This is a genomic window from Paenibacillus sp. A3, assembly GCF_001399685.1.
In the GTDB taxonomy this organism is placed as follows: domain Bacteria; phylum Bacillota; class Bacilli; order Paenibacillales; family NBRC-103111; genus Paenibacillus_G.
This window is the reverse complement of sequence record NZ_JTHN01000031.1, coordinates 1-53,890: the sequence shown is the minus strand read 5'-3', so window position 1 is coordinate 53,890 and position 53,890 is coordinate 1. Positions and strand designations below refer to the sequence as shown.

Here is a 53,890-nt window from a genome sequence, read left to right as displayed (position 1 = left end):
TTTATCCCGTGGATAAATAAGCGCCAGCTCCCAAGCCATCTGCGGATGGGAAATCGAAACGGTATGAACGGCAAGATGATGCAAACGGCTCGCCATCGATCTGGGGATCAATGAAATTCCCAATTGAGACGCCACCATCTCGCAGCAGAAATCCCACAGGGAGGTCATATGAGCCACCTCGGGTTCGAACCCGGCCTGCAAGCATGCTTGCCAAACGACGTCATGAAGGGCGAATTCCTTGGTGAACAGAATAAACGGCTCATGCTTTAATTCGACTAAACTGACGGATGTTCTTCCGGCAAGCCAGTGATGACGGCTTACGATGACAACCAGCTCTTCAGATAACAAAGATACCGTTTCATACAAGCGGGTGTTCACCGGCAGCACCGTGACTCCAAAATCGATATTTCCTTGCTCCATCTGCGTCTCTACCTGTTTCGCGCTGTATTCTACCATTTGAATCTCAATCCCGGGATATCGCTCCTTGAATCCGGCAATGATTTTTGGGAAAAGCAATGCGCTGATTGTAGGCATGATTCCCATTTTCACGTTTCCTCTTTGTACTTGAACCAGCTCATTAACCGAAAAAGATAACTCCTCCAGCAGTTGCAAAATGGTCAAAGCCTTCTCGTTAACCAGCTTTCCTGTATCCGTGAGTACAATCTCCCTCTCGGAACGGTCAAGCAAAGTAACGCCCAATTCGTCTTCGAGGCTTTTGATCATCTTGCTGATGGATGGCTGAGAAACAAACAGGACCTGCGAAGCTTTTGTAAAATTTTTATGCTTGGCCACCTCTGCAAAATATTGAAGCTGTCTAATATCCATCCGATCCGGATCTGCCTCCTTCCCCTATAGGCAAAGCGGTACCCAAACCATTCCTCCCCCGGCTCAAGATTATGATATGCTGTCCACGCAAAAAACAGCACCGGCGCGCCGCTAAACGCATGGTGCTGTTCGGAAAATGCCGGCGGATTAAACCGGATATACCGGGTGCTTCCGCTCGGAGAAGACGACAACTTTGGACGAATAAGCCTCGAATCGATTCACTAACTCGTCGCGTAACGAATTGGCCGGAATAATCCCGTCAATAATCATTTCAGAAGCCAGCCGGTAAATATCAATATCCTGCTTATATTCCTCCCGCTTTTGTTCGATAAAGGAGGCCCGCTCGTTTTCAGGCAGTTGAGAGATTTTATTGGCATAGACGGCGTTGACCGCAGCTTCCGGTCCCATCACCGCAATTTGAGCTGTTGGCAAGGCGAGACAGCAATCCGGTTCAAACGCAGGACCAGCCATCGCATAGAGGCCCGCGCCGTATGCTTTACGGACGATCACCGAGATTTTGGGCACGCTCGCTTCGGACATGGCGGAAATCATTTTCGCGCCATGGCGGATAATTCCTGCCCGCTCCACTTTGGTGCCGATCATAAAACCGGGGACGTCGGCGAGAAACAGAAGCGGGATATGAAACGCGTCGCAGAGGGTAATAAATCGGGCTGCCTTATCCGCCGAATCGTGAAACAGCACGCCTCCTTTCACCCGCGGCTGATTGGCAATAATCCCAACCGGTTTTCCATTCATTCGGGCCAATCCCGTAATCAGTTCGCCGGCAAACAGCTTCTTCATCTCAAAGAATGACCCCTCGTCAATAATTCGGTCAATCAGGTCGTACATGTTAAACGGGGCATTCTGATTGGACGGGATGAGCTCTTCTAACGATTTCTCAAAGTATGGTGGTGCCACTGCTTCCATCACCGGCGGTTTTTCGGAAAAATTGGCGGGAAAATAGGAGAGATATCGTCGTGCCATCGCAATGGCTTCTTCTTCGCTTTTGGCCAGCACATCACCGCATCCGGATACCGAGCAATGCATGCGCGCGCCACCCATTTCTTCTAACGTAACCTTTTCTCCGATAACCATCTCCGCCATCCTCGGGGAACCGAGATACATGGATGCATTGCCATCCACCATAATCACGATATCGCAAAATGCCGGAATGTAGGCCCCGCCTGCAGCCGAAGGACCAAAGAGCAGGCAGATTTGAGGAATTTTACCCGATAATTTGACCTGGTTGTAAAAAATACGGCCGGCCCCGCGCCGACCGGGGAACATCTCGACCTGGTCCGTAATGCGGGCACCCGCTGAATCCACGAGGTAAATCAACGGCACCCTCATTTTGTCGGCCGTCTCTTGGATTCGAATGATCTTCTCTACCGTACGCGATCCCCAAGAACCGGCTTTGACGGTGGAATCATTGGCCATCGCACAAACGATTCTCCCGTTAATCTTTCCGATCGCCGTAACTACGCCATCCGCCGGAAGGTCCTCTGCCGCGCAGTTGGCAAATAACGCATCCTCCAGCTCGAAGCCCGGATCAAACAATAGCTTCAAACGGTCGCGGACAAATCGTTTTCCTTGCCCCGCATTCTTTTGATGATACGCCTGCGCCCCCCCTTTGAGGATCCTTGAAATACGTTCCTGCAGCTCTTCCGGATTGATTTCCATGGACATCCCCTGTTCCTCCTTATCTCCAAAATGCTGTTACTCGCCCTTAAATATGGGGGGACGCTTATTTTTGAACGCCTCCAGTCCTTCCAGGCGATCCTTTGTCGGAATCGTGACTTCATAGGCATTGTGCTCAATCGCAAGCCCGGTGCTCAGATCCGCATCAAACCCCTTATCGATGGCGAACTTGGCCTGCGCCACAGCGACAGGAGCATTTCGAACAATGCGGCCCGCGATTTCCAGTGCTTTATCGAGTAGGGATTCAGGCGGTGTCGCATACTCTACCAACCCCATGTCCCTTGCCTCTTTGGCATCGAATTTTCTTGCGGTGAAAATGAGCTCTTTGGCGCGCCCCTTCCCGATCAGCCTCGGCAACCGCTGCGTTCCGCCAGCGCCGGGAATAATCCCAAGCGAAGTTTCCGTAAGGGCAAATGTTGCCGTTTCGGAGGCGATCCGAATATCGCAGGCCAACGCCAATTCCGTTCCCCCGCCAAAAGCGGCTCCGTTCACGGCGGCAATGACCGGCTGGGGCAAGGCTTCCAAATCATTGATGCACTCGCGAATCAAAGCAACCGTCCTGCGCACCTGGTTCATGTCCATGCCTGCGCGCTCTTTTAAATCGGCACCTGCGCAAAAGGCTTTCTCTCCAGCCCCTGTGATCACGATACAGCGAACGGACCGGTCAAATTTACATGTCGCGGCCGCCTCCCGCAATTGTTCCAGCATCTTGATCGATAGCGCATTGGCGGCTTCCGGCCTGTTTAAAGTGATGAGCACAATTCCGCTTCCAATGCTGGTGGACAATACAGTTTTTTCCATGGTCTCCCTCCTTCCCTGAACCGAACCCTGCACCCGCTTATCCGTTTTCGTTCGAGCTGCCGACCTGAAGATTACGGCTTGGTAAAGCTCTTCCGATCTTTTCCTGTATAAAGCGGGCCGCGGAAAGCAGTTTTTCCGGATTGACCCCCGTTTGGATTCCCATCGTATCCAGCATGTAAAGCAAATCTTCCGAAGCCACATTGCCCGAGGCCCCAGGCGCATACGGGCATCCGCCTAAACCGCCGACGGAGGCATCAAACGTCGTGATCCCCATGTCCATGGACACCAGAATATTGGCCAGAGCCGTCCCGCGCGTATCGTGAAAGTGCAGGGCCAGTTTCCGGGTATCAAAACGCTTTAAAAGAATATCCAATACATCTTGCACCTGCTTAGGATTTGCAATGCCGATCGTATCTCCGAGAGATAACTCGCCAATCCCCATGGCGAACAACGTTTCCGATACCCGGATCACCTCGTCGACGGAAACAGGACCTTCATACGGACAACCGAAGACGGTCGACACATAACCGCGGACTGATTTCCCTGCGGAAAGAGCTTCCTGCACCACTTCTCTTAGAATCGGAAAAGTAGCGCTAATCGACTTGTTGATGTTCTTTAGATTGTGGGTTTCGCTGGCAGACATAAAGACGGCCGCTTCATCCACATCGGCTTCCAACGCCCGCTCCAGGCCTTGACGATTCGGAACGAGAGCTGAATACATGATGCCGGGCATCCGTTCAATTCCTTTCGCAACTTCAGCTGCATCTGCCAGCGCCGGAATCCACTTGGGATTCACAAACGAAGTGATTTCAATCGATTTGATTCCGGTGCCGGACAATTGGTTGATCCAAGCTATTTTATCCTCTGTGGAAACAAAGATCTTCTCATTCTGTAATCCATCCCGCGGACCAACCTCTTTGATCGTCACACTCGCCGGCCAGTTCATCTCCCCGACCCCCAGCATACGTTTTAATCCAGCTCGATCAATAGATCCCCTTCATCCACAAAGTCGCCTTCGCTCACCTTTACTTCTTTTACCGTCCCGCCGGAACTGATCGTGACCGGAATCTCCATTTTCATCGATTCCAAAATGGCCACATCTTGTCCCGCTTCGACTTGATCTCCAGGCTTGACGAGAATTTTATACACATTCCCCGCCATAAACGCCACGATTTTGCCCACCTGAATAACCTCCTGTTTTACGATCGTAAATACTTAGAAACGAAACCCGTTGTCGTATCGCCTGAACGGAATGCGGGATGCGCGATGACTTCTTGCAGCATTGGGATGTTTGTTTTGATCCCCTGAACTTGATAATGGGCTAGCGCCTCTTGAAGCCGGTCCATCGCCTCGTCGCGATCCTTCCCACGGACCACGAGCTTGGCAATCATCGGATCATAGAAAGGCGTGATCACGGAGCCCTCATGTACAGCGAGCTCATGACGGATTCCCAGTCCTTCGGGTATGGCAAACTTCGTAATCGTTCCCGGAGACGGGAAGAACGTCTTCGGATCTTCCGCATAAATCCGCACTTCAATCGCGTGACCGTCGCGTTTCACATCGGATTGGCCAAAATTCAAGGAATGTCCGGCCGCAATTCGCAGCTGCTCTGCAACCAGGTCCAAACCGGTAATCTCTTCTGTAATCGTATGCTCGACCTGTAGACGAGTATTCATTTCAAGGAAATAGAAATTTTTGTTCGCGTCAACTAAAAACTCGATGGTTCCTGCATTCCGGTAGCCGATGGATTGAGCCGCCCTTACCGCCGCTTCTCCCATTTTGCTGCGTGTAAGTTCATCCAAATAGGTAGAAGGGGCTTCCTCCACTACTTTTTGATGGCGGCGCTGAATGGAACATTCCCGTTCCCATAAGTAAACGGTATTCCCATGGGAATCGGCCAAAATCTGAATTTCGATGTGCCGAGGATTTTCCACAACCTTCTCGATATACATGGCCCCGTCTCCGAAGAAATCGGTGGCGCGTTTCTGGTTCCCTTCGAACGCTTTGTGAATTTCCGCTTCGCTGTGAACGATCTGCATGCCGATCCCGCCACCGCCGGCCGAAGCCTTGAGCATGACCGGATAGCCGATACGGCTGGCTGCCCGTGCTGCCTCATCCGCATCCGCTAACGGATAGAAAATGCCGGGGACGACAGGCACACCTGCCTTTTCCATGATATTCCGGGCTTCAATTTTACTGCCCATGCGGGAGATGACATCCGCCGACGGACCGATGAATACAATACCGGCTTCCTCACAGCGTCGGGCAAATTCGGCATTTTCCGAGAGAAGGCCATAGCCGGGGTGGATCGCGTCCACTTCGGAAAGACGGGCGATTTCCAAAATTTTATCGATATTCAAGTAGCTCTCCGCTACTTTGGGACCTCCCACCCCGTAGGCCTCATCCGCCATCTTGACATGAGGGGCTTCCTTATCCGCTTCCGAGTAGATGCAGACGGTGGCAATGCCCAGCGATTTGCAAGTCCGGATCACCCTGGAGGCAATTTCCCCCCGGTTGGCGATTAGAATTTTTTTGAACATAGAACCCATCCCCTTTAACAGCCGATCTGACGTGCAATCACCATTCGTTGGATTTCCGAAGTTCCTTCCCCGATCTCCAAAAGCTTGGCGTCCCTGAAAAACCGCTCCACCTGGTATTCCTTCATATACCCATACCCGCCATGGATTTGAACGGCTTGATCGCAAACCTTCATACACATTTCCGAAGCGAATAATTTGGCCATCGCCGCTTCCTTCTTGAATCCTCTTCCTTGATCCTTAAGCCATGCCGCTTTATACACCATGTTGCGTGCCACTTCAATAGTCATGGCCATGTCGGCCAGTTTAAATTGGATGGCTTGAAAGGCGGATAAGCTGCGGCCAAATTGTTTTCTTACTTTGGCATATTGGAGCGATTTTTCGTAAGCCCCTTGGGCGATCCCGACCGCCATGGCCCCGATCCCGATTCTCCCGCCGTCAAGCGTAGCTAAAAATTGCTTATATCCGTTCCCTTCTTTCCCCAGGAGATTTTCTTTGTTAACGGCTACATTGTCCAAAACCAACTCCGTTGTATTCGAAGCGTGAAGCCCCATCTTTTCGTAATTGCTGGTGACCGTAAAGCCTGGTGCATCGGTAGGCACGATAAACGCACTGATTCCATCCGTCCCTTTGGATCGGTCCGTTACGGCCGTGAGCGCCAGGTTTTTGGCATAGCTTGCATTGGTAATAAAGCATTTGGAACCGGAAATGATCCACTGATCCCCATTCAGCTTCGCTGTCGTTTGGGTTCCGCCTGCATCGGAACCAGCATTCGGCTCCGTCAGCCCGAACGCACCCAAGTATTCTCCTGTACAAAGGGGGGGTAAGTATTTTTCCTTTTGCTCATCCGTTCCGAATAAATGGATGGGCGCCCCGCCTAGCGAGATATGGGCCGAATAGGTGATCCCTGTGGATGCGCATACCCGGCTTAATTCTTCTACAGCGATAGCAAAGCTTATGGTATCTGCTCCCCCGCCGCCATATTGTTCGGGAAAAGGCAGACCCATAACTCCCAGCTTCGTTAATTTATCGAAAACATCCTCCGGAAATTGCTTTGTGCGATCCCGTTCGTCTGCGCCCGGAGCCACCTCACCTTCCGCAAAATCGCGCATCATCTTCTTAATCAACGCTTGTTCTTCGGTGAAATCAAAATGCATATTTCATCGCCCCCAATTTAAACATTGTGAAACGTTAATAGAGTCCGGTTTCCATGCCGTAGCCTTCAATCTTTTGCTTGACTCTGTTCAAAAAGCGGCCGCACACTAGACCGTCCAACACCCGGTGATCCAAGGAAAGACAAATGTTCATCATATCGCGGACGGCAATCATGTTATTTATGACGATCGGACGTTTTACGATGGCTTCGACACTTAAGATGGCCACTTGTGGAGGATTGATGATTGGGGCTGAAAGAACGGAGCCGAAAGAGCCAGTGTTATTAACGGTAAACGTTCCGCCGGTAATATCCTCCAGCGCTAACCTGCCCTCCCTTGCCTTCTTGACCAATTCGTCTACGGCTTTGGCAAGACCGAAAATGCTTTTTTGGTCGGCGTCCTTAATGACCGGTACGAATAACGCTTGATCGGTGGCGACGGCCATCGAGAGATGAACTGCTTTTTTGACGATCATGTGATCGCCTGCCCACTGCGCATTTAAGATGGGGAATTCCTTCAGGGCTCCTACAACCGACTTGATAAAGAATGGCAAGTAAGTTAAATGGATTCCTTCTTTTTGCTTAAACTCCTCTTTGATCCGGTCCCGATAACGTACCAGATTGGTGACATCGCATTCGACCATAAGCCAGGCGTGGGGGATCTCCTGCTTGCTCTTTACCATTCGTTCGGCAATCGTTCTGCGGATGGCGGTAACCGGGATCGTCTCGTCGGTTTGATTTAACGGAGAATGGACGGCAGACAGGGCCTCAACCGAAACGGACGGCTGCGGAATGTCGCGGGCCGATTGTACCGGTTGGGGCGGCTTAGACGGAGACGGAGGTTCTGCTTTTGGAACGGGAGCGGCTGCGGCCTGCCTCTTTCCTTGTAAGATGTCCAAGATGTCTTTTCTGGTGATGCGTCCGGCAGCGCCTGATCCTTCCATACGGGAAAGATCCAGGTTATTTTCTTGCGCCAATTTAAGCACGGCCGGCGAATAGCGCGGGCTCATGGCTGCTTGCGTGATCACATCATCGGCTCCTTGATCTTGAGCGGCGGCTGACGTCTTGGATTCAACCGGCGTGATCGCTTGCTCTTCCACCGCAATACGGCAGATCAAAGTTCCTACGGCTACCGTTTCGCCTTCTTGAACGACAATTTCGGATACCGTACCGCTGAAAGTCGAAGGAACCTCCGCGTTCACTTTATCTGTAATCACTTCGCATACGGGATCGTATTTTTTGATTTTATCCCCGATGTTGACGAGCCACTTGGAGATGGTTCCTTCCGTTACACTTTCCCCTAACTGGGGCATAATGATTTTCTCGGCCATATTCTCCTCCCGATCGGATCAAAATTCGGCCAATGCTTTCATGGCCTGATATACTTTATCCGGATTGAGCATGAAGAATTTCTCCATTGGCTTACTATATGGCATAGCGGGGACGTCCGGACCGCACAGGCGTTTGATCGGGGCATCCAATTCAAAAAGGCATTCCTCTGCGAGCACAGCTGCAACTTCCGCCCCAACGCCTCCCTCTTTGTTGTCTTCATGAATAATTAACACTTTACCGGTTTTACGGGCAGCCTCTACAATCGATTCCTTATCGAGAGGATAGAGGGTACGCAAATCCAGAATGTGAGCGCTGTATCCTTCCCGGGAAAGCTTATCTGCCGCTTCCAACGCAAAATGCAAGGTAAGTCCGTAAGAAATAACCGTGAGATCTTCTCCTTGCCGCTTAATATCTGACTTCCCGATGGGAACCAGGTAATCCGAGTCCGGCACTTCTCCTTTGATCGATCGATAGCATCGCTTATGTTCAAAGAAAAGAACGGGATCTTCATCGCGGATCGCTGCTTTTAACAGTCCTTTGGCATCATAAGGCGTGGAAGGCGTAACTACTTTTAAACCGGGAATGTTGCAAAACATGGCTTCGACGCTTTGCGAATGATAGAGCGCGCCGTGAACTCCTCCTCCGTAAGGAGCGCGAACGACCAAGGGACAGCTCCAATCTCCGTTCGAGCGGTATCTCATTTTGGCGGCTTCATTCACAATTTGGTTTACGGCAGGCATGATATACTCGGCAAACTGAATTTCGGCTACAGGCCTCAATCCATAAGCGGCTGCCCCAACCGATACACCTGCAATGGCCGCTTCCGATAGCGGCGTATCGATCACCCGTTGTTCCCCAAATTCCTCATAAAAGCCTTGGGTAACCCGAAACACGCCCCCGCGTACTCCGACGTCTTCTCCTAATACGAATACTCTCGGATCTCGCTGCATTTCCTCTCGAAGAGCTTGGCTCACTGCATCAACATAGGAAATCACGGCCATTTTTCACTCCCCCTATTCTGCATAAACGTGCTTAAGGGCGTCTTCCGGAGCCGAATCCGGAGCATTCTCCGCATATTCCGTGGCCTCATCGACTTCCATGAGCATCCGGTCATGGATTTCCTTCTCTTGAGGTTCGTCCAATATCCCCAAATCTTTAAGATAATGGCCGAAGGATACGAGCGGATCGTTCTTCCTGGCTTCTTCCACTTCTTCACGGGAACGGTAGGTTCGATCATCGTCATCGCTTGAATGAGGAACTAAACGATAGACGACCACCTCGATAAGCGTCGGCCCTTCTCCTCTTTTTGCCCGATCGGCCGCCTCTTTCGTGACCTTATATACTTCCAAGGGATCATTGCCATCCACGCTGATGCCGGGAAACCCGTAACCTTTTGCCCGATCCGCGATACTTTCACAAGCCGCCTGCTTGGAATAGGGTACAGAAATGGCATACTTGTTATTCTCGCAAAAGAAAATGACAGGAAGCTTGTGCACCCCGGCAAAGTTCGCCGCTTCGTGAAACTCCCCTTGATTGCTGGCCCCTTCCCCGAAGGCCGTTAACACGACAAGTTTTTCCCCTTCAATTCTTCCAGATAAAGCGATTCCAACAGCATGCGGCACTTGACTTGTTACGACGCTGGACCCCGAAAGAATATTTAGTCGTTTACTCCCATAATGCCCTGGCATTTGGCGTCCGCCGCTGTTCGGATCTCCCGCCTTGGCAAAGGCGGAAAGCATCAATTCCTTTGCCGTCATCCCGAAAACAATGACCATTCCCATGTCCCGATAATACGGACAAAGAAAATCTTTCGTTCGATCCAATGCATGAGCCGCTCCCACCTGCGCCGCTTCATGGCCTTGGCAAGAAACGAGAAAAGGGATCTTTCCCGCACGATTCAGAAGCCACATCCGTTCATCTACTTTTCGCGCCAAAACCATATGCTGATACATTTGAAGAACCTGTTGATCCGATAACCCTAATGCTTGGTGCCGGTTCTTGACTTGACCGTTTCCGGTTTCATTCATATCGTATCCCTCCGACAATGGTGCCGCAGCATATTGCGGTTAAGCTTTAGTTTACATATCATCATTCCAAGCGTGAAATATATATTGTGCATAGAAACTATGCAAAAAAAATATAGTCACATTACCCACCCTATGTTATTGCACGAAGTCTTGTCTGAGATTCATTTTTTAGATTACATAATAATTATTATGTAAACTTACATATTAAGAAGTATTCATAAATACCACTAATGTTCAATCAAAAAAAAGGAAATACTCTCACAAGTATTTCCGATAGGAGTCAATAATGCGTTCGTAATGGTCCCCGTACTTTTCCGTCAGCTCCTTGCTGAAATCCCGCTCAATCTGTTCCATAACGACGTCATGATAGAACGTATTTTGCAACAATTCAACAAGCGAGGGATGGTCGGTTTCCAGGACCGTAGGTCTCAGCCCTTGCCCAAAACTGCCAAGCAGGGTCGAGCGGGAATCGCAAAGCATGGAGAATTTTCTGGCAACCGCGTTGTTCCAATCGTCGCTTCTTTTATGTACCAGAACATTCTTCAGCCGCGTATGGCATTCGCCGATTGAGATCAGCGTGACGGCGAGGCCGCGCTTCTCCGCTTCTATCAACGGTTCTTCCACCCAGTGAATATCTTCAGACCAAATATCGACGATAATGCTTTTGTCCGCATTCGATATCAAACGCCGAATCGCCGTTTCAATTGCTTTTTCCCCTTGCCAGCTATAGAAGGACGGCGAAGTCCGTGGGGGCGAGTGCAACTGTTCCAGAAGCAATCTCGTCGTTTGTTCAAATTCCGAATGCAGCAATCGAACAACCTGCTGAATAGGCACGGCATCATACAGAACAGGTTCGGTTTCGATCACCCGGCACATGCCCTTGTCAGTCAATGAACGAAGCGCAGCATATACATTTGTGCGGGAAACCGAAACTTTTTTGGCTACCTCATATCCGGATATTTTCGGCTCCTCATGAAGCACCATGTAACATCTTGCCTCCAGATCCGACAATCCGATCTTGCGAAGCTCGTCAATCAATGGGTTACCTCCCTTCTGAATGAATTTATAAGTATTTTAAAATACTACTACCATTTGTTGTAAAAGTCAACATGCCATGCTTCCAACAAACGTCAGGGTCCCTAAGTGACCGTTATGCTCTTTTCATTCCTGTCTTCAATGCAGATACCACCGTTACGACCCGTCTGGCTTGATGTTTAACCGCCTCCAATCCTTTGGCTTCGAAATTACCGCTTTGATCTACCGTTATGCTTGCACCATACGGATTCCCTCCCGCTTCGATGACCGAGGGATCGGTGAAGCCCGGGGCTACGATAATCGCCCCCCAATGATACATGCTCGTGTACAGTGACAACAGCGTCGCTTCCTGCCCTCCATGCGGATTACTGGCGCTCGTCATGGCCGATACGACTTTATTGGTCAGCTTCCCTTGCGCCCATAGCGAGCCTGACGTATCCAGAAATTACTTCAATTGCGATGAGACCGCGCCGAACCGGGTGGGTGTACTGAAGATAATCGCATCTGCCCAGCCGATGTCATTTAATATTTTCCACTTGTTTTTCCTCCTGTTATTTAAGCTGAAAGGTTTTACTTGCCTTGCAAAGAGTCAAGCGTATTCTGCAAATGAATCGGATTGAAATATTCCCAATATTCCCTCCACAACGTAATCCGTCCGTCGTTGACGTGCAGCAAGCTGATATAGGATTGCGTATATTTATATCCGTTCTGCTTTACAATGCCTCTGCCATCCATTTCGGCGACAACGATTTCTTGTTCCTCTTTGCCTTCACCGGCCGCGTAAACACGAATGTTGAAAATGTCCCATGACGAATAGATCCCATGTTCTTTGCCGATAAACTGATCCAGCAACTGAATCAGACTTTCTTTGCCCTGGACACGATCGCCCTGAAGTCCAAACGGCATCTCATAGACAATATCGTTCGTCATCAATGCCCCCATCCCCGCGATATCCTGTTTTGCTTCCAGTTCTAAAAATTGTCCTACGATCCTTGCAACTTCCATTGCCCTTCCCTCTTTCTTCGATTTTTTTGTACTCACATTCCAAGTATAGCGTCCCCTTGGCCTTGGAATATTGAATGGAATGCGCAGATTTTGGTCAAAAATCGCCATAAAAAAACGCCGGGCAGCAGTTGATTGCACTGCCGCCGGCGGTTCGGGCTAAACGTTATCCTGTCATTTCATAAAGCAGACGCATACTTCACTGGAGTCAATCCGGTCACTCTTTTAAATAACTTGGTGAAGTGGGCCTGGTCGGAGAATCCGACTTGAGCGGCAATCTCCTTCATACTCATGTTCCCGCAGCGAATGAGCTGCTCGGAACGCTCGATCCGCAGATGAATCAAATATTGATGAGGCGTCACGCCTGTTGCTTCTTGAAGGTATAACCCAATTCGTTTTTTGAGTTCTTCCTTTGACTTGACTCGAATATGTCGAAGCACGTGTTTGGTCATTTTGGCAAAGAAACTCTCGATCACATTCAGCCAGGAGCCATGTTTAGGCGTGAACACAAAATCAAATCGATCCGGTACAGACGCTAAATAAGCCTCGGTCTCCTTGGATGTGTGTGCAGAATTTAACTTATATATTCAATTGTGTAACAATATTTCCAAGACAAAACAAGGAGATGGTATTCATGGGTTCAGTTCATGTCTGGAAGTCCGAATTGTACGACAACAAGCTCGGTTGTGTATCGGAATTTGGTAAGGGCGTAGTTGAACTTTTAAATCCCAACAACGGGGAACGTATTCTCGACTTAGGTTGCGGTACTGGGGATTTAGCATATGAAATCGAAAAAACCGGAGCCGCCGTAACTGGGATGGATTTGTCCAACGCAATGTATAGAGAAGGCGCAAACGAAATATCCGGATATTCATTTTATCGTCGGCAATGCTGAGAATTTTACATTCGAAGAACCGTTCGATACCGTATTTTCTAATGCGGCGTTACATTGGATGATGAATGCCGAGAACGTATTGTCATGTGTATGGAACAGCTTGAATCCAAATGGAAGATTTGTCGCTGAATTTGGCGGAAAAGGCAATTTGAAACGATCATTAAGGCGATTGGCGAAGTATTGTCCGAAGATTATGGTATGGATGCCACACCTTTGAATCCCTGTTACTTCCCAAGTATCGCTGAATATAGCACTTTATTGGAAAGCGAACGACGCAATGCATTTGAGAAATTGCCGCGAAAGCCAAAAAAGATTTATTTCATGACGGTGAGTGGTATTTGGATTATAAAAGATTGAGAATATTGGCAATTAAATGGTAATCTTCGCTTATTTCTTATGGAATGTTTATCGCAAACTCTTGCGGTCTATTTGAACGTAGATGAACTGCACCCCAATTGCTAACATCATCTAACAGTTGGAGGTACAGTTCACATTACTTATTAATGGTTACGCAGTGTGCTCCGACAACAAGCGGGATACGCCTAACAGCACCGATGCGTCCGGATCTTCAGCCACCGCAATCCGCACTTTGCCCCAAGGAGTCCAGGCATTTTTGCAGACGCGTTCGCTCAGCAAGGGCACTATGTGATCTTTGGATTTCATAAGCCCCCCGCTCAAAATGACGACTTCAGGATCGTAAGCATGGATCAAGTTGACAATGCCCGCGCTCCAGTGCGAGATTAAGTGCTCCAACAGGTCAGTTGCAGCCTGATCTCCGGAGAGCGCCTCTTCCAGAACGGCCAGATAGCTCAGTTGAGTCAATTGGGAAAGCCGGCTTTGCGAGTAATGCGGGTGCTGCCTGGCCGCTTGGTTTAAGGCCCAATGGCCCGCTTGAGCTTCCAGACAGCCTATGTTCCCGCAATTGCATAAGCTTCCGTGTATATCCGTACTGAGGTGACCGCCCAAAATTCCCGCTTGGTAATGGCGCCCATGCAAAATCTTGCCGTTCATCATGGCTGCGGTTCCGATTCCCGTTCCGAACGTCATGAGAACCGCATCCGTTTCCCGCTGGGCTACTCCATAGGCGGTCTCGCCGATTAGCGCCGAGCGGGCGTCGTTTTCCATCACGAACGGAAGTTGGAAGGTGTCCGCGATCCATGCCTGAAACGAAAATCCGACGGCATCGGAGTATTTGTCGTTGATCGAGACAATCGTTCGATTCACGGTATCTACTAGCCCCGGCGTGGCTATTCCAATTCCCTCGCAGTCGGCGATCGACAATCGGTGACAGGCGAGCAGTTCGCGGACAGCCGCCGCAACGGCAGGAAGGCGCGGAATCAACCCTTTTGAGGAGTGAGCAGGCAGCGTTCGCAATGCGTGAACTTTCCCTTCGTGAACGAGCCCGATCTTGATCCTAGTTCCTCCGAAGTCTATCGCAATATTCATACTGCTCCCTATCCTCCTTAGCTTTAGCGAAATTCTTTATCTGACGAACGCCTTGATCGTGCCCAACGTTTGCCCGGCACATCGCTCGCTCGGACGAATTGTGTATTCGCCTGCCGCCGCAGGAACAATAAAGGTTTCCGCATACCTGACTACGAACGGTTCGAAGGCTCCTGTCGGACTTTCCACAATGGCTTCCTCTCCCTCGACCAAATTCAGCATTTGAACGCCGCCATTCGTGTGGTGAGGCGTGACGGCCTCAAACCAGTGCCGCCGCGTTTCAATGAATTGCAGCTCGTGCAATCCGGTTCGCTCTTCCACCCAGCCGTCGCCCTCGCCAACCTGGACGACAGTATTCACCAACTCACGCTGCACCATTTCGGTCGTGCAGTTCCACTGAATATTACGTCGGCCATGCTCCAGATGAATAGGGCGCGGTCTGCCGTCCAGACCTAGCCGGTCCCAGTCCCACAGTTTAAAGGTAAATATATACGGCGTGGCGCTGATCTCCAACACCATGCAGTTCGTTTCGGAACAATGAACCGTTCCCGCCGGAATCAGGAAATGATCGTGCTTCTTGGCGGCGAACCGGTTCACATACTGTTCGGCGGGAAAGGAGAAGCCGCCTTGCTGAGCCCGCTCCAGATCGGCCATCATCGCATCCGGATTTATGTTCTCTCTCAGCCCTAAACAAACCGCCGCACCGGGAATGGCATCGAGGATATAGTAGCTCTCGTCCTGCGTATAGGCCATACCGAACGTTTTTTGGATATAATCGGTAACGGGATGAACCTGGAGGCTCAAATTCCCCCCTCCGATGGTGTCAAGAAAGTCGAAACGAATTGGAAACTCCGCGCCGAACCGGGCATACACCCGCTCCCCCAGCAGACGCTTCGGTTCGAAGAACACCAGGTTGATGGACGGGATCTCCACCCGGATCGAACCGTAGGTCAAATATAAGCTGTTCTCTTCCGGAACTCCGTCGAATCCCCATGCGTAAGGGTGTTCCCGAGGCTCCAACCCGATCTTCGATTCCAACCACTGACCACCCCATACGCCGGGGTCGAAATAGGGGACTAACCGGAACGGGCGGCTGACCGTCTGCCTAAACCCGTGGAACAGCGCATCCTTGGTCAGCAGCTTCGGATCGTCCTTGGCGTTAGTATCCAGATAGTAATCGGCTTGAGGAAGAACGGTTCGCTTGAAGCGGTCTGCAGCCCTCCACTCGATGAAAAAGCCTCGTTTATATTTGCGGAGCATATCCTCGGCCTGGTTATCCGCCAGCCAATTGCCGAACTCCCCGCTTCGGTAGCGCTGTTGAATTTCCCATCGGGCCATGTCGGCGTATACCAGCAAGTCGCCTTTCGTGATGAAAGCAGCTCCTGTTCCGATAACGATAACCGTCCCCTTCGAAACACTCTGTATGTCTTGACGAAGCTGCTGCACGAGGTCGGGATCATAGAAGTCCTCAACTCCGAAGGGGGCCATATAGCCAAAAACCCGATCGTCGCTTAAGAACCGTCCGATCATGGCGTCGATCTGGCTGGCTTTTTTGGCGGCTTGCTCCGCCATAACCACCTTCACCGGATTCAAGAAAGGCTTCATACCTTCAACAATCTCTGTTACCCTTACGCCGGGGTAACATTCAATGACAAGCACGAGCCTGCCTTTTCCTTCTCCGTTCGTTAAAAGCTCTTTCGCGACAGCTTCATAGCCACGCCAAGCCTCCTGGTCGCATCCCCTGATTTCGATATGCGGCTCTTTGTCATACATCGTTGATGTTCGTCTCATAGTATCCGCTCCTTAAGCCCTGTAGCTTATAACTCGTTGATTGGATAGTCTGCATTGCGCGATAGCCTTCTCCGGAGTGCTCAAGTCATGGCCCCAATGAACCGAATACCGGAACTCGTAAAACCCTCCCAACGTCGCTTTGAAATTCGTCTCCCAGAAATTGTTCAGTATCCATGCGTACACCGCTTTTGGTTTATTAAGCTCTTGCTGGCCGTGCAGTTTCCGATCCCCGAATGCAAGCGGTCCTAGTTGGATTAAAGGGGAATCCGGTGTGGCGATAGCCAAACCTTGATTCTGACCGATCCAACCGATTCCGTCTTGGATGCAATAGAAATCGAGGCCCGTACCGGGAAGCTGGTCGATTCCCGGCCGCATGAGCGCACCCGCTTTCTCCAGCCAGAGCTGGGCGTGCGGAATGGAAAGCGGCAACGGAATGTACACATTCTCAGGTTCCCAGACACTGTCTTTATGCAGGCGTATCGTTACATCTACTCTCGGCTCATGGGCATACACCGTCAGCCGTACCGTATAGTGGCTCATCCCTGCCACTTCGTACTCCTGCTCGATCGTAACCCATAGCGGACCGCGCTCCGCTTCATACGCGCGAACAAGCCGGCCAACGTGTCTCTGCACGTTCATGCCCTTCCGGTTCCGTCCCATTCGGGTACGCGTCTGGCGGATCAGCCCCCGATCCTTCACAGGCGTCACCTCGTAGACGGGAGCAAAAACCGCGTGAGGCGCCTCAGGATCAATCAGCTCGATTCCTGACCGTTTGTCCTTCCAAGAGACGATGCCTTTTCCCGCCTCCCACGCGATCAGGACATGTGCGCTTTCAACGGAGGTTTCGGTCACGCGGAAAGGCACATCTTCCGCCGGTTCCGGGCGAAAATCGCGAATATCCTTCACTCCATCCGAGCCTGTCAAGGAAACATTCGAGGTTGTCTTCCCTTCCTTGGCCGCACAAGGAACAATAAGGAACCTTTTTTCCTCTGCTGCCTTCAATGTGACCGGGATGGACACCTCAGTCCCCCGGCTGACTTGGCTTACCTGATGGACGATGACGTCCGTCCGGCCTTCCTCCCTGACCTCCAAGCCCTCCTGAATCAAGGGAAGCTCCCAATAATCCAGGTACATCCTGGCGATGACCCGGATGTCGTGCGGGAACGGATTGACGACCTTGAAGCGCAATGGCCGGCCCGGGGCGAGCATCACTTCGCCTTTGGCTTCCAATATGGCATCGATCGCGCTATGGACAAGCCGGCTGGCATTGGCCGCATAGGCTTCCTTGCGGGCGCCGAGCGATTGCACCAAAGGATTCCACGGTTCGGAGATGGAATGAGAATACCCCCAAGTATGCTCTGCATACAGCGTAAGCTGTTCCTCCATCTCCCGAACCGCGAATTCGGGAATCATGCGGTTGTCTGGATCCAACAGAGCGAGCATGCGGAAATTGCGTTGAGCATCCCGGAACAGCTGCGTGTGCGCAGCCGTCGACGCAACGCCGTCCGACCACCAGTCCGGCCAGTCTCCGCGGTGGACGGGAATTTCAACATCCGTCCGCTTCCTGACCTTGGCGAATAGATCCGATAAAGTCGTCATACGAATCGTTACCGAATCCCCATGCACCTCATTCCATTGCTGGAACAGGTCCATAATGGAACCGTTAGGAGGAGCGTTATCCACGATAAGCCCTGATAGCGCAATCGGTGCAAAATCGTAAGGATACCCTTCCTCCTCCAACCGGTTCAAATAGCGCATAATGCGCGTCTCCATGATCTCCCAATGATTGCTCGCGATAGGCGGAGTGCGAAACTCGTCGCGAATGATGTAGGAATGTATCGCATTCAGCGCCAGCCCGAGGTCGTTGCCAAGATGATAATGGTCGCCGTTCCATACAAGCAGCCGTTCGCCGCCGGGGGTTTCCCACCAAAACGGCGTCTGCTTTTGTCCGAGCGGGTACATGCCGTGGTGAGTATGGATGCAGGATAGCAAGTTCTGTATCCCGGCATCCAGTAAACATTGCGCGAAGCCCCAGCTATAGCCGTTGATATCCGCCGTCATGGCAGAGTCCAGCGTAACGCCGATGGATTTGGCGTAATCCGTGGAGCGCTTGATCATTCGAGTCAACAGGTCCGCATCGATCAGCTCGGTCATGTTCAGATACGTACCCGACAACGAGATGTCTCCGGACTGAACCCATTCACGGAACGCCTGCTCCTCTTGTTCGGTTGCCTGAGCGAGAAAACGTTCCACAGGCCAAAACGTTTCGCAAGTCCATTTGAAGCCTTCCCAACCGCTTTTCTCGCCCGACCGGATGCTGTTTAGAATTTGAATCGCTTGTTTTATAAAATGAACGTGGTACCGCTCGATCTTCTCTTGACGTTCGGTGTACCCGATATCGGTATGGGAATGATGAATAATGTCCAATGTCCATTTGCGGGTCGGCTTCCTCATCTGTGAACACAGCTCCTTCTCATGCAATTTTCCGTTATTCCTTCACGCTTCCCATGACAAGTCCGGTCATGAAATATTTTTGCAAAAACGGATAGACCGCCATAATCGGCAGCGCGCCGATAAAAATTTGCGCCGCCCGTGTCGTCCGATCCGAAATCTCCGCTAAAGTCTTCACATCCTCGGCCCGCATGTTAGCGAAATCGTGTTGAATGATCGCCGTCTGCAAATAAGTGGCAAGCGGGTAATGGCTGGGCGAATTCATGAGCATAAGGCCGTCGAACCAGGAATTCCAATGGTTAACGATGGTGAACAGCGAGATCGTCGCAATGGCGGGCAAGGATAACGGGAGATATATTTTCCAGAGCGTCGTCCAATGGCTTCCCCCATCAATGAAACACGACTCCTCCAGTTCTTTGGGCAATCCTCGGAAGAAATTAAGCACCAAAATGACGTTAAACACGGTAACCGCTCCCGGTATGACCAGCGCCCATATCGTATCCAACAAGTTCGTGTACTTGATCGTTAAATACCATGGAATTAATCCGCCGCTGAATAAGATCGTAATGACAAAATACCAGGCGTAAAACGTTCTCATCCGGAAATCCTTCACTTCTTTGGACAGCGCGTAGCCGAGCGTTACCGTCAAAAACATGCTAATGCCGGTTCCCAGTATGACCCGCTCTATGGAGATCAGAAACGACCCCAGAAAGTCTTTTTTCTTCAAAATAAACTCATACGATTTCAGCGAGAAATCGACCGGCCATAATTTGACCAACCCGGCCGCGGCAGCGCTGCTCGAGCTGAACGAAACGGCAACGACCTGGATAATAGGCAAAATACACAGCAAAGAGAGCGCAATCAGAAATATGGTATTGCCCATATCGAATAGTCTCCGTGTGACGGAGGCATGTCGCATCATCGGGTCAACCTCCTGTTCCAGCTAAGCTAAAAAATTCGATAATTCGCAAACCGGTACGCCAGCCAATAAGAGACCGAGATCAGAATAAAGGAAACGAACGATTTGAGCAATCCAATCGCGGTTGCCGGACCATATTGGGCATCCGAAACGCCGATGCGGTAGATCAGCGTATCCAGAATATCCCCGCTCTCGTACACCTGCGGACTGTATAAATTAAATACTTGGTCGAAGCCCGCATTCAATACGTTGCCCAAGCTGAGCGTGGCCATCAGGGCGATGATCGGAACCATCCCCGGGAGCGTAATATGCAACGTTTGCTTCCAGCGGTTGGCGCCGTCTATGATGGCCGCTTCATATAAAGACGGATTGATGCTTGTCAGCGCGGCCAAGTATACAATCGTGCCGAACCCGAATTCTTTCCACGTATCTGTCAATACGAGCGTAATGGGAAACCACCGATTGTCGCCGAGGAAGTAGATGGGCTGCATCCCCAACCATCCGAGAGCTTGATTGACAATACCGTCCTGGAGAGACAGGACATCGATGAGAATGCCGGCAAGGATAACCCACGAAAGGAAATACGGGAAATAAATTAAAGTTTGAACGCTCCGTTTGACGATCGTGAGGCGGACTTCATTCAGCAGCAGAGCAATAAGGATCGGTACGACATTGCCCATGATTATTTTCATGGTCGCGATATAGACGGTATTCCATATAATGCGAAACGTATTCGGCATTTCCAGAACATAGTTCAGATTCGCCAGCCCTGTCCATTCCGAACCCCAAAATCCTTGGGTCGGTTTGAAATTCTGGAACGCAATAATATTGCCGTACATCGGAATATAGCAGTAGATCAGCACAATGATGAGGCTGGGAAATACTAATATATGAAGCGGCAGCTCGCGCCGCCATTTCGCGGTTTTCATCTACCATCCCACCGTCCGGTCATAAAATGTCCCCGCAAAGTGAAGCTTTAAACTCGGAAGTTCGTCAGGTGCTTTGCGGGGAGAGGGAAAAGCGTGGAACGCATCTTTACCCTTATTCTTTGCGACGTGTTACTTTTTGGAGTTTGCAGCCCAATCGTTAACTTCCTTCGTAATTTGGTCGCCGCCGGATTTTTTCCAGTTTTCTACAAATTTATCGAATTCGTCTAACGATGCGCCCAGGATAATTTTCGTGATCATTTCTTTCTCCAGGTTCAACAATGTCGACCATTTCAAAGTCATCGTATCCGTCTGCAAACTTGAGCGATATTCATTCGTATACAACAGATTATTTTGTTTATAATGATTCAGGACGGCGAAGGAGGAGTCTGTCGGACCTGCTTGCCGAACCGTCGCCCACTTCGTTTGGTCGCCATTCTTATATGCCTGATAAGCGTCGAAGTCCGCTTTTTGCTCACCGTTCATTGCGGATGGATCATTCGTTTCGATCGCTTTTTTCAACGCCTCATAGCGCCCGGGAACATCCTTATCCGGCGGGAAGCCATACACGAACGGCCACTTGAACGCTTCCAAACGATCCTTCGTCACACCCCAAGTGTTCCAATCGCCCGTTTTCCCGAAAAACTTTTCGAAATTCGCATTAAACATTTTGACGACCACTTCGGGATGCTTGAAATTTTTATTCACAACATAGTAGGTGCTGATCGGGAAGCCAACAGCCGGCCGCGCCGGTTTATCGTCAATCGAAGGGATCGGATACGCTTTCCAGTCCATCTCCGGATTTCGCTTACGCGCATCGTCGAACGGATAATATGGGTTCGAATTGGCCCCGAACGTAATGCCCAGCTTGTTTTGTCCGAGCAGCTCCGCTTCCTTGGCCGCGTCCTTGGCGCCGAATTCCTTGTCGATCAACCCGGATTTATACAGCTCCTGCAGTTTCGCGAGGGCCGGCTTCATCTCTTTTTGGATGCCTCCGTATACGAGTTGACCGGCATTATCTTTAATCCACATGCCGTTCGGATACGCATGATACCCGTTGAAGAAACCGAGCAAATCGGCGAAACCGTCGTAAATGTTCTTGTTCGCGGCCAATCCGATGACGCCTTTGCCGCCATCGCCGTTCGGATCTTTGGTGGCGAATGCTTCCATAATCGCGAACAAATCCTGCATCGTTTTGGGTTCGTGCAGATTCAGCTTCTTCATCCAATCCGATCGAATCCAAACTACATTGGCATTGGTGATGTTTCCGTTAAACCCCGGGATCGCCAGCAGCTTGCCGTTGATCGTTGCGGAGCTCATAGCCATACCGCCATCCTGCTTGGCCACGTCCTTCGTGTAAGGGGTGGCGAATTTCTCGAACGCTTCCGTCAGATCTGCCAGCTTCCCGTCCTCCGCCAGCTGTTTGAACTGTTTGGAGTTCACAGCCACAATATCCGGCAGCTGCCCGGAAGCGATCATGAGGTTCAGCTTTTTGTTGTAGGCGCTCTCATTTCCCCCTGAATTGTCCGCGACCCAATCATAAGTCAGATTGATACCGTACTCTTCCTTGTACGTCTTCGCCCAAAGGTTATTGCTAATGTCCTCTCCCTGCGGGAACTTGAAGCTTCCGTTAATTCCGCGTACTGCCCTGACGTCAATCGGAGGGCTGTATTTCCCGAGCGGACCCGCGGCAGCTGCTGCTGCCGATGGATTCTTGCTATCGGTTGAAGACGGACTGTTCGCAGGCGAATTGCCTGAATTGCTGCAAGCCGCAGTGAGCAGGGCGACACTCGAGAAGCAACCAACGACAGCAGATGCATACTTTCGATTGTTCAAAACCAACTTCCCCCTTGTTGTAAAATGATTGCGATGCTCCGTTCCTCTGTATTATAGGAGGAAAAATCGGGCGCTATCTACTGACGGCTTTATACTTGTCGTGACCGATATTTACTTTTGCAGCTCGCGATAATCCTGCGGGGTTAAGTTCGTCATCGACTTAAAGAAGCGGTAAAACGATCGCTCGGACAAGAAACCGACCCGCTCGGAAATTTCGTTTATCCGGACGCCGGGCTGTCTTAACAGCTCCTTGGACTTCTGCAGCCTGGCTTGCTTGATCGTCTCCGTAAGCGCCTCCCCTGTATGATGCTTGTACAGTCTCGACAAATACGATGGATTGAGCGACACAATATCGCTTAGACGCGTCAAGGACAGGTCATCGTTCAAATTTTTGCCTATATAGCTCTTGATCCTCGCAATAACGTCATTTTCCGAGTTCGTCTGCCCCTCATATCGATGAGCAAATATGACCTCCGCCAATTCGCGCAAATAGTCAAACGCCGAGCTCCAGTGGCTATGGGCTTGCATCTTCGTCAATTTATCCAAATCCATTTGCTCGGCTGCCATGCGGCGAACGGAATTGTAATTCAGAATGGAGATATAAATCGCGACCAGCGTGTAGTACCACTCCGTTCTGGCTTTTTCCGTCTGCTCGTCTGAAGCGGATAGCAAGGCGGTCATCGCATCGAAAGAAGCGAAGTAGGCTTCGCGCCGTCCGGACTCCAGATCGTTTTTCAGGTCGATCCACAGATAGGTCTGCAAGGGGCTTTTGACCTGCTCAAGTTGGCCATGTTCCGTCTCATAAGCCTGGTCGGTCAATAATAGCTCTTCGCCCAAACCAAGCCCGTAGCCGAACATACGCTTGATCATGATGAAACGGGCAGGTAATTCCGCCCACTCGCAGCATCGGCTGGCAGAGATAAGAGAAAGCTTGATCTTGAGCAGTTGCCTGCACGTCTTTTGGAGCTGCTCCAATGTGCCTTGAACGAACCGATACGTCTGCTCCCAACCATGTTCGGCATCCGTTTTCGGTTGGATCAGCCAAACCATGCGGAACCGTTCGTAATCCGTGAAAGCTACACGGGTCGAAGCACCTAGCAATTCCTCCGAAATATTATGCACCGCATAAAGGATCAACGCCCGGTCGAATGCGTTCAGGTTCTCGGTCCATTCATCGATACGGCCTACAACCAATAGCACCGGATTTGAGGGTTGGAGGGAAATGGACATCTGGGCAAACTGACGATCCATGCTGCCGAGCGCATAGGATTCTCCTTGAAGAAGATCGCGAAGATATTCTTTTTGAATGTAAGGCAGCGCCCGCTGCAGCAGCTGTGTTGTTTTCTGAAGCGCGCTTTGCATTTCCATCTCTTCATCCAGCTTCGCGATGGCTTTCTTGACGGATTCGAGAATCACCTTGTCCGTTTCCGTCTTAAGAACGTAATCGAACGACCCGTTTCTCATCGCTTCGTGGATGTAGGTGAATTCGTTGTAACCGGTTAGAAAAATAACGTTGCAGCGAGGCCAATACTCTATAATTCGCTGCTGCAGTTGAAGCCCGGATAACCCGGGCATTTGAATGTCAGATAGCACAATATCAATCTTCGTTTGCTCAAGCCATTCAATCGCCTCCAGCACGTCGTAGGCTCGGTACACCTCCAGCTCCATGTCGGTTTGCTCTTGAAACAAATCGGCCATCCCGTCCACAATCATATCTTCGTCGTCAATGATCAGCAATCGATACATTCGGCTCCTCCTCTTTCATCGGAATGCAAATCTCGGTTCGTAACCCGCCAAGCGAGCTGCGGCTGACCAGCACGCCGGCATCGTTTCCGAACATGAGCTGCAGACGCCGATGCACATTGATCAAACCCGTCGTCTCCATTTGTTCATCGCGTGCATTCAATTTGGCATGAAGCCTATTCAACTGCTCGTCCGTCAATTCTTCGCCGTTGTCTTCAACCGCGATACAGATCAGTCCCCGCTTGACGGCAAAGGAAACCCGGATGATGCCATCCTTAATCTTATTCGGCAGGCCGTATTGGAGGGCATTCTCAAGCAGCGGCTGAATGATGAGCCTCGGTACGTGCACAGATCCATACGGCCCCGGCTCGCCGATATAATCGGTTCGCAGCCTCCTGCTGAAACGGGCCATCTGAATGTCCGTATACGTACGGGCGTGCAGCCATTCCGCTTCCAGCGGTACCGCGTCATCCGCATTTCTAGTGATGTATTGAAAATAATTGCCGAGATGCTCGACAAAGCGAATGGCGTTCTTGTTGTCATCCGCCGCTATCATGCGCTTCAGGACAAAAAAGCTATTGTATAAAAAATGCGGATTGATCTGCGATTGCAGTTGCTTCAGCTCTGCGCGTTGGCTGCGAATCTTCTGTTCATACACTTCCTGGATGAGCGTATTCAGTCGGCTGAGCATGGCATTGAATTGCCGGTACAAGTAGCCGAATTCAAATGCCGTCTGATGAGGGATCGAGATGTCCATGTAGCCGTTCTCCACACGACGAAACGCGGATACGAGCACGCGCAGGGGTTTATGGAGCATCCTGTAAATCCAATAAGAGAATAAAATAATGACAGCGACCGAGAATATGGACAGCACGATCAGCATGACGAAGTAGTGACTGATGGGATAAAGAATTTGTTCCTCCGGCACGTAAACCAGAAGCGTTGCATCTAGTATTTCGGATGGTTCATAGGTGACGAGATAAAACCGATTATCAATCTCGAAGCGGCCGCTGCCTGCCTTTTGATCGTTGGCCTGGTTCTCCCACAGCTTCTTTAGTTGTTGAATAAGCGCGGGGTCTCTCTCTCCCTGGTCGGAAGCGATATGCCAGTCTTGATCTTTTGCGAATAGGACGGCCCCTCCTTCCGCTGTATGCGGAATTTGCTTAAGTACGTTTCTCAGACTTTGCACAGGGATTTCCACCTTAATGATCGAAGTCGGCGATTGCGCGGCGTTAAGACCCAAAGGGAACAGGCTGCCCATGAGAAGGCGGTCGCCCAACATCGTAAAAGGCGACAGCGTGTTGTATTGTACAGAGCGAATCTCCCTAATTTCCTCATCCGGGATGGGTTTCTCTTCGTAACCGCTTCCATGAATCGTAATGCCCATCGAGGGGATGTATAGCTTCGAGCTCGCAATATATTGGCTGGAGTTATTCAAGAGAAACAGCTTGCTCTCCAGCCGATTCGTCATAGTAAAACGTTCATAGGTGGGGATGTTCGTATACAAAGTACTAAGCATGGACAAATCCGCATCGTTGATAAACTCCCGCATGGATTTGATCACCCTGCTCAATTCGGCTTCAAACGAGGATAAGTAGAAATGAACCCGGGATTGCATCGATTTCGTAATTTCCTCCCGGACGCTTGCCGCACCGGACAAGCTGATATACAGACTTAATGTGTACATGGGGATAATGGACAGCAAGAAGGCTAGAACCAGGTTGAGATAAATCGACGATTGCCTCAGACGCACTTCTTCTCTCCTCCAGTAGTTCCGCGTAATAAACGGATTCGTAAGATGTATTATCCGAACATTATAAGGTTAAGCGAGGTATACAGCAACTGACGAATTTTGCTTCTTTGATGACTGATGTTTACGTGCTGAGGGATGGGGTGGCGGTCAGGCCTTGAATTTAAAAAGCTGGCTCCGTTTAGGGCCAGCTTTTTGTTTAATACTCGATTTGCATTTCTTAAAGTCGACTTATAAACCAGCTGTTCGTCATAAAATCTATATTCCAGCAAATAACCTTTGCTTATGAGTCCCATTCCTCGCGCGATCTCTTCACTTCGTCTAGTAGTAAGATCCTGAAATAACGAAACATTAAGCTATACTTCAATGCCGTACTTCCAACGAAAGGGTACGGGGTTCTCAAGGACTTTCTATGGGTAAAAGAAGGGCGTCGTTGGGACAACTCCAATCCGTTAGCGGATGCTGGGGTAACTAATCGACAACAATTTCCAAAAAAAGCGGTTAAAACTCATTCTATGCAACTGAGAAAGATGCATTCTTTCATACCCTTTTGGGAAAAATACTCATTATATTCAAGATAAGGCAGGCTAAAAATTTGCTGTGGATCATAATGGGATTACTTCTGCTATTTATCATTCAGATTGCACTGATTGTCATCATCGAACACCATCGTCCTCAAAAAGCTATTGCGTGGACTATCATTCAGTTTTTTTTCCCACTCATCGGAATTCCGTTGTATTTTTTTATCGCGAAAAAATATTCCTCCCGACCGAAATATACAAGTACACATTTGGAACGAATCAAGACGGACTTGTTGGCTCATTGCAGGAAGCGGGCTGCGGAAGAAACGCTAAATGAATCGATTGGGCATCAGAAAGGTCTGCTTGCTTCACTCCAAAACATACCGTCTGCCCCAATCACCGTTCACAATGAGACAAGCGTATTCCCTGATGGCGCTCACGCCTTTGAAGCCATGTTGGAAGCGATGAGCGCGGCAAGGGACCATATCCACATCGAGTTTTACATTGTCCGCGATGACCATATCGGCACTCGCTTTCAGCAATTGATGATTGAAAAAGCAAAACAAGGGGTCGAGGTACGCCTTCTTTATGACGGGATCGGCAGCCATCAATTGAAAGAGAAGTATTTGACACAACTGCATGACGCCGGTGTCGAGACGGGATGCTTTTCCCCCTTATGGAGGGCATTCATCGACAGGCGCCTCAATTACCGCAATCATCGAAAAATCTTGGTCGTCGACGGAAAAATTTGCTTCTTCGGCGGCTTGAATATTGGGGACGAATATCTGGGGAAAGACTCGAATCTTGGGTTCTGGCGCGATACTCACCTAAGCGTGAAAGGCGATGCGGTGCTATGGCTCCAGTATACATTTGTAACCGATTGGTTCTATGTCAAAGGAGCAGCATTAACCGGATCCAATTATTTTCCAATGGCCGGTTCATCGGGGAGAGAGATGGTGCAAATCATTAAAAGCGGCCCGGATGGGCATAGAGATACGATACTGGAAGTGTTTTTCTCTTGCATCGTTTCGGCAAGGGAACGGATCTATATGGAGACGCCTTATTTTATTCCCGATCCGAGCATTTTGATGGCCTTAAAGACGGCTGCGACGAGCGGAGTTGACGTTCGTATCATTATTCCGGCGGTTTCCGACTCCAAAATTGTGCAATGGGCGACTTTATCCTTTGTCCAAGAGCTGCTTGAGGCGGGAGTTCGTTTTTTTCAGTATGACAAAGGGTTCATTCATGCCAAAGTGATGATTGTCGATGACTTGGCTTGCTGCGGCACGGCTAATATGGATATGCGCAGCTTTTATGACCAATTCGAAGTCCATGCCGTTTTTTTTGACCGCAAGGTCGTTCATCGCTTCGAGGAAGATTTCGAGCGGGACTTACAGGCAAGTTCGGAGATCTTGCTCGCGGAATTCCGTAAACGGCATGTAATCCAGAAAATAAAAGAGTCTCTTGCCCGGGCGCTCTCGCCGTTATTTTGATGCAAGCAGGAGGCCTGCTCTTGTCGTCATCTTTCGCAGGCCCCTAAAACAAGGGGGAAAGCAGACGGGCAAACGTTTCTTTGCATTTTTGCAATTTCGACCGTCTCTCAAACTGTGGCAGCAGAATTTGCCGGCTCGCGCCCAGATCCCTGACAAAATCGCGAACCAAACGGTCCACGATTCTCCCGTCAAAAAAGACAGCTCCAAGTTCAAATTGGCCGCAAAAGCTGCGAATGTCCATGTTCGCGGAGCCGGAGAACGCCAAATCATCGGCTATAATGACCTTCGCATGGATGAACCCTTTCTCGTAGAAATAAAAGCGGCCCCCCGACTGCAACAATTCTTTTACGTAGGACAACGATGCCCAATGCACAATTTGGTGATCGGGGACGGCAGGCAAGATGATACGGACGTCAATTTTGCCGGCAGCGGCTGTTTTCAGTGCAAACAATAAGCCGGGGTCCGGTACGAAGTACGGCGTTGCGATATAAATTCTTTTCTTGGCCGAAACGATGCAGGAAAAAATAAGCTCAAGCATGCTTGTTTCGTCCGGTCCGCTTTTGACGATCTGCACCCGTTCGTTCCCTTTCTTTTCCTGAACCGGGTAGTAGTCCGGATCGCTCAAGAGCTCTCCTTTGATAAGAAACCAATCGATCAAAAACGTATATTGGATCCATAATACGGCATCGCCCTCGATGCGAAAATGCGTATCCCGCCAATAACCCACTTTTGAATCTTTTCCAACATATTCATCCCCTATGTTTAAACCGCCGAAATACCCGATCTTCCCGTCTACGACGATGATTTTCCGGTGATTGCGGAAGTTGATGTGCCTATTGACTAAAGAGAGTAATGGAGGAAAAAAACATTGGACCTTCACACCGGCATCCTTAAGGCGGTGGATATAAGACTTTCGCAACCGGTGGCAGCCGATTCCGTCATACAACAGCCGCACGTTCACCCCTTCCTGCGCCTTACGGATCAGCAGCTGCTGAAAACGAATTCCGAGTTGGTCGTCACGAATGATGTAAGATTCGATATGAATATGGCGCTTGGCCATCGCAATATCTTTCAACATGTCTTCAAAGGCCTGCGTCCCTTCCGCGTACACAATCGTTTCGTTACCGGCCGTAACGGGGATTGCCGCCGCGTTTTCCAGCATCGCATGCACCCTGTCTTTAGGCTTGACGTTGAGCCGCCTTCCCTGCTTCGTTTCACACCCGCAACGGTCAGACAGTTCTTCTTTGATTTGCTCCAGTAGCATCCGGTCTTCCCGGTTCATGAGACGCTTGCACGCGTATTCTTTGCCGACAAAAAAATAGAGCAGGAACCCCAGCGGCGGACACAGAAACAGAATGACTATCCATGTGACCGCTTTATACGGACGCGAAAATTCAAAGATGACGACCGCTGCGATTTGAATAATGAACAGGATGAGGGCCAAAATGATCCAGACCATGATCGGTTCACCTCCCTTTGTAAAGGGTGTCGCAAATTTATCCATGTTATTCGCTGCATTACGAACAACCGGAAAAGGCTCCTGACCCAAGACAGGAGCCTGCAAGAACTTGTAGGTTAAACTTTTTGAATTTCCTGCTTGTAGCGGCGGAAAGAAAATCCGCTGCCCCCGCCGCGCATCCCGTAAAGGAAATTGGCCGCTGTACAAGCGACGACATGAGGGGTGGTCCGCAGAGGGCGGTTCCATTTCCGGCACTGTTGGATTTGCTGAAGACGTTCGTCGGCGATCCCTTTGTTCGATAAGGCTTCGTCAAACTCTTTCTGTGCCGCTTGCTTGGCTTTGAACAGCATCATCTGGATGCGGCTGTACACGTTGACCGCGCCGTCGCCCGTCGTTTCGATGGGCAGGAAGATCGCATCGGGGTACTTCTCGGTAATGAGCGACTGGACCCCGTCGGAAACCCCGGAGGACGGCATGCATCCGAACGGCTTGACGGAAATCGTCATGTTGACTTTCCGCTTCGCGACGTTCAGAATCAGCTTGCCTACCTCCATATGGCCCTCTCCGCCCCGCAGATGGTTGTTATAGTGCTCGTGGGCGACGCGGGCAATCTCTTCCATGTCGGGCAGATGGTAATCATATAAGCCGAGCGCCCTTGCATAAGAATGGAACATTACGCGGAGAACGCGGTCCGCCAGCCCAAGCATGCGCAAGCGCAAGAACGGATTTTTCCCATGCAAACCATATTTGCCGGAATCGGCCCCGCGCAGATGCATACGCCTGACGGTATCGTAGCGACCCTCCCAAATCAGGTACAGAATCCAGGCCGTCATCGACTGCACTTCCACCTCGGCACCCTCGCCTTCCAAAAAGCGCTGCAGCTGGTAATTGCCGTCCCCCTCGGTGGTCATCGCCCAAAATTCGCCGATGATGCTCACTTTCGGTTTGACCCGCGTCCGGTCCACCCGGATCGCTTCCAGCTCCCGGCGGCTTCGGACAAGCGCCGGCCGCAGCCGTTTGCGCTCGCTCAGAGCTTCATAAATCAGCCGCTTGCACCGCTCCAGAGCTGCATCGGTCGAACCGGGCTCTACCTCGTAGGGGCGAATGCGGTAGGCAAGTGCGTTTAAGATATCTCCCAGCAGCACGGCTTTCAAAAAGCTGAGAAAAAACGACGTATCCAGCTTCAACGCCGATTCCCCGCCTGTCGCCTGCTTCAGCCCGTCCGTCTGCTGGAACAGAAGAACCCGAAAGCCGTCAAACCCGGCATCGCGCAAAGCTTTCCGGTACTCCGTCACGTAGGTGCCGAACCGGCACGGGCCGCAAGAACCGCTCGTAATGAACAGGTAATTGCGGACGATTTCCTCCTTCGATTTTCCTTCCACATCGCGCAGGTGGTGCAAATATTTGATCAGATTGCCGACCGTAAAGTACGTCGGATTGCATTGGCCGCGGTTGCCGAATTCTTTTCCGAAGCGTAGCGACTCGTTATCCGGACAATCCATATGCTTGACGGTATACCCGAGCCCCTTGAGCGCCCCTTCCACCAAATAATCGTGCGCCATCGTCAGCCCGCCGAACAGCAATGTCGTCGACGCCTTGTCCTTGGCCAAAAACTGGCGCGGAACCGGATCGAACCATTGGTGCCGGTTTGCCTGATCCAACCCCAACGCTTTCTCCTGCTCCATTTGATATTGCAGCAGCCTCTCCTCAAGGGACAATTGATCTTCGGTCTTTTTCGTTTTGCCCGCGTTCGCCATGATCGGCTTCACTCCTTCATTTAGTAGTTGGTATCAAATAACCTCTGCCTGTCCGTCTTGCTTCATGCCCATCAGTTCGGCGCGTTTTTGCTCCAATCGCGCCACAAGTTCCGCTTTTTTATGGGCCAGGTCCTGCAGCCGCTCCTCATGAAGTCCGAGACTGTGGGCGTAGGTCTTGACGCGGATTTTGATCGAACCGCTCGGTTTGTTGGCGTCGATATCGTGCAAGGCGGAGAACGGCGTGCCCGCCGCCGAAATAATGGAGTCGATCAGCCCGTAGGTAGGCGCATCATGCCCGCATTTGAAGCTGGACAGATCGAGCACCGCCACGTTCGGATGACGCGCGGCGAATTTGGCGGCCCATACCTTTTGAACGCTGTTGGAACTGAAGTTTTCTGGCCACACATCCGTTACCTCCAGCGCGTAGTTCACTCTTCCGCTTTGCAGATCTTCCTTGAAGAACCGCTTCAGCCAAGCCTCGTCTTTCGGAATCGAACGCATGGACAGAATGGGATACCCCAGCACCTGAAATTCCTCGAGCACGCCATGATTCAGACCGGGATCGGAATGGTACGGCCGGCCGATCATCAGAATGGCGAGACGGTTTTCCCGCTCGACCTGCTCCAGGATGGATTTGCCCTTATCCTGCATTTCCTCGTCGAACAGCTCCATCGCCCTCCAGCTCTGCTCGACGGCAAAGTCGCTTTCATCCTCGGTCATCTGCAAATGCTCCGCAAACGCCTCATACAGCTGCTTCTTCATCATGTTCGGTTCGGTGAAGGTTACGGCCGGGTCCAGATAGACGACCCCTCTCGTTTCAAAAAAGTTCACCTCTTTGGTAAACGCAGCTTTGATGACATTCGGCGCTCCGGCAACGATCGGGCAGCTGGCGGAATCCATCACATTTTGCATGTGAGTCGGAATGTGGGTGATGCACGGAAACACAATGTAGTCGAGCGGCGCTTTCGCATGGTGCTTGAACAGCAGGTTGTGCACATGAGCCTGGGCCACTTTGGAAGGGTAGCATGGATCGATCGATCCGTATTTGCCGCCTTCCTGCCACATTTCCTCGCTCGTATTGTCGCTGAATACGATGTTCCGCTGGGGGACACCGAGCGTCTCGAAATAAGTCCGCCAAAACGGCGCGGTCGACCAAATGTTCAGCACCTTCGGAATGCCGATGCGGATTTGGCTTCGCCTTTCCGCAGCTTCGGCGGTAGAACGGTGAAACGGCCTCCGGTAAGACGTTCTGCGCATGCCGCCAAGCCCGAGCAAGCTTCGTTTCAGACGGACGTCTTCCACCTGGGTCCCGGCTTCGGGCAGCGGCTCCGCATCGTAGAAATGCTGGAACATGCGGCGCGCCTCATAGTCCACCAGATTGGGGTAATGCTTCTTCAACTCTTGCCGATCCCGGGTCAGCTTGACAACAGCCTCCTTGTCCTCCACCGTTCCTTTTTCGCAGCTGAACCCGGAAATATAGCGGGCGGTTTTTCCGTCCGGCGTCTCGGAGTCAATAAAGGTGCGGCTGCATTGGTTGGGGCAAAAATGGCAACGTGTAGACTCGTCATTTCGCGACACGTAGCGCAGGTTAATGGCTGCGTCGAGCCCGAGGAATGTAGAGTACCCCCGCCGTTTCACGACGCGCAGCGTCTCCATGGCCGCCCCGATCGCACCCGCTTCTCCGGGATGGGGATGCACGTACACTTCTGCATCGGGAACCCGCTGCTGAATATAGTCGACCTGCGCCTTGACGGCGGCCAAGTTATACTGCGTCCCTCCCTGCAGGACGAATTTCCGCCCCAATTCGGACATGCGCGGTACCTGCACGACGTACTGCCATACGTTTTTCGGCAAAACCATGGCCAAACCGGCCAGCAATTCTTCCTTGGAATAGCCCTCTTTCTGAAAGTTGACCCGGTCCGCATCCAAAAATACCGCGCAGCCATACGAAAATTTCGGGCTCAGCTCCGCGCTGAAAGCCGTATCGGCATATTCCTGGACCGGAATGCCGAACTGATCGGCCATCGCTTGCAGCAGCATCCCGTTTCCGGCCGAGCATTGGTTGGACAGCTTGAAGTTGCGGATATCCCCGTTTTTGAGAAACAGCACTTTGATGTCTTGGCCGCCGATATCGCAAATCACGTCGATGTCGCCGAACTGATGAACGGCGCTCATCATATGCGCTACCGTTTCCACGATGTTGACATCGGCGTGCAGCGTTTTTTCCAGTACGTCCGCGGCGTAACCGGTCGCGCCGAACCCGATAACCTCTAGCTCGGCCCCCTGAGCTCGCACTTTGTCGCGGATGCGCATCAGCATTTCCTTGGTATCTTCCAGCGGATTGCCTTTGGAGAGCTGGTATTCCTTTAGCAAAATGGTACCCTCTTCATCGACAAGGACCGCTTTGGACGAGGTGGACCCGCCGTCAAGACCGATGGCGGCGCGCACCTTCTGCTGCGGGCTAAATGCGACCGGGGAAAATTTAGGAATCCGGTAATGCTCGCGGAATTGTTCCAATTCGCTCCGGCCCGCTGCGAGAGGAGGACCGGCTTTTTCGCCGAGCTTAGCTTTCCGGCCGTGGGCGATAAACTCCTTCAGCCCTTCCAGCCCCGTATACAGGCCCACTTCGGCCGGCTCATGCATGCCGTACAGCACAGCACCGTAAGCCGCATAATACTGGGAATTGTCGGGAACAAATATCAATTCCTCGACAGGCACGTCTTTCGGATAATCGTACCCCCGCTCCTGCCAGGTTTGAGGAATTCGGAGCCTCCAGCATTCCTGCAGGAAAGGCAAATACGTGTTCGGTCCCCCCAACAGCAGCACACGGTGCCGAAGCGTATTCCCGCGGGTCAGCACGGAAAGATTTTGCATGACGATGGCATCCGCCAAGGAGCACATGATTTCCGGCGAAGGAATCCCGCTTTTGACGAGATTGACGATATCCGTTTCGGCGAACACGCCGCATTTGGCCGCCACATGGTGCAGCTTGCTGTCGTCGAAGTGCAGCTTGCCCACTTCGTCCATCGGCATGCCGACCTTGATCATGCACTTATCGATGGTGGCGCCGGTACCGGACGCGCACTTGTCGTTCATCGACGTCAGCGCCTGTTTGTTGCCGGTCTCCACATTCTCCTTGAAAATGATGATCTTGGCATCTTGTCCTCCGAGTTCGATCACGCTTCCCACATCGGGGTGAAGGTGTTCCACCGCCATCGTAACTGCATTGACTTCCTGCACGAATTTGGCCCCGATATGCGGAGCGATGGGGCCGCTCCCGGAGCCCGTAGCGAAAACGCGGATATTTTCCGGCCTCACATCCGGAAACTCGTTTCCGATCGCCACCAGAAAATCAAGCGATTTTTCCGCCTGCTTCGTGTGATGCCGCTGGTAGTCCGCCCAAACGATCTCCTTGGTGCGTGGGTCAACCACGGTCGCCTTTACCGTCGTCGAGCCTACGTCGAGCCCGATGATCATGGAATCCAACCTTGGGTTCATGCGATTCATGAATACAACTCCTTACGTTCCAATTCAAACCATCCTTAGCATTTACTTAAATGTGATATTTATCACACTTTCAAAATTTTTGTTCAAGATCTGCAGCAGTATTTATAAAAAAAGCACGCACCAGGCTTATCCTGATACGTGCTTGGCCTTCTTATTGTTCCTCCAATTCATCCTCCGGTACATCGTATTTATTGATATGCGAGGTGATCGCCTCAACGGCTTCATTTACATCCGTCGTCGCAGGCACCTCGTTCACCACATCGTCCGTCTGATCATAAAAGTTCAACCGGTTCGCCTCGGCCGCTTGCTCTCTGTCGCTTTCTGTCATCCTCAAGATGCCTCCTTCTTAGCATACGTTCGCCTTTACTATGCGCAAAGTTAATATTTGTTATGCATACTTCTTGCCAACGAGTAAATGGCATCCCGTAAACTAAGTCTCCTCCTAAGGGGCCGGAGTCTGTGTTGCTTTCTTGAAGACCGCAATGGCTTCCTTTAGCTGGGCCGTTGCTTCATCCACATTCGCCTGCGTGAAGCCTTCTTGCTTCAGCTTTCTCATGATACGAATTGAAGCCTCGGCCAGATGTCCCTTTTCCTTATGGTATTCGTTACCCGTTTGCTGCAGGAGCATCTTCGCTTCGTCGAGCAATTGCTGCAGCTCTGAAGTATCCACCTGGCGATTGTCCCCTACCTGAACGATCGATTCGAGCGTCTGCGGCTTGCCGTTATAGGTGATCGTTGCTTTGACCGTTGCCGTGCCTTCTTTTACTCCCTTAATCCGAATATGGCTTCCGGCTCCGCTCACCTTCTCAACCGCATCGCCGATAACCTCCCACTGATAGGAAGCCTCCTCTTCGGGAACCGCATAACCATTTCCGAAGTTGCTCAGCAGCTTAATCGTTCTTTCCTGGGCCGGCGTGGAGAAGAAGTGATATTGTCCGCGCCAAGCAACCTTGGCCCCCTTCTTCAACACTGCCGACTTATTAAACACTTGCAGGAAATAAGACTTGCCATACGCTTGCGTAAATGCTACCGGCTGATCATCAGCGAGATATTGCAATTGTCCAAGTCCGTAATGGCGATCGAGCGATACAAGAAGCTGATGCTGACTTCCGTCCTGTACAGCCGAGCTAAGCCAGTACTTGTCTACGTCCGGATGCTGGGATTTCATGCCGGAGTCGCTATACTGGCCCGCTTCGCCTCTTGCGACCTCCGTCTCACCTGCATAATAACGAATTTCGTGATTCCATGCGCCATTGACGGATTGCAAGCCATAATAGCGGTACAAGGTGATGTCTTCCAAAGGCTGAATCTCAGTATGGACTTGTACTTTACCGCCCTCAACCTCATATGTGACCGTTTCTTGCAGGATCTCGCGTCCGCTGCCGACCTGCTCTTTCGTGTTAAAGCCTTGGATCCGATTGACAACCTCGATCTTCACCTTTTTGCCGGAAATGACCTTTCCGTCGTTAGGCTCCTTCCCGTCAACCCACACTTTATATTGTACGGTTCTGCCTGTCGCAGAGCTGTTCTCGCCGCCGTCGTAGTTGTGGTTGCCCCCGGTAAAATCCTGTCCGTTGCCATTGCCATTCTGATTGGCGCCTACAATATATGGACCGACCCAATCGGACACATCCGGCCACAGCATAACGGAAGAACGGGCCAAGTCAGGACTGGCGTCCTTGTTCACATTCGGGCTGAGGCGCCATTCTTTCATCCCATACAGCTTGTTGGCGCCGGCATGGTCAAACACCATCCACAGATCATTGCCGCTATTGTATTTGTGCGCAATCTTGACGGTGCTGCCTTCCTTCACGACATATTGGGTGCCTCCCTGCAGCGGATCGCGAAGAACCGGGTTATCGAATCCCTTATTGATTTGGAGAGGCGCATCCGTGCCCTTCAATCGATGAGATGTCCACGGCGCGACCTCGACCGCTACAGATTCCGCTTCAAAAGGCCCCACCTGTGCACGGAGCACAGCCGTACCCGCTTGTACAGCTCGAATCTTGCCTTCCGGCAATACTTCAATGATACTTGCGTCCGAGCTGGTGAACACGGCCTCCGCCTTCTTCTGCGTTGCATCATTCCGGTCGATGACAACCGCCGCCCATACGGCGCCGATATCCATCGTCGCCAGCTTGGATGGAAGCGTTATCGCATAGTCGGGCACAGCATTGTCTGAACCTTCCCCCGCATTCTGTAGAGCAACGTCACGATATAGGGTTTGCCTGTCGCGAATGTCAATCGTCACCTCTCGCCTTTGCATTCCCGGCTTCTCCACGACAAATGCATTTTGCGTCGCATATAATCCCTTTAGTTCAAATTTTCCGTACACATCTGTCGTTACGGTATTTCCTCCCTGATCGGTTAACGTAGCACTAGCTATACCGTTTCCGTCACGATCAACCACACGCCCCGCAAAGTTCCCTGTCGGAGCTGTAAATGTTCCTTTGGCAAACTTGTATATGTCCCTGTACATCTGCTTAGCCGCTGGAAACTCGGAATGATAGAGATCATACAGAGCGTAAACATCTTGGTAATAAGCAACCAGCGCATCGTTCATGAATTGCTTCTTAACGCCTGTAATCAGGTAATTGTAAAAGGCTTGACGGTACCTTGGAAGGTCAATCATGCGCTGATCGAACTCTACTTCTATGCCTGCTTCATTAGCGTAAGCAATATCCGCGGTCTCCTCTACACGAGCCATTGTCGAGCTTTCATCGGAATAATGGTCCGGTTGAATCGCGGAAACATCAAATCCGAGCCGCTGGCCTTTGCCCTTCTCCCTCGCCCCGAACCACGGGGTCCAGCCCAGACGCAGGCCTCGTTCCCGCAAATATTCCGAAGCATACTTTACACTTTCTTGCTCGCCGGCTACGGTCGTATCCAAGTCTTTCTGAAGCCAATAGAACCCGCTCAGCTTCAAATGCTTATAATTCTGCTGCTCGAAGCGGGCCGTCATCGTATCGACATACCAGCGAATCAATGCTTTTCGCGTATCCAGACTTTCCAGATTTTTAATGGTTCCGTCTCCATTGAAGTCGCCGAAATCTTTGCTTTGCGGATCAGGGAACGGCAAGGTGAGATACACATTGACCCTCTTGCCCGGATCTTTCAAATCGCCGCTTACCTGCTCCACCGCAGCCTCGAGACCATCCAGCTGTATGCCCTTCTCGAATACCCGATCCATCGCCCATTTCCAATCCTGCAGAGTACCGGGCCTGCTGCCGGCTGCCCAATCGTAATAACGTCCCAGGCTCCCTTTGTATGGAGAGTAGGCCGTGACCATAAGAAAGGTGTCAAAAAAATAGTCTTCCGCAATGCCTTTGTCATTCAGATAACCTACATAGGGCAGGAACCTGTCCTTGTCATATTCCCCTACCTTCATGCCATCATAATCGTCCGGGTTATAGTAGCCTGTGTAGATGAGCGCAATGTTCGAAGCGCCGTTGGATTTTTCACTGTTTTTGGGTAAATAAGCCGCTAGGCTGACTGACGGGAAAAAAGACGTCACAGCTACGGAAACAAGCATGAGTAAAGCGGTCAGCAAACAATTCCTTTTCTTTAAGTTCATCATCTACGAGTTCACTCTCCCTTAGGTTAGACGAAGCGCTTACAAAAACAACGATTGCTCTTTATTTCTTTTATCATCTCCTTCTTCTAAAATATCCAGCTGAATATGGAAGATATATCCTTCATCATCATATCAAATTGGCGGATTAATTCAATCAATTACTTTCCCAATTTGTCCAACAAAAAAATGCAGCCTCACCTCCATGGGGAGGCAGGCCGCATCGGAAAGCCCTATGTGCGAATTTGAAATTTCCTTATGCCTACTTCGCGCCTTAGCTTCTACCCGCTCTCAAGTCGCACGCTGCTGCCGTTTTCTATGCCACATATACAGCACAATAAAACCGAGAACACTCATTCCCGTATCCAGCAGCCCCGCTTCCGGCCCGAAGTCTCCGCCGGTCAGCCAGTCTAAATGCGTTTGAAACGAAGCCTCGAATATCCCGTTCACATCGTTCCCGCTGACGGCCAGCCCATAAAGGCTGCCCTGTGCATAGTTCCAAGCCATATGATAGCCGATTGGCATCCATAAGCTGCCCGTTACCGTGAACATATAAGAAAACAACAGGCCGATCAGAAAAATATTGAAAACCGCCAAGGCCGATACGTCGTTATTTCCAAGATGAATCAAAGCGAACAGCATCGCCGACAGCATATAAGCAAAGGGCAGCCGGTATTTTAAAGCTTCCATCGTTTTCATGATGTATCCCCGGAAAAACATTTCCTCCGAGAAGCCGACCCATATAAACATCATCAGGCTCCAGAGCAGGCCGGACGTGCTCCAGGAAGGATTGACCCGAAGCGTAACCGCACCGGCGGCCACCAATATCCCTGCAACCATCGACATGAAACCGAAGCCCAGTACAATGCCGTAACCCAACTCACGAACTCCCGCCAACGTCAAGCGCATGCCCAGATCCCGCAAGCTTCGTTTTTTCAGGATCACCCAGATCAGAAGCGTGGCCGCAATTCCCCCCAACGGGGTAATCAGCTCCGGTCGAACAGAAGAAACGAGTGGCTTGCCGCCCCATTTGACCGATAGTACGAGTACAATCGCGAATTGCAAGCCGACAAACAAGAGCAAGGATAAGAACAAATCCCATCCTAGACGCATCTGGCCTGCGTTGTTTTTGAAAAGCTTCCCCAACTTGCCATCCCTCCGCAGCATGAGCTTATATCATTACTAACCTTTTAAATTTTCTACGTTCAGGCCAAAAAAGCAAGTCCTTGGAAGGACTTGCAGAAAAATTTAAGATATTGTTCCAATTTATGCTAAATGAGCGGAATCCACTCACAACACTCGGCTACCCTCAATAATCTCTGCCGTAGTCAATCGCGTTGCCTCATAAATCGTAGCCCCTGTGTTTGTCAAAAATTGCTGAACGGTATAATAGCCAACCGCGTACCCGGCGGCATAGGAAAGCCCGACAGGCGGATATCCTTGTTCCCTTGCGAGTTAGGGTCAAGAAGAAAAACTTTTTGCCGATCCCCATTCGACAGACTCCCCAAATCCTGCTAGAATGCACTATAGATCTCCCCCCTATAAAAGAATAAAGGTGAAAAATCATGCTATCCTTTTCCAGATTGAGTAAATGCAAACCCCCGATCCCGTAATTTCTTTGCCGGCTCATTGAGATTTTTGAATTATAGGGGGATTGGCTGTGCAAAGAAAAATCTCAACACCGTCATTATGGCTGTTAATCATTCTTGTGGGTTTTCCGCAAATTAGCGAAACGATCTATACACCTTCATTACCGGATATTGCAAATAGCCTGCATACAACCGGCAATGCGATCCAACTGACACTAAGCATTTATTTCCTCGGTTTCGCCGTTGGCGTTTTTTGCTGGGGAAGACTTTCGGATTCCATCGGGCGGCGTCCCGCTATGCTTTGGGGAATCTTGGTTTATGCCCTGGGCAGCTTGGGATGTTACCTGTCCGGATCGGCGGAATGGCTGCTTGTCTGCCGGTTCATTCAGGCTTTTGGCGCCAGCACCGGTTCGGTGGTAACTCAAACCATGCTTCGTGAGAGTATTGATGGAGCCAAGCGACATGCCGTGTTTGCTCAGATCTCTGCGGCACTTGCCTTTACACCGGCTATCGGGCCGTTCATTGGAGGATGGGTTGATCAAGCGTTCGGTTTTAGAGCCGTGTTCTTCACTCTTGTCGGGATGAGCGCCGCCATTTTTACGTACACGTTGGTTTCTCTGCCCGAGACAAGAGTGTCCACGAGCTCCGGCATTCGTACGTTTTCTGTAGCCAAGCGCTTGGTTTCCGACAGAAGAGTATGGGCATTTGGTTTTCTCATCGGAGCGGCAAACGGCATATTGTTTAGTTACTATGCCGAGGCACCGTTCATTTTTATCGAATTTTTTCATATGAGTCCCGGCGTATTTGGCTTTTTGGGAATTTTCGTGGCGCTGTCTTCCATCATCGGTGCGATGCTATCGAAAAAACTATTAACCCGGGTCCCGTCAGAAAAAATTATTTTTCTTGGCTCCCTCGTCACGATGGTCGGGGCCATAGGTCTCACCGTTCTTGCGCTTTATGGCGTGAGCCCTTCCGCAGCAGGATTGGCGTTCATGATCGCTTCGATCTTCATCCTCCTGTTGGGAATCGGTATGGCTATTCCGAACTGCCTAAGTCTGGCGCTCGTCAATTACGGCGATGTACTTGGTACCGCGGGCGCCATGTTCGGATTGGGATATTACGTGGTGATCAGTCTAATAACCAGCGGGATGAGCTATCTTCACAACGGTTCGTTACTCACCATGCCTATATATTTTCTCGTATTGGCGATTAGTATGGCCCTTGTGAGCAAAAAGCTTTAAGTATCGGGAAGCCGATTCTCTCTCAGCAGAGAATCGGCTTCTCTGCATTCCCTCGTTAATCACCCTCGGCCGATAGCAAAAAAATAGGCTCCCGAGGGGGAGCCTGCAGAGTGTTGAGAAAGTCAATTGAGATAATAGAGGTGTACGAGGGGTGGGATATCCACTTCCGACCGCTGTTGTCCTCGGGAAATCTGATTGAAGTCGCTTAGTAGCGGACATTTCCCGAAGACAAAGGCGGGCGCTATCGCTTCTCCACTTAGTTTTCTACAACGATTTTGACGGCTTGGCCGATTGGCGGCAAGCTCTTGGTCAAGATCGGACCATAGAAAGCATACACTTTATCGCCTTTTTTAAGCTGATCTGCGGCAACCGGTTGATTATCCTTCGTTCCGATCACAGGGGTATCCCCTGCCACATTCAGGACTACCGTGTCATGCGATCCGTCGCTAAGCTTATTTCCTTTGATCGTAAGACGGGTTGTCCCCTCTGCCGAAGAGCTCACCTCCTCGATCTCGCCTGCCGTACCTAAAGTTTGCTGCGCGGCAGGGCTTTGTTTCACGATAATCTTTGTCGCATGGGTCATCGGCGGCATGCTCATGGCCATCGCCAGACCGTGCTCCGCTTCGATGAACATGCCGAGCTGCAGATCGGCAAGCGTCAGCTTCTGGTTCGTGTCGGATACGATTTCCGTTTCGTCGGAAATATTCAGTCGGACGCCGTGCCCATAGCCGTTAAGACCAATCTCTCCGCCTTTATCGCGGTAGGTAATGCTAGTAACCGTTCCTTGCTTGGTTGTGCTCGCCGCCTGTTCACCGTCTTCTTGCTTCTTGGAACTGATATTGATCGTACCGGTTGCGTCCACCTTCACTTGAAGCTTCATCACCTTTTCGAAATAGGACAACGGAACATACGTTTTCTCATTCGTTAACTCCGGCGCCACCTCGAGCGGAACGAGCATTTTGGCAAAGCCGTATTGATCTTGTCCGATCTGAAGGGTTAGCCATTGGTTGCCTTGAACCATTTCCAGCGACTGCGTTTCCTGCTTCCAGGTCAGCTTATAGCCAAGCGCTTCGGCGGCAGCGCGAATCGGTATCATAATTTGATTTTTGGCGCCTACATATATCGGGTTCTCTTCCGGAGAGAATCCTTTTCCATTAATGACGAGAACAAATTTAAGGCCGCCGAAGGAATCCTGTGGAGCAGGAGCGGAAATCGGCAGCGGTTTTACCGTAGATGGCTCGCTTGGAGCGGCGGACACGACGTTAGCTGCAAGTAGCGAGCCAGCCAGGACAGTCCCCAGTACTTTGAATGGTTTCATGATGTCATATACCTCCTGTATGAACCTTATGTAAGATAACAATCCATGGAGCCAACGCTCCATATTTACTGTTCTCAATCTCCTAAACGCGACGTCCGACTAAAATGTTGCACGGCAGGAGTTCCAAGCAAAAAACGCCTGCTCTCGAAACGGAGGGCAAGCGTTTGGGTATAGTCTCTCAATGGATTAGGTGTCGGTCAAAAAAGCTTTTTCTCCATACATATACTGCTAGGGCAATCCGCATATTCTCCAAAAGGATCGATATCGATAAATCCGAATTTCTTGTACAGCGCGATCGATTCGGGCTGCATAGGCCCGGTTTCCAGGAGTAAGGAAGTAAATCCCGCCCTCGCCGCTTCCTGCTCCAAAAATGACAAGATACTTGACGCAATTCCTTTATTTCTGGAAGAAGGATCTACAAAAATTCGTTTCAATTCGGCAGCCTGTACGTCTAAAGGGCGGTATGCCCCGCAGCCAGCAGCGACACCGTTACTATAGGCAAGGACGAACACCATCTCGTTAACCGTGGCTCCTTCCAAATCAACGCCAAACACTTCGTCCGCAGGATACAACGAATATAAGTAATCGTCCAGTTTGGCAATCAATGCGATCAAATGCTCATTGTTCGGCTCCACGACTTGTATAGTTAGCGTCTCCATTCTCTGCTCCCTCGGTATGAAATCTAGTTCAGATTATACAGAATCCACTTTATTCCGGCAACTATCTTATCTTGTTTTGTTATATAATATTACACATGAGTTAGATTACTTCTGCCCGCATACCATAAACATCGGTGTTGACCGGCTTAATACTTGCTGCTTCTCATCCAACACCCGTTCCGACAAATGTTCCACGCTGAACGCATCGCTGTAGCCTTCGGCTTTCAGCGCCTGCAGGTCCCACGCGGGACGCCATTCCCTCGTTAATGGCAGCAGCAGGCTGAGTCGGTCAGATTCCTCCCAATCGACATGTCTGGGCGGACTGCCCCAGCCTCTCGCTTCATACTCGCGCAGATCAGCATCCCGCCTCGCCCGCATTTCGTCGTCAACTAAATGACGGTTCCAGTTGGCATCGAATACGAGCAGTCGGCCGCCTGGGCGCAGTACCTTTAGCCACTCGCCGTAAGCCGCCTGAGGCGCATGCAGCGTCCATGTCAGGTTGCGGCACACGATCAAGTCCAAGCTATCGGGTTCCAGCTCCAGCTTGTGCGAGTCCATTTTGCGGAACTGCGGCTTCACCCCTGCCTGCTCGGCATTGCGGCGCGCGCATGTCAGCATATTTTCCGTGCAGTCGATTCCCAGAACGTGTTGGCCGGCCTGCGACAAAATAATCGTGAAAAAACCGGGCCCGCAGCCGATATCCAGCACATCGAGCCGCTCCTTCGGCGGAGCGTATTCAAGAATCAAATCAAGCCAGGCCTGCTTTTCAAAACCGCTCAGCTCCTTTCGGATGCTGTCGCTATACAGCTGCGCTTCGCCGTTCCAATACGTTTCTACTTCATTTTGAATGGTCATCCCGTTGCTCCTTCTTTGCTATGATCATAAAACGTCTGTCGCTTTGATAGCCGTATTTCAAATGCTGCATCGTCATTTTGTAGCCGGACGTAAAGTTACGGCGAATTTCCTGAATACGAAATCCGGCTTGCTGCAAAACCTCTTGATCCGCCTCCGGGCGCAGGACATGAACGAACGGCAGTTTGCCCAGCAGCTCCTTATCCTGATCGGACCGGCTTCTCACTCTCAGCTCTGTAAAGAGGATAAGCGTCCATCCGAAGGCGTACCACAGCTTGTTGAAGGGCGCCGGTTTCCCCGGCTTCTCCCGATACAAATAGTTGCCGTCGAATATGATTAGCGTGCCGCCCGGATTTAAGACGCGGTGCCATTCCGCAAAGGCCCCGTACGGGTCGGGCAGCGTCCAGACGACATCGCGGCATACGACCGCATCGAAGGTGTTGTCCTTTTCGGCATGGAGACGGGCCGCGTCGCCCAAATAGGCTTCACGTCAACGCCGGCCGCCTTGAAATTGCGCGATGCCGTTTCGATCATCCCCTGCGAGGCGTCGACAGCCGTAACGCGATGGCCCATTCTGGACAACAGGATCGAAAAAAATCCGGGTCCGGTTCCCATATCCAGGACGGCTTGCCCCTTCCTGCCGCCCAATCCTTCATTCAACAGCGATGTCCACATGGATACGGTCCGTCGGCTGCGGAATTGCGCCTTGACTGCTTTGTCGTAGCTGTCAGAGCTGGACGTCCAGTACTTGGAAATATCTTTCAACATAGCCTCTCTCCTGGTTTATCGATTTTTTATGGTTACTTGACATCCAGCTCATTCCAAACGACCGGCAAGTAAGCGGTCTGCCCAAGCTTAAAGCCTTTGACCCTGTTGCTAACGACAAAAATGTCATCCGGGTAATAAACCGGCAGAACCATCGCTTGCTGGAACATCCAGCCGAATAGCGCATCATACTTATCTTGTCTTGCTTTGGCATCCGTCGCTCCCATCGCTTCGTCGATCAAAGTTTCCAATTGCGGATCTGCCCAAGCGACGGCCGGAGCATTCCCCGTCCGATGGAACAACGACAACAGGAAAAAGTGTGGGTTCTGGGAATCCGCATACGTGCGGTAAATGAGCATATCGTACTGCTTGTTCTTCCACAACGCATCGTAATAGGCATTCGACTCCAGCACTTTCAGGTTAACGGTAATGCCGATATCCTTAAGCTGGGACTGGACAAATTCGGCGATCGATTTCCATTCCGGGAACTCGGTTTGCTGCAGCACAAAATTCAATTCGAGCCGCTTGCCGTTTTTCTCGACGATGCCATCGCCGTTCGTATCCGCAAAGCCCGCTTCTTTAAGCAATTGCTTCGCCTGCTCCGGCTCATAACCGTACCATCGGATATTCTCTGCGGTCACATAAGGCACCGTAGCCGGGAACAGGCCTTGCGCTTCCTTGCCCATACCGCCCATCAGCTTGTCGACAATGCTTTTTTTATTGACAGCCAGATTGATCGCCTTGCGGACGTTCACATCCTGCAGGAACGGATTGGAGCCGTTAAAGACGACAAAATACGAATTCGAACCGGGGGCGGACTGTACGGTTAACGAATCGGATTTTTGGGCGACCGGAATACTTTCCGGCGCAATTTTGCCAATCTGTCCGCCGGAAATGTCGACCGAGCCGTTTTGCAGCGCCAGCAGGCGCGATTGCGGATCGGTGACGACCTTCAGCACGATTTTGTTCAGCAGCGGCGCTTTCCCCCAGTAGTTGGGATTTCGTACCAGCACGGCCTGCTGGTCCTTCGTGTAGCTTTCGACCTTCCACGCGCCGGTGCCGACGGGCTTGACGAACTTACCTTTGACGTCGCCTGACGGCTCAACGGCCGAAGGAGCAAGGATGCGCACCGGTCTGGCATACGTCAGCTCGGTCAGAAACGGATAAAACGCCTGGCTAAATGTCATCTTGACCGTGTGGGCATCAATGGCCGTAATTTCCTGCAGCGCATTCGCCACATTGATGGAGGAATTGGCCGGGTCCTTGGACCAACGCTCGAACGAAAACTTGACCGCAGCCGCGTTAAATTCGGTGCCGTCGGAAAATTTGACGTCTTTGCGCAGCTTGAACGTATACTCCTTGCCGTCGGGCGATATCGTCCACGATTCGGCTAATGAAGGCAAAATTTCACCTTTCTCGCCGTATTCGACCAAGGAATCGTAGATCATCGGATGCACCTGAATCGAGCCTTTGTAAGTCCCGGCATCGAGCTGATCGATCCCCGGATCGGAAGCGACGGCGACGACCACTTGCTTATCGCCCGGCGTCCCGGCGTTTCCGCTTCCCTCAGCCGTCTGGCTTGTACCGCCTTTGTCTCCGCCCGAGCAGCCGGTAACGAACACTAGCAGGACGCATAAAAAGATTAAAACGGTTTTTATTGCAAAAAATCGCTTGTTGCGACTTGTGCTATTCTGTTTCATCTTCGTTGCCCCTATTCTTTAACGATTTGATTTGCATAGAGATGGCAGGCAGCCTCGTGAAACGGCCGTTTCCGTACGAGTGCGGGCTCGACCGTAGTGCAAACCGGCATCGCCGCCGGGCAACGGCTGCAAAACCGGCAGCCCTGCGTAACGCCCTCTCCCTGCGGCAGAGCCGGGTCGCCGAACGGCCTCCCTGTCTTGCTCCGCCTGAGCCTCGGATCTTGCACCGGAACCGCGTCCAGCAGCGCACGGGTATACGGATGCAGCGCGTCTTCGGCGATGCGGGCTGCCGGGAGCGTCTCCACGATTTGCCCCCCATACATAACGGCTACCCGGTCGCAGAATCGGGACACGGACGATAAATCGTGAGTTATGTACAGATACGATAATCCGAGGTGTATCTTCAATTCCTCAAGGAGCACCAGCATCTGCCGGCGAAGCTTGAAATCGAGGCTCGAAAACGGCTCGTCGCAGATCAGCAGCTCCGGTTGAAGGACGAGCGCCCGAGCGATGTTTACCCGCTGCAGCTGCCCGCCGCTTAATTCGTGAGGGTATCGCTCCGCATAAGCCGCCCCCAGCCCGACCATGTCCAGGCTTTCCAGTACGACGCATCTGCGTTCGCGCGCTAACATGCCTCTGTAATTGCTGAGCGGCTCGCCGACAATTCGTTCCACTGTAAACAACGGATCGAACGAGGAGTAGCTGTTCTGGAACACCATCTGCATCCTGCCGCGGATCGTCCGCAGCCGTTTAAATCCCCATCGGGTCACATCTTCTCCGCCGAACAGCAGACGGCCCTCGGTCGCCGTTTCGAGACCGAGCAGCAGGCGGGCAAGCGTGCTCTTGCCGCTGCCGCTTTCGCCTACGAGCCCGAGCGTCTCCCCCTTGTCCACATGCAGACTGACCCGGTCCACGGCCGGCATAGCATCGTTTGCGGACGGAAACCAATGCCCTTCCCGTTGATATACCTTCGTCAGTCCTTCCGTCTCGATCAGCCTCACAACGCTCCTGTCCCCTTCCAAGCTCCGCCCGTTTACCTGCATTCGAGCAATTCTCTGGTGTAGGCATGCCGCGGACGGGCAAATATTTCGAACACATGGCCCGATTCGACGATCCGCCCGCCTTTCATGACATAAACCTCGTCGGCGATTTCGGCCACGACGCCCAAGTCGTGAGTGATGAGCAAAATGCCCATGCCGGTCTCCCTCCTAAGCCGGTCAAGCTCATGCAATATTTGCGCTTGAACCGTGACATCGAGCGCGGTCGTCGGCTCATCGGCGATCAAGAGCTTAGCTCCGGAGACAAGGGCGATAGCGATCATCACGCGCTGGCACATGCCCCCGGACAGCTGGAAAGGAAACTTGCGCAGAAGCGTCTCCGGATTCGGCAGCCCTGCCCGGCGCAGTTGGTCCAAGGCCAACTTCTTGGCCTCGGTCCCTTGCACTTTCCGGTGCCGCCGGATGGTTTCGATCAGCTGCCTGCCGATCGTCAGAACCGGATTCAACGCATTCGCCGGGTCCTGAAAAATCATCGCCACCCCGCTGCCCCGGTACCGGCGCAGTTCCTTCGCGGACAGCCGGCGGAGGTCCGTGCCGTTCAGCCAAATTTCCCCCTCTGCCGTATGCCGGCGAGGGTCGAGCAGGCCGGGTACGGCTCGGGCCAGCGTGCTTTTGCCGCTGCCGCTTTCCCCGACGAGCGCGACGATCCGCCCTTCCTTCACTTCCAGGCAGACCTCGTCCACGGCACGCACAACCGGACCGGAGGCACGGCGTTCCGATGCGTGAAACGACACGCTCAGCCGATGGATTCGCAGTATCGTCGGGATTTCTGCCGCTCCCTGAATATGGCTCCGTTTGATTTGCAGTTCTGCCTCTGGTGTCGTTACCGACATCGTGATTCCCCCTTGCTCATGTATTGTTGATGCCGTGTGCTGACTTATCCCGTGCCGCGCAGCATTTTGCGCAGCCCCTCCCCGACCAGATTGAAGCCGAGTACGACGATCATCACGGTCAGTCCCGGAAAAAGCATCAACTGCGGATCGGTCTGCATGTACGACCGCGAATCGCTCAGCATCACGCCCCATTCAGGCGTGGGCGGCTGTGCGCCGAGACCGAGGAACGAGAGACCGGACACGGACAAAATAATCGTCCCGATCTCCACCGAAGCAAGCACGATAATCGGGCTGACCGCATGAGGCAACACATGTCGCAGCACAATCTGCAAATGCGTCGCACCCCCGGCCCGCGCCGCCGTTATGTAGTCCTTTTCCTTGATCTGCAAAACCATGCCGCGTATAATGCGTGCGTAGCTCGTCCACCAGACGGAAGCGAACGCCAGCAGCAGATTAAGCAAGCCGGGCCCGAGCATGCCTGTAATCGCCAGGGACAGAATCAGACTCGGAAAAGCGAGCAGAATATCGATAAACCGCATGATGAGATGATCGACTTTACCGCCGACGTAACCGGCGACGAGTCCGACCGGCACGGAGACCGCAAGCATCGCACCCAGTACGGCGACGGAATAAAACAGCGAGGTGCGCGTTCCGTACATCAGACGGGATAAGATATCCCGCCCCAATTGATCCGTGCCGAAAGGGTAATTCGCGGAGGGGCCGGTCAGCTTCATGTCCAGATTCACCTTCAGCGGGTCCCAGGGCGCGATATACGGCGCAAAGATGCCGACCGCTATAAAACCGATCACGATCAGCCCGCCGGTCCAAATTGCGGCATTTCCCGGAATTTTACGCCCCCGTTTCATGCCGGATGGTCTCCTTTCGTTTCGAGCGTCCTTCTTGTTTTTTTGCATTTTTTGCATACGATGCTCCTCCGAGCCGTGCTGATCAGTGCAGCCGGATTCTCGGGTCGATCATCCGATAGCACAAATCGACAGCCAGATTAACGGTTACGACGAAGACGGCCATCAGCAGCACATACCCTTGAATGACGATAAAATCTTTTTTAAAAATCGCATCGACGGCAAATTTGCCGATACCCGGCCAAGAAAATATCGTTTCGACGATCACCGATCCGCCGAGCAGGCCCCCAATGTTGATGCCGAGCATCGTCATCACCGGAAGCAGGGCATTGACTACGGCATGCCGTCCGATGACGAGACTTTCCTGCAAGCCTTTGGCCCGCGCCGCCTTGATATAACTGGTGCCGAGTACATCCAGCAGTCCGGAGCGGATCACCCGGATATAGTTGCCCGCCATCCCGATTCCCAGCGTCAGTGCAGGCAGCACCACACTTCGGAACCCGTCCATGCCCATGACCGGAAACAACTTGAGCTTGACCGAGCCATAATAAACGAGCAGCAGACCGAGCCAGTAGCCCGGCATCGAAACGCCCAGCATCGCGATGATTCTTGCCAAACGGTCCGCCCACGAATTCGGATACAGCGCCGCACCGATGCCAAGGGGAAGCGAGATGGCCAGCATCGCCGCAAGCGCCCACATTCCGAGCAGCAGCGTTGCCGGAAGCCTATCCGTCAGCTCCTGCCAAACCGGCAGATTGCTGCTGTACGAACGGCCGAGGTCCATATGAACCACCCGCCATAACCAGGCTGCGTACTGCTTGTACACGGGGGCGTTCAACCCCATGGTTTCCCTCGCCGCGTCGAGCGCTTCTTGCGTAGGCTGCACCCCTAACGCTCCGCGCAGCATAATTTCCGCAGGATCGCCCGGGGTCAAATTCATGAGCGCGAAGGTAATGCAGGTGACGCCGATGAATACCGGAATCATATGCAGCATCCGCCGCAACAAATAAGCTATCATGTTCACCACTTTCCGAGCTGCCGAACCGACGGATTTATAAGTAATAATTACGATTATAATCGTTGTTAAAACATACTTCTTGCCCCGCCCTCGTTAAACTAAGCCATTAAGTAAAGCTTGGAAGTAGTTTAAATCTTTTATTTCGTAATTATTACTATTTGATATCTTAGCTTGCTCCACTACAAATTGTCAATCCAAAAAAACTTAGATTTAACGTAGACACCTTAGCGGACTTAAGAGTAATCTTAGGTGTACTTAAGATTTGGCGTAATCAGCAAGTAGAATGTCGCCTTCCGCTAGTTACAGAGCGACCTAGGGGAAGTACGATAATAGCTGTCCCTTCAACTAGGCCGGACACCGGGTCGCAACCAAAACCAGCGAATATGCAAGCAGCCAAAGGAGGCCCATATATATGAAGTCTCATTCCTCTGACCGGATTAAAATCCCGCCGGGATTTTGGGCAGGATTACATCAATTAGGGATTGCCGCCCACGACGTAGCTCGCAGAGCACGACTGCCGCTCACCATGATTACCGAACCGGCAGTCACCACCGCCCAATATTTCGCGATCTGGCAAGCTTATTCCGACCTCATTGGGGACACGGCCAAAGGAATCGTCAAGCTTGTGACCGTCTTTGAAACAGCAAAGTACCCGCCGGCCGTCTTGGCGACTTATCATGCTCGTGACTACCGCGACGCTCTCAACCGAATGGCTCGGTACAAACAACTATGTCCCCCTGAAAGCTTACGTATCACCGAGGAGGGTGAGTGCTGTACAATCGAACTGGAATGGCTGGATGCCGAGCAACCCGGCCCGCCGCTGCTGGTTGGGATCACGCTGGCCTATCTTCTGGAGCTTGGGCGCCGGGGCACTGGTCAACCTTTGACGGCACGGTTCGTCGAATTCTCGCACTCCATGGGTGATGTGCAGACTCTTGAAGCTTACTTCGGCTGCCCTATCCGGATTGGCGCAGAATGTAACCGGTTGACGCTGCATCGAAAAGATCTGGACCGCCCCTTTGTCTCGTACAACGAAGAGTTGCTGGAGATCCTGACCCCCGCTCTGGACCGATCGTTGGATGAACAGCAGCGCAGCCGCTCCATTACCGAGACGGTCAAATGGATCATGAAACGCAGCCTTACCGGAGGGCGCGCCGACATTCAGACCGTCGCAAAGGAATTGGGTATGAGCGATCGTACCTTGCAGCGCCGGCTTACTGACGAAAAGACGAGCTTCAAGCATCTATTGACTCAGGCTAGACATGAGCAGGCACGAGAGTACTTGGCGGACCCCTCGCTCGATATTAAAGAAGTGGCTTTCCTGATTGGATATGAAGACCAGAACTCGTTCTACCGCGCCTTTCGCGTCTGGGAAGGCGATACTCCTTCCAATTGGCGGAACGAACATTTACGTACGAACTAAGCTAAACCAATTTTAAAGTAGATAAAAAGGAGAAATGTATTATGGATATGGGATTAAACAATAAAACAGCTTTAGTTACAGGATCAACGAAAGGCATAGGTAAAGCCATTGCCATTGAACTTGCCAAAGAAGGGGTTCATGTACTAATTAACGGACGAAATTATGAAGAGGTAGAACGAGTTGTAAATGAAATTAAGTCGGATTTCCCGGCTACTTCTCCTCAAAATGCCGCAGCCGATATTGTGGATATTCAACAAAGAGAAGTTTTATTTGAAAAATATCCCAATATTGATATTTTAGTTAACAATATGGGGATTTATGAAATTATGCAATATGAGGACGTGGACGATGAAGTATGGGAAAAATACTTCCGTACGAATGTTCTTGCGGCAAATGGATTATCCAAATTTTATTTACCTAAAATGCTGAAAAATGATTATGGCCGCATTATTTTTATTGCGAGTGAAGAAGCAATTATGCCTTCAGGACAAATGCCACAGTATTGTATGACAAAATCAATGCTATTATCATTGTCCAAGAGCTTATCCAAATTAACAGCAGGAACAGAAGTTACAGTCAATACAATCCTGCCGGGACCTACACTCTCTGAAAATGTGCATCAAATCATTGAAGGTATGTACCCTAATGAAGATCTGACTTTTTCGGAAAAAGAGAAAAAATTTATGACGACAAACCTGCCTCAATCTGAGATCCGGCGATTTATCAAGCCTATTGAAATAGGTAGACTAACTACATTTGTGTGCAGTCCTTATGCATCCGCTTTTAAAGGTTCTCCAATCCGTATGGATGGAGGAATGGTACCAACTATTTTTTAACATCATTTCTATTTCAAACATGAAAAGAGGACGTCTCCCGCGCATTTTCACAGCTTGGGATACGTCCTCAAACTAATTTCACAACAAGCGGGCGCTCAATCTTACAGCTCCGCCCGGAAACGCTCCAGCTCGCTGCGCACTTCGGCCGCAGTTGCAAGCTGCAGCCACTGCAGCGCCCGCTCCCGGCACGTCTCGGCGCTCAGCTGGGCGAGCGCGCGCTTCACCTTCGGCAGCGCCCCTGTTTCCATGCTCCACTCGTCGAGACCGAGCCCGAGCAGGAGCGGCGCCGCCAGCGGATCGCCGGCCATGCCGCCGCACATCCCCGTCCACTTGCCGTGTCGGTGGGCGGCTTCGATCACCCGGCGAATCAGCTCCAGCACCGCCGGGTGGAAGTAATCGTACAGCTCCGCGACCTTCTCGTTCATCCGGTCGACGGCCAGCGTGTACTGCACGAGATCGTTCGTCCCGATGCTGAAGAAATCGACCTCGCGCGCAAAGCTATCAGCCATCACCGCCGTGGATGGAACCTCGACCATGATGCCCAGCTCGATATTCCGGTCGAAATCGACGCCTTCGCGGCGCAGCTCCTCCATCGCCTCTTGCGCAGCTCCTCTCGCCTTTCTCCATTCGTCCATACTGGAGATCATCGGAAACATGATCTTGACGCGGCCATGCGCACTGGCCCGCAAAATCGCCCGCAGCTGCGTTCTCAGCAGCTCGGGACGATCGAGGCCGATCCGGATGGCGCGGTAGCCGAGAAACGGGTTCGTCTCCTTGGGCAGCTCCAGCGCCGGAAGCTCCTTGTCTCCGCCAATGTCTAGCGTACGGATGATCACGGGCCGGCCTGCCATCGCTTCCGCGACGCGCCGGTATGCGGCATATTGCGCTTCTTCATCCGGAAGCCGCGATGCGCCCATGAACAGAAACTCCGTCCGGTACAGCCCGATGCCGTCCGCGCCGGCTTCCGCAGCCGCCTCAGCCTCCGGAACGGTGCCGATATTGGCGGCTAGCTCCATCCGCTGGCCGTCTGCGGTGACCGCCGGGCGATAGCGGAACGCCGCAAGCTCGTCCCGAAGCGTACGCTCCCGCTCCTGCAGCTCCGCCGCCTGCCGGAGGTACGCGTCCTCCGGGTTGCGAACGCACAGGCCTGCGCCCCCGTCGACGACCAGCGTCTCGCCGTCACGGACAGCGTCCAACGCGTCGCCAGCACCGACGACCGCAGGGATGCCCAGCGACCGGGCCAAAATCGCCGTATGCGACGTC

Annotated in this window: 42 protein-coding genes and 5 pseudogenes; 6 read left to right on the top strand and 41 right to left on the bottom strand. The window is 51.6% G+C overall.

Translation table 11 applies throughout. The features are described 5' to 3' along the window. The 15 genes and pseudogenes from QJ48_RS04720 to QJ48_RS38010 all read right to left on the bottom strand — a co-directional run. Positions 1–825, bottom strand: an 825-nt coding sequence (locus tag QJ48_RS04720; protein WP_054972492.1) for a LysR family transcriptional regulator, incomplete at its 3' end; no start/stop codon positions are given. 147 nt (positions 826–972) lie between these two features. After that, positions 973–2,511: an acyl-CoA carboxylase subunit beta gene (locus QJ48_RS04715; protein ID WP_054972491.1), complete on the bottom strand. Its 1,539-nt coding sequence runs from the start codon at positions 2,509–2,511 to the stop codon at positions 973–975. A 30-nt stretch (positions 2,512–2,541) separates the two neighbouring features. After that, positions 2,542–3,324 (bottom strand): enoyl-CoA hydratase, encoded by a 783-nt coding sequence (locus QJ48_RS04710; RefSeq protein WP_054972490.1) that lies wholly within the window; start codon positions 3,322–3,324, stop codon positions 2,542–2,544. A gap of 37 nt (positions 3,325–3,361) precedes the next feature. Next, on the bottom strand, positions 3,362–4,270 hold the full coding sequence (locus QJ48_RS04705; protein ID WP_054972489.1) for a hydroxymethylglutaryl-CoA lyase: 909 nt from the start codon (positions 4,268–4,270) through the stop codon (positions 3,362–3,364). Positions 4,271–4,293: 23 nt separating this feature from the next. Then, positions 4,294–4,506 (bottom strand): acetyl-CoA carboxylase biotin carboxyl carrier protein subunit, encoded by a 213-nt coding sequence (locus QJ48_RS04700; RefSeq protein WP_054972488.1) that lies wholly within the window; start codon positions 4,504–4,506, stop codon positions 4,294–4,296. Between the two features lie 17 nt (positions 4,507–4,523). After that, positions 4,524–5,864: an acetyl-CoA carboxylase biotin carboxylase subunit gene (locus QJ48_RS04695; RefSeq protein WP_054972487.1), complete on the bottom strand. Its 1,341-nt coding sequence runs from the start codon at positions 5,862–5,864 to the stop codon at positions 4,524–4,526. 14 nt (positions 5,865–5,878) lie between these two features. Beyond that, the gene (locus tag QJ48_RS04690) at positions 5,879–7,018 is read right to left on the bottom strand and encodes an acyl-CoA dehydrogenase (RefSeq protein ID WP_054972486.1); all 1,140 of its coding nucleotides are present in this window, start codon (positions 7,016–7,018) and stop codon (positions 5,879–5,881) included. Between the two features lie 34 nt (positions 7,019–7,052). Continuing rightward, positions 7,053–8,345 (bottom strand): dihydrolipoamide acetyltransferase family protein, encoded by a 1,293-nt coding sequence (locus tag QJ48_RS04685; RefSeq protein ID WP_054972485.1) that lies wholly within the window; start codon positions 8,343–8,345, stop codon positions 7,053–7,055. Positions 8,346–8,363: 18 nt separating this feature from the next. After that, positions 8,364–9,347, bottom strand: a complete 984-nt coding sequence (locus tag QJ48_RS04680; protein WP_054972484.1) for an alpha-ketoacid dehydrogenase subunit beta — start codon at positions 9,345–9,347, stop codon at positions 8,364–8,366. Between the two features lie 12 nt (positions 9,348–9,359). Then, on the bottom strand, positions 9,360–10,373 hold the full coding sequence (locus QJ48_RS04675) for a thiamine pyrophosphate-dependent dehydrogenase E1 component subunit alpha (RefSeq protein WP_054972483.1): 1,014 nt from the start codon (positions 10,371–10,373) through the stop codon (positions 9,360–9,362). A gap of 258 nt (positions 10,374–10,631) precedes the next feature. Beyond that, positions 10,632–11,411, bottom strand: a complete 780-nt coding sequence (locus QJ48_RS04670) for a TrmB family transcriptional regulator (protein WP_054972482.1) — start codon at positions 11,409–11,411, stop codon at positions 10,632–10,634. Between the two features lie 112 nt (positions 11,412–11,523). Further along, positions 11,524–11,931 (bottom strand): annotated as a pseudogene (locus QJ48_RS04665) (NAD(P)H-dependent oxidoreductase); the annotation flags it as partial. 47 nt (positions 11,932–11,978) lie between these two features. Beyond that, complete coding sequence (locus QJ48_RS04660) at positions 11,979–12,413, bottom strand: nuclear transport factor 2 family protein (RefSeq protein WP_054972480.1); 435 nt, start codon at positions 12,411–12,413, stop codon at positions 11,979–11,981. A gap of 176 nt (positions 12,414–12,589) precedes the next feature. After that, positions 12,590–12,778 (bottom strand): annotated as a pseudogene (locus QJ48_RS36630) (helix-turn-helix domain-containing protein); the annotation flags it as partial. Positions 12,779–12,799: 21 nt separating this feature from the next. Further along, positions 12,800–12,985: pseudogene (locus tag QJ48_RS38010) on the bottom strand (transposase); the annotation flags it as partial. Positions 12,986–13,044: 59 nt separating this feature from the next. On the opposite strand from QJ48_RS38010, the gene QJ48_RS39340 reads away from it, so the two are divergent. Together QJ48_RS39340 and QJ48_RS39335 are read left to right on the top strand one after the other, a co-directional pair. Further along, complete coding sequence (locus QJ48_RS39340; RefSeq protein ID WP_054972478.1) at positions 13,045–13,305, top strand: methyltransferase domain-containing protein; 261 nt, start codon at positions 13,045–13,047, stop codon at positions 13,303–13,305. Then, positions 13,223–13,522, top strand: a complete 300-nt coding sequence (locus tag QJ48_RS39335) for a methyltransferase domain-containing protein (protein WP_337589616.1) — start codon at positions 13,223–13,225, stop codon at positions 13,520–13,522. The genes QJ48_RS39340 and QJ48_RS39335 overlap by 83 nt, the downstream gene beginning before the upstream one ends. Positions 13,523–13,812: 290 nt before the next feature. Here QJ48_RS39335 and QJ48_RS04645 read toward each other — a convergent pair whose 3' ends face one another. The 8 genes from QJ48_RS04645 to QJ48_RS04610 all read right to left on the bottom strand — a co-directional run bounded on the left by QJ48_RS04645 (position 13,813) and on the right by QJ48_RS04610 (position 26,167). Further along, positions 13,813–14,751, bottom strand: coding sequence for an ROK family protein (locus tag QJ48_RS04645; RefSeq protein WP_054972477.1), 939 nt, complete (start codon positions 14,749–14,751; stop codon positions 13,813–13,815). A gap of 36 nt (positions 14,752–14,787) precedes the next feature. Then, complete coding sequence (locus tag QJ48_RS04640; protein WP_202813824.1) at positions 14,788–16,521, bottom strand: class I mannose-6-phosphate isomerase; 1,734 nt, start codon at positions 16,519–16,521, stop codon at positions 14,788–14,790. A 30-nt stretch (positions 16,522–16,551) separates the two neighbouring features. Further along, positions 16,552–18,993, bottom strand: coding sequence for a glycoside hydrolase (locus tag QJ48_RS04635; protein ID WP_054972475.1), 2,442 nt, complete (start codon positions 18,991–18,993; stop codon positions 16,552–16,554). 34 nt (positions 18,994–19,027) lie between these two features. After that, positions 19,028–19,912, bottom strand: a complete 885-nt coding sequence (locus QJ48_RS04630; RefSeq protein WP_193394400.1) for a carbohydrate ABC transporter permease — start codon at positions 19,910–19,912, stop codon at positions 19,028–19,030. A gap of 26 nt (positions 19,913–19,938) precedes the next feature. Then, complete coding sequence (locus tag QJ48_RS04625) at positions 19,939–20,838, bottom strand: sugar ABC transporter permease (RefSeq protein WP_054972474.1); 900 nt, start codon at positions 20,836–20,838, stop codon at positions 19,939–19,941. Between the two features lie 129 nt (positions 20,839–20,967). Next, positions 20,968–22,671 carry an extracellular solute-binding protein gene (locus tag QJ48_RS04620; RefSeq protein WP_054972473.1) on the bottom strand — a complete coding sequence of 568 codons (1,704 nt, stop codon included), beginning with the start codon at positions 22,669–22,671 and terminating at the stop codon, positions 20,968–20,970. Positions 22,672–22,782: 111 nt separating this feature from the next. Then, positions 22,783–24,417 (bottom strand): response regulator, encoded by a 1,635-nt coding sequence (locus QJ48_RS04615; RefSeq protein WP_054972472.1) that lies wholly within the window; start codon positions 24,415–24,417, stop codon positions 22,783–22,785. After that, positions 24,395–26,167 (bottom strand): sensor histidine kinase, encoded by a 1,773-nt coding sequence (locus QJ48_RS04610; protein WP_054972471.1) that lies wholly within the window; start codon positions 26,165–26,167, stop codon positions 24,395–24,397. The genes QJ48_RS04615 and QJ48_RS04610 overlap by 23 nt, the downstream gene beginning before the upstream one ends. A gap of 592 nt (positions 26,168–26,759) precedes the next feature. Here QJ48_RS04610 and cls (QJ48_RS04605) point away from each other — a divergent pair. Further along, positions 26,760–28,178, top strand: coding sequence for a cardiolipin synthase (gene cls, locus QJ48_RS04605; protein ID WP_054972470.1), 1,419 nt, complete (start codon positions 26,760–26,762; stop codon positions 28,176–28,178). Between the two features lie 43 nt (positions 28,179–28,221). Here cls (QJ48_RS04605) and cls (QJ48_RS04600) read toward each other — a convergent pair whose 3' ends face one another. The 7 genes and pseudogenes from cls (QJ48_RS04600) to QJ48_RS38500 all read right to left on the bottom strand — a co-directional run. Continuing rightward, complete coding sequence (gene cls, locus QJ48_RS04600) at positions 28,222–29,637, bottom strand: cardiolipin synthase (RefSeq protein ID WP_054972469.1); 1,416 nt, start codon at positions 29,635–29,637, stop codon at positions 28,222–28,224. Between the two features lie 116 nt (positions 29,638–29,753). Further along, positions 29,754–31,394 (bottom strand): hypothetical protein, encoded by a 1,641-nt coding sequence (locus tag QJ48_RS04595; protein WP_054972468.1) that lies wholly within the window; start codon positions 31,392–31,394, stop codon positions 29,754–29,756. Positions 31,395–31,427: 33 nt separating this feature from the next. Beyond that, positions 31,428–34,901, bottom strand: coding sequence for a BadF/BadG/BcrA/BcrD ATPase family protein (locus tag QJ48_RS04590; RefSeq protein ID WP_054972467.1), 3,474 nt, complete (start codon positions 34,899–34,901; stop codon positions 31,428–31,430). A 151-nt stretch (positions 34,902–35,052) separates the two neighbouring features. Next, positions 35,053–35,229 carry a hypothetical protein gene (locus tag QJ48_RS38005; protein WP_193394399.1) on the bottom strand — a complete coding sequence of 59 codons (177 nt, stop codon included), beginning with the start codon at positions 35,227–35,229 and terminating at the stop codon, positions 35,053–35,055. Between the two features lie 114 nt (positions 35,230–35,343). Beyond that, entirely contained in the window at positions 35,344–38,478 is a 3,135-nt protein-coding gene (locus QJ48_RS35610; protein ID WP_082420341.1) for a DUF4855 domain-containing protein, read from the bottom strand. 285 nt (positions 38,479–38,763) lie between these two features. Next, positions 38,764–39,618 carry a CPBP family intramembrane glutamic endopeptidase gene (locus QJ48_RS04580; protein WP_054972466.1) on the bottom strand — a complete coding sequence of 285 codons (855 nt, stop codon included), beginning with the start codon at positions 39,616–39,618 and terminating at the stop codon, positions 38,764–38,766. A gap of 144 nt (positions 39,619–39,762) precedes the next feature. Beyond that, positions 39,763–39,882: pseudogene (locus QJ48_RS38500) on the bottom strand (DUF2268 domain-containing putative Zn-dependent protease); the annotation flags it as partial. 250 nt (positions 39,883–40,132) lie between these two features. On the opposite strand from QJ48_RS38500, the gene QJ48_RS04575 reads away from it, so the two are divergent. After that, positions 40,133–41,302, top strand: coding sequence for a multidrug effflux MFS transporter (locus QJ48_RS04575; RefSeq protein ID WP_054972465.1), 1,170 nt, complete (start codon positions 40,133–40,135; stop codon positions 41,300–41,302). A gap of 256 nt (positions 41,303–41,558) precedes the next feature. Here QJ48_RS04575 and QJ48_RS04570 read toward each other — a convergent pair whose 3' ends face one another. The 10 genes and pseudogenes from QJ48_RS04570 to nikB form a co-directional block, all read right to left on the bottom strand. After that, positions 41,559–42,620: a copper amine oxidase N-terminal domain-containing protein gene (locus QJ48_RS04570; RefSeq protein WP_054972464.1), complete on the bottom strand. Its 1,062-nt coding sequence runs from the start codon at positions 42,618–42,620 to the stop codon at positions 41,559–41,561. Between the two features lie 197 nt (positions 42,621–42,817). Then, positions 42,818–43,279 carry a GNAT family N-acetyltransferase gene (locus QJ48_RS04565; protein WP_054972463.1) on the bottom strand — a complete coding sequence of 154 codons (462 nt, stop codon included), beginning with the start codon at positions 43,277–43,279 and terminating at the stop codon, positions 42,818–42,820. Positions 43,280–43,384: 105 nt separating this feature from the next. Next, positions 43,385–44,134 carry a class I SAM-dependent methyltransferase gene (locus QJ48_RS04560; RefSeq protein WP_054972462.1) on the bottom strand — a complete coding sequence of 250 codons (750 nt, stop codon included), beginning with the start codon at positions 44,132–44,134 and terminating at the stop codon, positions 43,385–43,387. Continuing rightward, the gene (locus QJ48_RS04555) at positions 44,118–44,609 is read right to left on the bottom strand and encodes a class I SAM-dependent methyltransferase (protein ID WP_272948108.1); all 492 of its coding nucleotides are present in this window, start codon (positions 44,607–44,609) and stop codon (positions 44,118–44,120) included. Before QJ48_RS04555 ends, QJ48_RS04560 begins: the two co-directional genes overlap by 17 nt. A gap of 59 nt (positions 44,610–44,668) precedes the next feature. Continuing rightward, positions 44,669–44,806, bottom strand: a pseudogene (locus tag QJ48_RS39125) (class I SAM-dependent methyltransferase); the annotation flags it as partial. 125 nt (positions 44,807–44,931) lie between these two features. Further along, positions 44,932–46,596, bottom strand: coding sequence for a nickel ABC transporter substrate-binding protein (locus tag QJ48_RS04550; protein WP_054972461.1), 1,665 nt, complete (start codon positions 46,594–46,596; stop codon positions 44,932–44,934). Positions 46,597–46,607: 11 nt separating this feature from the next. After that, complete coding sequence (locus QJ48_RS04545; protein ID WP_054972494.1) at positions 46,608–47,597, bottom strand: ABC transporter ATP-binding protein; 990 nt, start codon at positions 47,595–47,597, stop codon at positions 46,608–46,610. A 32-nt stretch (positions 47,598–47,629) separates the two neighbouring features. Beyond that, a complete protein-coding gene (locus QJ48_RS04540) occupies positions 47,630–48,487 on the bottom strand; it encodes an ABC transporter ATP-binding protein (RefSeq protein WP_054972460.1) in 858 nt (285 codons plus the stop codon). 44 nt (positions 48,488–48,531) lie between these two features. Further along, positions 48,532–49,353 carry a nickel transporter permease gene (nikC, locus tag QJ48_RS04535; protein WP_054972493.1) on the bottom strand — a complete coding sequence of 274 codons (822 nt, stop codon included), beginning with the start codon at positions 49,351–49,353 and terminating at the stop codon, positions 48,532–48,534. An 82-nt stretch (positions 49,354–49,435) separates the two neighbouring features. Further along, positions 49,436–50,368, bottom strand: a complete 933-nt coding sequence (gene nikB, locus QJ48_RS04530; protein WP_054972459.1) for a nickel ABC transporter permease — start codon at positions 50,366–50,368, stop codon at positions 49,436–49,438. A gap of 412 nt (positions 50,369–50,780) precedes the next feature. On the opposite strand from nikB, the gene QJ48_RS04525 reads away from it, so the two are divergent. Together QJ48_RS04525 and QJ48_RS04520 are read left to right on the top strand one after the other, a co-directional pair. Continuing rightward, positions 50,781–51,791 (top strand): AraC family transcriptional regulator, encoded by a 1,011-nt coding sequence (locus tag QJ48_RS04525; protein ID WP_054972458.1) that lies wholly within the window; start codon positions 50,781–50,783, stop codon positions 51,789–51,791. A gap of 41 nt (positions 51,792–51,832) precedes the next feature. Continuing rightward, positions 51,833–52,627: an SDR family NAD(P)-dependent oxidoreductase gene (locus QJ48_RS04520; RefSeq protein ID WP_054972457.1), complete on the top strand. Its 795-nt coding sequence runs from the start codon at positions 51,833–51,835 to the stop codon at positions 52,625–52,627. Between the two features lie 101 nt (positions 52,628–52,728). Here QJ48_RS04520 and ptsP read toward each other — a convergent pair. Further along, on the bottom strand, positions 52,729–53,890 hold a 1,162-nt coding region (ptsP, locus tag QJ48_RS04515; RefSeq protein WP_054972456.1), incomplete at its 5' end, for a phosphoenolpyruvate--protein phosphotransferase.

What these genes read in the sequence shown, in the direction of transcription:
- QJ48_RS04695 (WP_054972487.1), bottom strand. Translation starts at nt 5,864, where the DNA reads ATGTTCAAAAAAATTCTAATCGCCAACCGGGGGGAAATTGCCTCCAGG.
- QJ48_RS04540 (WP_054972460.1), bottom strand. Translation starts at nt 48,487, where the DNA reads ATGTCGGTAACGACACCAGAGGCAGAACTGCAAATCAAACGGAGCCAT.
- QJ48_RS04590 (WP_054972467.1), bottom strand. Translation starts at nt 34,901, where the DNA reads ATGAATCGCATGAACCCAAGGTTGGATTCCATGATCATCGGGCTCGAC.
- QJ48_RS04645 (WP_054972477.1), bottom strand. Translation starts at nt 14,751, where the DNA reads ATGAATATTGCGATAGACTTCGGAGGAACTAGGATCAAGATCGGGCTC.
- QJ48_RS04710 (WP_054972490.1), bottom strand. Translation starts at nt 3,324, where the DNA reads ATGGAAAAAACTGTATTGTCCACCAGCATTGGAAGCGGAATTGTGCTC.
- QJ48_RS38005 (WP_193394399.1), bottom strand. Translation starts at nt 35,229, where the DNA reads ATGACAGAAAGCGACAGAGAGCAAGCGGCCGAGGCGAACCGGTTGAAC.
- QJ48_RS04715 (WP_054972491.1), bottom strand. Translation starts at nt 2,511, where the DNA reads ATGTCCATGGAAATCAATCCGGAAGAGCTGCAGGAACGTATTTCAAGG.
- QJ48_RS04675 (WP_054972483.1), bottom strand. Translation starts at nt 10,373, where the DNA reads ATGAATGAAACCGGAAACGGTCAAGTCAAGAACCGGCACCAAGCATTA.
- QJ48_RS04570 (WP_054972464.1), bottom strand. Translation starts at nt 42,620, where the DNA reads ATGAAACCATTCAAAGTACTGGGGACTGTCCTGGCTGGCTCGCTACTT.
- QJ48_RS04525 (WP_054972458.1), top strand. Translation starts at nt 50,781, where the DNA reads ATGAAGTCTCATTCCTCTGACCGGATTAAAATCCCGCCGGGATTTTGG.
- QJ48_RS04560 (WP_054972462.1), bottom strand. Translation starts at nt 44,134, where the DNA reads ATGACCATTCAAAATGAAGTAGAAACGTATTGGAACGGCGAAGCGCAG.
- QJ48_RS39340 (WP_054972478.1), top strand. Translation starts at nt 13,045, where the DNA reads ATGGGTTCAGTTCATGTCTGGAAGTCCGAATTGTACGACAACAAGCTC.
- QJ48_RS04685 (WP_054972485.1), bottom strand. Translation starts at nt 8,345, where the DNA reads ATGGCCGAGAAAATCATTATGCCCCAGTTAGGGGAAAGTGTAACGGAA.
- QJ48_RS04625 (WP_054972474.1), bottom strand. Translation starts at nt 20,838, where the DNA reads ATGAAAACCGCGAAATGGCGGCGCGAGCTGCCGCTTCATATATTAGTA.
- QJ48_RS04690 (WP_054972486.1), bottom strand. Translation starts at nt 7,018, where the DNA reads ATGCATTTTGATTTCACCGAAGAACAAGCGTTGATTAAGAAGATGATG.
- nikB (WP_054972459.1), bottom strand. Translation starts at nt 50,368, where the DNA reads ATGATAGCTTATTTGTTGCGGCGGATGCTGCATATGATTCCGGTATTC.
- QJ48_RS04680 (WP_054972484.1), bottom strand. Translation starts at nt 9,347, where the DNA reads ATGGCCGTGATTTCCTATGTTGATGCAGTGAGCCAAGCTCTTCGAGAG.
- QJ48_RS04615 (WP_054972472.1), bottom strand. Translation starts at nt 24,417, where the DNA reads ATGTATCGATTGCTGATCATTGACGACGAAGATATGATTGTGGACGGG.
- QJ48_RS35610 (WP_082420341.1), bottom strand. Translation starts at nt 38,478, where the DNA reads ATGATGAACTTAAAGAAAAGGAATTGTTTGCTGACCGCTTTACTCATG.
- QJ48_RS04595 (WP_054972468.1), bottom strand. Translation starts at nt 31,394, where the DNA reads ATGGCGAACGCGGGCAAAACGAAAAAGACCGAAGATCAATTGTCCCTT.
- nikC (WP_054972493.1), bottom strand. Translation starts at nt 49,353, where the DNA reads ATGAAACGGGGGCGTAAAATTCCGGGAAATGCCGCAATTTGGACCGGC.
- QJ48_RS04635 (WP_054972475.1), bottom strand. Translation starts at nt 18,993, where the DNA reads ATGAGGAAGCCGACCCGCAAATGGACATTGGACATTATTCATCATTCC.
- QJ48_RS04550 (WP_054972461.1), bottom strand. Translation starts at nt 46,596, where the DNA reads ATGAAACAGAATAGCACAAGTCGCAACAAGCGATTTTTTGCAATAAAA.
- cls (WP_054972469.1), bottom strand. Translation starts at nt 29,637, where the DNA reads ATGGTCTGGATCATTTTGGCCCTCATCCTGTTCATTATTCAAATCGCA.
- QJ48_RS04705 (WP_054972489.1), bottom strand. Translation starts at nt 4,270, where the DNA reads ATGAACTGGCCGGCGAGTGTGACGATCAAAGAGGTTGGTCCGCGGGAT.
- QJ48_RS04660 (WP_054972480.1), bottom strand. Translation starts at nt 12,413, where the DNA reads ATGGAAGTTGCAAGGATCGTAGGACAATTTTTAGAACTGGAAGCAAAA.
- QJ48_RS04520 (WP_054972457.1), top strand. Translation starts at nt 51,833, where the DNA reads ATGGATATGGGATTAAACAATAAAACAGCTTTAGTTACAGGATCAACG.
- QJ48_RS04640 (WP_202813824.1), bottom strand. Translation starts at nt 16,521, where the DNA reads ATGTATGACAAAGAGCCGCATATCGAAATCAGGGGATGCGACCAGGAG.
- QJ48_RS04565 (WP_054972463.1), bottom strand. Translation starts at nt 43,279, where the DNA reads ATGGAGACGCTAACTATACAAGTCGTGGAGCCGAACAATGAGCATTTG.
- QJ48_RS04630 (WP_193394400.1), bottom strand. Translation starts at nt 19,912, where the DNA reads ATGATGCGACATGCCTCCGTCACACGGAGACTATTCGATATGGGCAAT.